The organism is Lactobacillus xujianguonis (assembly GCF_004009905.1).
Lineage (GTDB): Bacteria > Bacillota > Bacilli > Lactobacillales > Lactobacillaceae > Lactobacillus > Lactobacillus xujianguonis.
Genome location: NZ_ML136880.1, coordinates 1 through 57671 on the forward strand (window position 1 = coordinate 1; position 57671 = coordinate 57671).

Annotated in this window: 59 protein-coding genes, 1 tRNA gene, 2 pseudogenes and 1 riboswitch (1 of these 63 running past the window's edge); of the genes and pseudogenes, 10 read left to right on the forward strand and 52 right to left on the reverse strand. The window is 38.4% G+C overall.

What is annotated here, in order from left to right:
* Window positions 1-230: 230 nt before the first annotated feature.
* The 7 genes from EJK17_RS05190 to EJK17_RS05220 all read right to left on the reverse strand — a co-directional run bounded on the left by EJK17_RS05190 (window position 231) and on the right by EJK17_RS05220 (window position 6871).
* Window positions 231-890 carry a helix-turn-helix domain-containing protein gene (locus tag EJK17_RS05190; RefSeq protein ID WP_103660757.1) on the reverse strand — a complete coding sequence of 220 codons (660 nt, stop codon included), beginning with the start codon at window positions 888-890 and terminating at the stop codon, window positions 231-233.
* Complete coding sequence (locus tag EJK17_RS05195) at window positions 887-1135, reverse strand: hypothetical protein (protein ID WP_103660758.1); 249 nt, start codon at window positions 1133-1135, stop codon at window positions 887-889. Before EJK17_RS05195 ends, EJK17_RS05190 begins: the two co-directional genes overlap by 4 nt.
* 221 nt (window positions 1136-1356) lie before the next feature.
* The gene (locus tag EJK17_RS05200) at window positions 1357-2043 is read right to left on the reverse strand and encodes a glycerophosphodiester phosphodiesterase family protein (protein WP_103660759.1); all 687 of its coding nucleotides are present in this window, start codon (window positions 2041-2043) and stop codon (window positions 1357-1359) included.
* A 522-nt stretch (window positions 2044-2565) separates the two neighbouring features.
* Window positions 2566-2637: transfer RNA gene (locus tag EJK17_RS05205), tRNA-Gln, on the reverse strand.
* 126 nt (window positions 2638-2763) lie between these two features.
* Entirely contained in the window at window positions 2764-3423 is a 660-nt protein-coding gene (locus EJK17_RS05210) for a putative quinol monooxygenase (RefSeq protein WP_103660760.1), read from the reverse strand.
* Between the two features lie 95 nt (window positions 3424-3518).
* The gene (locus EJK17_RS05215) at window positions 3519-6023 is read right to left on the reverse strand and encodes an excinuclease ABC subunit UvrA (RefSeq protein ID WP_103660761.1); all 2505 of its coding nucleotides are present in this window, start codon (window positions 6021-6023) and stop codon (window positions 3519-3521) included.
* A gap of 23 nt (window positions 6024-6046) precedes the next feature.
* Window positions 6047-6871: a MerR family transcriptional regulator gene (locus tag EJK17_RS05220; RefSeq protein WP_103660762.1), complete on the reverse strand. Its 825-nt coding sequence runs from the start codon at window positions 6869-6871 to the stop codon at window positions 6047-6049.
* 117 nt (window positions 6872-6988) lie between these two features.
* Between EJK17_RS05220 and EJK17_RS05225 the strand changes: the two genes are divergently transcribed.
* Entirely contained in the window at window positions 6989-7606 is a 618-nt protein-coding gene (locus tag EJK17_RS05225; protein WP_103660763.1) for a DUF6198 family protein, read from the forward strand.
* A gap of 42 nt (window positions 7607-7648) precedes the next feature.
* On the opposite strand, the gene EJK17_RS05230 is transcribed toward EJK17_RS05225, so the two are convergent.
* The 3 genes from EJK17_RS05230 to EJK17_RS05240 are packed head-to-tail and all read right to left on the reverse strand — an operon-like array spanning window position 7649 to window position 9875.
* The gene (locus EJK17_RS05230) at window positions 7649-7888 is read right to left on the reverse strand and encodes a hypothetical protein (protein ID WP_127796259.1); all 240 of its coding nucleotides are present in this window, start codon (window positions 7886-7888) and stop codon (window positions 7649-7651) included.
* Between the two features lie 9 nt (window positions 7889-7897).
* A complete protein-coding gene (locus EJK17_RS05235; protein ID WP_103660765.1) occupies window positions 7898-8929 on the reverse strand; it encodes an alpha-hydroxy-acid oxidizing protein in 1032 nt (343 codons plus the stop codon).
* A gap of 13 nt (window positions 8930-8942) precedes the next feature.
* A complete protein-coding gene (locus EJK17_RS05240; protein ID WP_103660766.1) occupies window positions 8943-9875 on the reverse strand; it encodes an AEC family transporter in 933 nt (310 codons plus the stop codon).
* A gap of 183 nt (window positions 9876-10058) precedes the next feature.
* Here EJK17_RS05240 and EJK17_RS05245 point away from each other — a divergent pair, with 183 nt between their 5' ends.
* Window positions 10059-10775: an alpha/beta hydrolase gene (locus tag EJK17_RS05245; protein WP_103660767.1), complete on the forward strand. Its 717-nt coding sequence runs from the start codon at window positions 10059-10061 to the stop codon at window positions 10773-10775.
* A 113-nt stretch (window positions 10776-10888) separates the two neighbouring features.
* Here the strand turns inward: EJK17_RS05245 and EJK17_RS05250 are convergent, their stop codons facing one another.
* The 7 genes and pseudogenes from EJK17_RS05250 to EJK17_RS05295 all read right to left on the reverse strand — a co-directional run bounded on the left by EJK17_RS05250 (window position 10889) and on the right by EJK17_RS05295 (window position 19000).
* Complete coding sequence (locus tag EJK17_RS05250) at window positions 10889-12361, reverse strand: glycoside hydrolase family 1 protein (protein WP_103660768.1); 1473 nt, start codon at window positions 12359-12361, stop codon at window positions 10889-10891.
* Between the two features lie 176 nt (window positions 12362-12537).
* A complete protein-coding gene (locus tag EJK17_RS05255; RefSeq protein WP_103660769.1) occupies window positions 12538-13113 on the reverse strand; it encodes a histidine phosphatase family protein in 576 nt (191 codons plus the stop codon).
* 24 nt (window positions 13114-13137) lie between these two features.
* Window positions 13138-14202 (reverse strand): SEC10/PgrA surface exclusion domain-containing protein, encoded by a 1065-nt coding sequence (locus EJK17_RS05260; protein ID WP_103660770.1) that lies wholly within the window; start codon window positions 14200-14202, stop codon window positions 13138-13140.
* A 124-nt stretch (window positions 14203-14326) separates the two neighbouring features.
* Window positions 14327-14980 (reverse strand): aggregation-promoting factor, encoded by a 654-nt coding sequence (gene apf, locus EJK17_RS05265; protein WP_127796260.1) that lies wholly within the window; start codon window positions 14978-14980, stop codon window positions 14327-14329.
* Between the two features lie 558 nt (window positions 14981-15538).
* Entirely contained in the window at window positions 15539-15874 is a 336-nt protein-coding gene (locus tag EJK17_RS12135; RefSeq protein WP_369823574.1) for an LPXTG cell wall anchor domain-containing protein, read from the reverse strand.
* A 174-nt stretch (window positions 15875-16048) separates the two neighbouring features.
* Window positions 16049-18133, reverse strand: a pseudogene (locus EJK17_RS11625) (mucin-binding protein); the annotation flags it as partial.
* A 126-nt stretch (window positions 18134-18259) separates the two neighbouring features.
* Window positions 18260-19000: a putative ABC transporter permease gene (locus tag EJK17_RS05295; protein ID WP_127796262.1), complete on the reverse strand. Its 741-nt coding sequence runs from the start codon at window positions 18998-19000 to the stop codon at window positions 18260-18262.
* A 75-nt stretch (window positions 19001-19075) separates the two neighbouring features.
* Between EJK17_RS05295 and psiE the strand changes: the two genes are divergently transcribed.
* The gene (gene psiE / locus EJK17_RS05300; RefSeq protein ID WP_103660776.1) at window positions 19076-19489 is read left to right on the forward strand and encodes a phosphate-starvation-inducible protein PsiE; all 414 of its coding nucleotides are present in this window, start codon (window positions 19076-19078) and stop codon (window positions 19487-19489) included.
* Here psiE and EJK17_RS05305 read toward each other — a convergent pair whose 3' ends face one another.
* Both EJK17_RS05305 and EJK17_RS05310 read right to left on the reverse strand, forming a co-directional pair.
* Complete coding sequence (locus EJK17_RS05305; RefSeq protein WP_127796263.1) at window positions 19490-19810, reverse strand: DMT family transporter; 321 nt, start codon at window positions 19808-19810, stop codon at window positions 19490-19492.
* Between the two features lie 320 nt (window positions 19811-20130).
* Entirely contained in the window at window positions 20131-21189 is a 1059-nt protein-coding gene (locus EJK17_RS05310; RefSeq protein ID WP_342769166.1) for a tyrosine-type recombinase/integrase, read from the reverse strand.
* A 354-nt stretch (window positions 21190-21543) separates the two neighbouring features.
* Here EJK17_RS05310 and EJK17_RS05315 point away from each other — a divergent pair, with 354 nt between their 5' ends.
* Complete coding sequence (locus EJK17_RS05315) at window positions 21544-23190, forward strand: 1-deoxy-D-xylulose-5-phosphate synthase (RefSeq protein ID WP_127796264.1); 1647 nt, start codon at window positions 21544-21546, stop codon at window positions 23188-23190.
* A 144-nt stretch (window positions 23191-23334) separates the two neighbouring features.
* On the opposite strand, the gene EJK17_RS05320 is transcribed toward EJK17_RS05315, so the two are convergent.
* The 11 genes from EJK17_RS05320 to EJK17_RS05370 all read right to left on the reverse strand — a co-directional run bounded on the left by EJK17_RS05320 (window position 23335) and on the right by EJK17_RS05370 (window position 35055).
* Window positions 23335-23550 carry a P8 family protein gene (locus tag EJK17_RS05320; RefSeq protein WP_103660779.1) on the reverse strand — a complete coding sequence of 72 codons (216 nt, stop codon included), beginning with the start codon at window positions 23548-23550 and terminating at the stop codon, window positions 23335-23337.
* A gap of 73 nt (window positions 23551-23623) precedes the next feature.
* Window positions 23624-24166: a sigma factor gene (locus tag EJK17_RS05325; protein WP_103660780.1), complete on the reverse strand. Its 543-nt coding sequence runs from the start codon at window positions 24164-24166 to the stop codon at window positions 23624-23626.
* A 160-nt stretch (window positions 24167-24326) separates the two neighbouring features.
* Window positions 24327-25082 carry a 23S rRNA (guanosine(2251)-2'-O)-methyltransferase RlmB gene (gene rlmB, locus EJK17_RS05330; protein ID WP_103660781.1) on the reverse strand — a complete coding sequence of 252 codons (756 nt, stop codon included), beginning with the start codon at window positions 25080-25082 and terminating at the stop codon, window positions 24327-24329.
* A complete protein-coding gene (locus EJK17_RS05335; RefSeq protein WP_103660782.1) occupies window positions 25069-25512 on the reverse strand; it encodes a Mini-ribonuclease 3 in 444 nt (147 codons plus the stop codon). Before EJK17_RS05335 ends, rlmB begins: the two co-directional genes overlap by 14 nt.
* On the reverse strand, window positions 25505-26929 hold the full coding sequence (gene cysS, locus EJK17_RS05340) for a cysteine--tRNA ligase (protein ID WP_425459969.1): 1425 nt from the start codon (window positions 26927-26929) through the stop codon (window positions 25505-25507). The genes EJK17_RS05335 and cysS overlap by 8 nt, the downstream gene beginning before the upstream one ends.
* 104 nt (window positions 26930-27033) lie before the next feature.
* Window positions 27034-28533, reverse strand: coding sequence for a glutamate--tRNA ligase (gltX, locus tag EJK17_RS05345; protein ID WP_103660784.1), 1500 nt, complete (start codon window positions 28531-28533; stop codon window positions 27034-27036).
* Window positions 28534-28610: 77 nt separating this feature from the next.
* Window positions 28611-29987, reverse strand: a complete 1377-nt coding sequence (gene radA / locus EJK17_RS05350) for a DNA repair protein RadA (protein ID WP_103660785.1) — start codon at window positions 29985-29987, stop codon at window positions 28611-28613.
* Window positions 29987-30538, reverse strand: a complete 552-nt coding sequence (locus EJK17_RS05355; protein WP_103660786.1) for a dCTP deaminase/dUTPase family protein — start codon at window positions 30536-30538, stop codon at window positions 29987-29989. The genes radA and EJK17_RS05355 overlap by 1 nt, the downstream gene beginning before the upstream one ends.
* 137 nt (window positions 30539-30675) lie before the next feature.
* Complete coding sequence (frc, locus tag EJK17_RS05360) at window positions 30676-32010, reverse strand: formyl-CoA transferase (protein ID WP_103660787.1); 1335 nt, start codon at window positions 32008-32010, stop codon at window positions 30676-30678.
* A gap of 29 nt (window positions 32011-32039) precedes the next feature.
* Window positions 32040-33755, reverse strand: a complete 1716-nt coding sequence (oxc, locus tag EJK17_RS05365; RefSeq protein WP_103660788.1) for an oxalyl-CoA decarboxylase — start codon at window positions 33753-33755, stop codon at window positions 32040-32042.
* Between the two features lie 118 nt (window positions 33756-33873).
* Window positions 33874-35055: an AEC family transporter gene (locus EJK17_RS05370; protein ID WP_103660789.1), complete on the reverse strand. Its 1182-nt coding sequence runs from the start codon at window positions 35053-35055 to the stop codon at window positions 33874-33876.
* 254 nt (window positions 35056-35309) lie between these two features.
* Between EJK17_RS05370 and EJK17_RS05375 the strand changes: the two genes are divergently transcribed.
* Both EJK17_RS05375 and EJK17_RS05380 read left to right on the forward strand, forming a co-directional pair.
* Window positions 35310-36527 (forward strand): CaiB/BaiF CoA transferase family protein, encoded by a 1218-nt coding sequence (locus tag EJK17_RS05375; protein WP_103660790.1) that lies wholly within the window; start codon window positions 35310-35312, stop codon window positions 36525-36527.
* A gap of 19 nt (window positions 36528-36546) precedes the next feature.
* Window positions 36547-36861: a hypothetical protein gene (locus EJK17_RS05380; RefSeq protein ID WP_103660791.1), complete on the forward strand. Its 315-nt coding sequence runs from the start codon at window positions 36547-36549 to the stop codon at window positions 36859-36861.
* Between the two features lie 24 nt (window positions 36862-36885).
* Here EJK17_RS05380 and EJK17_RS05385 read toward each other — a convergent pair whose 3' ends face one another.
* The gene (locus EJK17_RS05385; protein ID WP_127796265.1) at window positions 36886-37971 is read right to left on the reverse strand and encodes an LCP family protein; all 1086 of its coding nucleotides are present in this window, start codon (window positions 37969-37971) and stop codon (window positions 36886-36888) included.
* A gap of 209 nt (window positions 37972-38180) precedes the next feature.
* On the opposite strand from EJK17_RS05385, the gene pepC reads away from it, so the two are divergent.
* Window positions 38181-39530, forward strand: a complete 1350-nt coding sequence (gene pepC, locus EJK17_RS05390; protein ID WP_103660793.1) for an aminopeptidase C — start codon at window positions 38181-38183, stop codon at window positions 39528-39530.
* Window positions 39531-39602: 72 nt separating this feature from the next.
* On the opposite strand, the gene EJK17_RS05395 is transcribed toward pepC, so the two are convergent.
* Window positions 39603-40250, reverse strand: coding sequence for an NAD(P)H-binding protein (locus tag EJK17_RS05395; protein WP_103660794.1), 648 nt, complete (start codon window positions 40248-40250; stop codon window positions 39603-39605).
* A gap of 286 nt (window positions 40251-40536) precedes the next feature.
* Between EJK17_RS05395 and EJK17_RS05400 the strand changes: the two genes are divergently transcribed.
* Complete coding sequence (locus EJK17_RS05400; RefSeq protein WP_103660795.1) at window positions 40537-40941, forward strand: hypothetical protein; 405 nt, start codon at window positions 40537-40539, stop codon at window positions 40939-40941.
* A 71-nt stretch (window positions 40942-41012) separates the two neighbouring features.
* On the opposite strand, the gene mgtA is transcribed toward EJK17_RS05400, so the two are convergent.
* The 7 genes from mgtA to EJK17_RS05435 all read right to left on the reverse strand — a co-directional run bounded on the left by mgtA (window position 41013) and on the right by EJK17_RS05435 (window position 48472).
* On the reverse strand, window positions 41013-43691 hold the full coding sequence (gene mgtA, locus EJK17_RS05405; RefSeq protein ID WP_127796266.1) for a magnesium-translocating P-type ATPase: 2679 nt from the start codon (window positions 43689-43691) through the stop codon (window positions 41013-41015).
* A gap of 75 nt (window positions 43692-43766) precedes the next feature.
* Window positions 43767-43934, reverse strand: a riboswitch (M-box (ykoK) riboswitch).
* A gap of 168 nt (window positions 43935-44102) precedes the next feature.
* Entirely contained in the window at window positions 44103-45038 is a 936-nt protein-coding gene (locus EJK17_RS05410; RefSeq protein WP_103660797.1) for an AAA family ATPase, read from the reverse strand.
* Between the two features lie 104 nt (window positions 45039-45142).
* Window positions 45143-45820 (reverse strand): 2,3-bisphosphoglycerate-dependent phosphoglycerate mutase, encoded by a 678-nt coding sequence (locus EJK17_RS05415; protein WP_103660798.1) that lies wholly within the window; start codon window positions 45818-45820, stop codon window positions 45143-45145.
* Between the two features lies 1 nt (window position 45821).
* Window positions 45822-46010 carry a hypothetical protein gene (locus tag EJK17_RS05420; RefSeq protein ID WP_103660799.1) on the reverse strand — a complete coding sequence of 63 codons (189 nt, stop codon included), beginning with the start codon at window positions 46008-46010 and terminating at the stop codon, window positions 45822-45824.
* Window positions 46011-46018: 8 nt separating this feature from the next.
* Window positions 46019-46912 carry a cation diffusion facilitator family transporter gene (locus tag EJK17_RS05425; RefSeq protein WP_103660800.1) on the reverse strand — a complete coding sequence of 298 codons (894 nt, stop codon included), beginning with the start codon at window positions 46910-46912 and terminating at the stop codon, window positions 46019-46021.
* A 66-nt stretch (window positions 46913-46978) separates the two neighbouring features.
* On the reverse strand, window positions 46979-47659 hold the full coding sequence (locus EJK17_RS05430; protein ID WP_103660801.1) for a histidine phosphatase family protein: 681 nt from the start codon (window positions 47657-47659) through the stop codon (window positions 46979-46981).
* A gap of 48 nt (window positions 47660-47707) precedes the next feature.
* A complete protein-coding gene (locus EJK17_RS05435; protein ID WP_103660802.1) occupies window positions 47708-48472 on the reverse strand; it encodes a sulfite exporter TauE/SafE family protein in 765 nt (254 codons plus the stop codon).
* 49 nt (window positions 48473-48521) lie between these two features.
* Between EJK17_RS05435 and EJK17_RS05440 the strand changes: the two genes are divergently transcribed.
* Complete coding sequence (locus EJK17_RS05440) at window positions 48522-49178, forward strand: HAD family hydrolase (protein WP_103660803.1); 657 nt, start codon at window positions 48522-48524, stop codon at window positions 49176-49178.
* A gap of 39 nt (window positions 49179-49217) precedes the next feature.
* Complete coding sequence (locus tag EJK17_RS05445; RefSeq protein WP_103660804.1) at window positions 49218-49802, forward strand: DJ-1 family glyoxalase III; 585 nt, start codon at window positions 49218-49220, stop codon at window positions 49800-49802.
* A gap of 80 nt (window positions 49803-49882) precedes the next feature.
* Here EJK17_RS05445 and EJK17_RS05450 read toward each other — a convergent pair.
* From EJK17_RS05450 to infA, 13 genes and pseudogenes are all read right to left on the reverse strand, one after another.
* Window positions 49883-50670, reverse strand: a pseudogene (locus tag EJK17_RS05450) (NAD(P)-dependent oxidoreductase).
* Window positions 50671-50859: 189 nt separating this feature from the next.
* A complete protein-coding gene (gene rpsI / locus EJK17_RS05455; protein ID WP_103660805.1) occupies window positions 50860-51255 on the reverse strand; it encodes a 30S ribosomal protein S9 in 396 nt (131 codons plus the stop codon).
* Between the two features lie 15 nt (window positions 51256-51270).
* On the reverse strand, window positions 51271-51714 hold the full coding sequence (rplM, locus tag EJK17_RS05460; protein WP_103660806.1) for a 50S ribosomal protein L13: 444 nt from the start codon (window positions 51712-51714) through the stop codon (window positions 51271-51273).
* 104 nt (window positions 51715-51818) lie between these two features.
* Window positions 51819-52607, reverse strand: coding sequence for a tRNA pseudouridine(38-40) synthase TruA (truA, locus tag EJK17_RS05465; protein WP_103660807.1), 789 nt, complete (start codon window positions 52605-52607; stop codon window positions 51819-51821).
* On the reverse strand, window positions 52608-53405 hold the full coding sequence (locus EJK17_RS05470; protein ID WP_103660808.1) for an energy-coupling factor transporter transmembrane component T family protein: 798 nt from the start codon (window positions 53403-53405) through the stop codon (window positions 52608-52610). It lies immediately after the preceding gene.
* A 4-nt stretch (window positions 53406-53409) separates the two neighbouring features.
* Window positions 53410-54255, reverse strand: a complete 846-nt coding sequence (locus EJK17_RS05475; protein ID WP_103660809.1) for an energy-coupling factor transporter ATPase — start codon at window positions 54253-54255, stop codon at window positions 53410-53412.
* Entirely contained in the window at window positions 54231-55082 is an 852-nt protein-coding gene (locus tag EJK17_RS05480; protein WP_103660810.1) for an energy-coupling factor ABC transporter ATP-binding protein, read from the reverse strand. Before EJK17_RS05480 ends, EJK17_RS05475 begins: the two co-directional genes overlap by 25 nt.
* 179 nt (window positions 55083-55261) lie before the next feature.
* Entirely contained in the window at window positions 55262-55645 is a 384-nt protein-coding gene (gene rplQ, locus EJK17_RS05485; protein ID WP_103660811.1) for a 50S ribosomal protein L17, read from the reverse strand.
* 30 nt (window positions 55646-55675) lie between these two features.
* On the reverse strand, window positions 55676-56614 hold the full coding sequence (locus EJK17_RS05490) for a DNA-directed RNA polymerase subunit alpha (RefSeq protein ID WP_103660812.1): 939 nt from the start codon (window positions 56612-56614) through the stop codon (window positions 55676-55678).
* Between the two features lie 45 nt (window positions 56615-56659).
* Complete coding sequence (gene rpsK, locus EJK17_RS05495; protein ID WP_004045557.1) at window positions 56660-57043, reverse strand: 30S ribosomal protein S11; 384 nt, start codon at window positions 57041-57043, stop codon at window positions 56660-56662.
* A gap of 22 nt (window positions 57044-57065) precedes the next feature.
* Entirely contained in the window at window positions 57066-57416 is a 351-nt protein-coding gene (gene rpsM / locus EJK17_RS05500; protein WP_103660813.1) for a 30S ribosomal protein S13, read from the reverse strand.
* Between the two features lie 19 nt (window positions 57417-57435).
* Window positions 57436-57552 carry a 50S ribosomal protein L36 gene (gene rpmJ / locus EJK17_RS05505; RefSeq protein WP_005721621.1) on the reverse strand — a complete coding sequence of 39 codons (117 nt, stop codon included), beginning with the start codon at window positions 57550-57552 and terminating at the stop codon, window positions 57436-57438.
* A 14-nt stretch (window positions 57553-57566) separates the two neighbouring features.
* On the reverse strand, window positions 57567-57671 hold the 3' end of the coding sequence (infA, locus tag EJK17_RS05510) for a translation initiation factor IF-1 (protein WP_002878178.1). The gene runs 117 nt beyond the window's last position; 105 of the gene's 222 nt are visible here — the last part of the coding sequence; its start codon lies off the right edge, out of view; the stop codon is at window positions 57567-57569.

Here is a 57671-nt window from a genome sequence, read left to right on the forward strand (position 1 = left end):
ACCAGCTTCTAATGTGTTTTTGTTCTTAACATCAGACTACTGGTCTTTTTGTTTTGGAGTCAAGTCCTAAAATGGATTTGACTCTTTTTAATTTGTAACTAAGCGTCACCGCAAACTATTTTACACTTAGCTATTACAGAACTAATTCATAGTTTTACATTTTTGTGAAAAAGCAAACAAAAAAGCCCTCAAAGACTCTTCTCTCGGTCTTTGACGACTCTTTATTTTTTCTATTTTTTCAGACGCTTCCGCATCCCTGCCGGCGTCTCACCATAATATTCATTAAATTGCCGATAGAAATTGGCCCGACTTGAGTAGCCTAATGCCGTGATAATATCCTTAATCGGATCATTGCCGTTTACCACTAGCTCCTTGGCCCTTTCCATCTTCTGCTGGTTAAGATAACTGCTAAAGTTCTGTCCCAGCGTCCGTTTAACCAAGTTGGAGAAATAATTCATATTGAAGCCAAATTCTTCAGCGGCTTCTTGCAAAGTTACCGTTGCCAAATTCTCTTCAACATATCGCTCGAACTTATCTTGATTAAACTTCTTATCGCGCTTCTCGCTTATGATCTTGGCCCTTAGCGACATGACGAAGATTAATTTTAGCTGCGCCTTCACCAAGGCCTCACCAAAGACTTCATCAGCTAAGTATTCATGAATCACACGATCCATCATCCGGGCTGAATGCATTTCTTTCCCCGTCTTAAACCAGATAAAGTGCTGATTATTAAGTTGCTGATCCAGCTCCTTAATAATGCTCTGCTCGCGCTTATCTTCAGTATCAAAAGTTTCAAAATACTGTTCATAATCAAAATGTGCAAACTTCAACTTAGTTAAGATCGTTTTACGGCTATCATTTTTAACCGTGTACTGCTGATCTTCCGTCAAAAAACGATATTACCTGCTCTCAATGGCATGATGCGGTCTTCACTAGTTACCGTTGCGTTACCTTGGGAGACGAATAAGATCGTCGAAGCATCGTCTGCATATTGATATTCATCTGGATCGGTACTTTCAAGATATACCGAAAAAAGCTTAAAGCCGGAATTACCGGCAGTTAGTTCAAATTCTGTCTTGTCAGGAGGTTGCTGCTTGAGCAACTCGCTAAGATTAGTTATTAAATTTTCTGCCATGCCTTATATTTCTTTCTGTATTATCACACTTCAATTATAACTAAGCATGGCAAGCTTGTACTATGAAAGCTTAACCTTCTTTAAATAATTTTAATATTGAAAGCAGTCAAGACTATACTTTTTCTATCTTTTTCAGTTATTTTCTTATGATATTAATTAAAATTTTCTTATAAACAAAAAATAACTTAGCCTCAATTTTTGAATCTAAGTTATTTCAGTAATTATTTTTGAATTTCATCCCGCAACTTGATCATCGCTGGATAATTATTAGTAAACATCCCCGCAATATGATGAGCAAAATACTTCTTGGCTAATTCTGGATCATCCACTGTCCAGATGCGCTGCACGATTGCGTCGTCATCAAAATATTCGCCTGGATGAATCCCGGCAAAATGATTTTCCTCAATCAACTTACGCGGATTCATAACTTTTTGATCAACTAAGTAACAATATGTCCCTGTGGGATCCAATTCCTGACAATTCTTCAAAGTAACATAATCAAAGGAAGAAAAGATAATCGGATGAACGAATTGATATTGCTTAGCTAAGTCAAAGACAGTCTTTTCAATACCAGGATAATGCACAATGCTGGTCTTGAATTCTAAGTTAATTAACAAGTCATGGTTCTCTAATACGCCAAACAATTCCTTCAATTCTGGTACGGGCTCACCGTTAGCCAAATGGAGCTGGCGAATTTCTGCTAAAGTAAAATCTTTCACCCAGCCTTGGCCATCAGTCGTACGGTCAACTTTTTCATCATGCATCACAATGGGTACACTGTCTTTAGTCAGTTGAACGTCGAATTCAACTCCTTCTGCGCCGTGTTCAAGGGCATAACGAAAGCCTTCAAGGGAGTTTTCCGTAAACTTAGCAGGATACCCGCGGTGACCGAAAATTACTGTTTTCATTGTTTTAATCTCGATTCTTTATTTTACAAAGATTTTTATTAAGTAGTTTCATTCTACCGCAAAATGATTAGTGTAAAGGAGTTTATTTCCAATTGACACCCTATTACCCGTCACGTAAAATCAAATCAAGCTCAATGGCGACTAGCTACCGCTAGAGCTTAGTAACCTAGTGCTGATTTCACACCCCCAACATTCTGAGTTTACGGAGGTGATGGGGCATGCCAAATTGGATAGACTGGAGAGTGCGTCCACCAGGTGATTACTTGGGCGATTGCCATAAGTATTGTGCTAGGGGCGTTAGGCAAATTTGCTATCAACTTAGCGACAGCTTATGTGATAATCAAAAAAGCTAACCACAAGGGTTAGCCACACTACAGTCATTCTGAGTTACGATTGGGGTTAGCAAGTTGCAGTTGCTAATCCCTTTTCTTTTATCATTATAAGAAATCTAATTAAAAGCTGCAACTAAATTTATGCAAAAAGAAAAGCCTTAGCATTACTGCTAAGACTTGACCATGCCAATTGGGTTAGCTGGATTCGAACCAGCGCATGATGGTACCAAAAACCATTGCCTTACCACTTGGCTATAACCCATCCTTCGAACCTTTTACTTGTTAGTCCTAAGTTCTAGTTGAATGACTCACATCACTCAACATTTAATAGTATAGGGTAATTGCTTAGAATCGTCAATAAAAAATTCGAGAAAAGTTGAGAAATTTTTTAGTCCATCACAATTGGCCCTTGCACAGCCATGACATCTCTTACTAATTCATGAACTTGCTTGTCCTTGACAATGGCTTCACTGTCAGCAAGGTATTGCTTGAACCACTTGCTGGCTTGGTGTTTCTTATAAGCTTCATCGTTGGTGAAGACTTCGAAGAAGTACCATTCATTGCTGTTTTCTTTATTAGTGCCGCCCATCAAGAGTTCAACCCCAGGTTCTTGCGCCATTGACCGACGCATTTCCTTCTTTACGATTGCGGCAAAGTCATCGTTCTTACCGTCTTGCACTTCGACCTTAGCCAAGTGAATGATGAAGTTATTGGCATTTTCATCCAAGGCTTCCTTAGGTTTAGAAGTAATCCAAACTGGCTTTAAGTCGAAGGCCTTTCTGCTGTCAGCTAACTCATTAATTACTTGATCATAGTGGTCGAAGTAGTCAGCCATGCTGTGTTCTTCCCAAGCTTTAGGGTTACGGTAAAGTTCAACGATGTAGTTCTTTTCACCTTCCGCATCTTCATGCGCACTGGCAAAAAGCAAGGTGCCATTTTCAACTGGAATTGAGTTCTCTAATTCAGCTTCTTGTTCCTTGCGGAAAGCTGCGCGATCGTTTTTAGCAATATTTACTTCTGTAATTCGAAAAATTGGTTCATTATCCATTTTTAATGCCTCACACCTAATTAAATTACTCTACCCTCTCATTCTATATCTAATCACTAAAAAAGGAAGTTTCTTGCGAAAACTTCCTTTGTTTTTTATTTGAATTCTTGCCAATAATCCGCCAAATAATGCGTGGTTAAACTCTCAGGCTCTTTAACTAATTCGCGTGGCTCTCCTTCAGCCACGATCTGACCACCAGCCTTACCGCCGAGTGGTCCTAAATCTAAGATGTAATCGCAGTTAACAACTAAGTTCAGATCGTGCGTAATCGTGATAATAGTTGCGCCTTGATCAAGTAACTTTTGCATCACCGTGACTAAAACTTTAACATCTAAGGGATGCAGACCAATCGTTGGTTCATCAAAGACAAATAAGGTATCGTCTTGCTTATGCGTTAAGTGCGTCACTAATTTCAATCTCTGGGCTTCCCCACCGGACAAAGTTGGTGTACTTTCACCTAAGTGCAAGTAGTCCAACCCCACTTCTTTTAAGAGCTTTAACTCGCGTTCAATCTTTGGCACCTTCTTGAAGACGGGCAGAGCTTCATTAATATCCAAGTTCAAGATATCCACAATTGAATAGTCATGCCACTTCACTTGTTGAATCTTAGGATTGAAGCGCTCGCCGTGACAAGTGGGACAGGTCTGCTGCAGATCCGGTAAAAATTGAATATCCAGAGTGACAATTCCGGTTCCGCCACAGGTTGGACAAGCACCTTCCTTATTGTTGTAAGAGAAGTAACTTGGCGTATAATGCTTTTCTTTGGCTAAAGGTTGCCGGGCAAAGAGCTTACGCAAGTTATCCATGATGGAAGTGTAAGTGGCAACCGTTGAACGGGTACTTTTTCCAATTGGGCTGGCATCCACACTGACTACGTTATGCACAGGTGAATTAAATTGTTTAATCTGATCCGGTAATTTTTCATCCTTACTTTGTGCTTGAATAGCTGGAACTAGTGAATCAAGGATCAAACTAGTTTTACCAGCACCAGAAAAGCCGGTGACGGCGGTCATTTGGTTGACTGGAATTTGGGCATGTACATCTTGCAAATTAAAGCACTTATCCACCGTAAAAGTGATTGCCTGTGAATTAATTTTTGCAGCGGGAGTTCTCGCCATTAACTTGGCTTTGCCGTTTAAATATGGCGCAATCAATGAATGAGGGTTCTTAGCTAACTCACTTGGAGCGCCTTGAGCAATAATTTTCCCACCTTGTTCACCAGAACCGGGCCCAATTTCAATAATTTCATCAGCGGCACTAATGATATCCACATTATGATCAACAACTACTAGGGAGTTGCCTTGAGCAACGAGTTTACGCAAAATCTTAATCAAACCGTCAACGTTAGCGGGATGCAGACCAATCGATGGCTCATCGAGAACATAAAGCACACCAGTAGTTTCTGTTCTTAAGGTCCTTGCCAATTGAATTCTTTGTAATTCACCAGTGGATAAAGTATTGCCGGCCCGCTCCATCGTTAAGTAGTCCAGACCAAGATCTAACAACGGCTGCAAATTATTAATGAATTCATTGATCAGTGAAGAAGCCATCTTGTGCATTTCCGCAGGCAACTTGGCCAAGACTTCTTTACTGAAGGCAGGTAAGTCACCTAATTGCATGCGCTGAACTTGGTCAATGTTTTTACCATTAACTAACTGCTGAAGTAGCTCTGGCCGCAGACGGGTGCCATGACAAACTGAACAAGTAGAATAAATAAAGAATTCCGCGATTCGTTTTTGCGCCCGTTCACTCTTACTACTTTTGGCAGAACGAAGCACGGCTTGGTGGGCATTTTCATAAAGAGCATTGAAGTCATGGAAGACCCGTCCAGTTCCTGACAGAAAGTCCATCTTATATTTCTTTTCTGGACCATTGAGGACAAAATCTTTTTCTTTCTCTGTCAGATCCTTAAAGGGAATATCGATTCTAACCCCAGCATGTTGGGCGACGCTTGGCATAAAGTTTCTTCCTGGCAATGACCAAGAAGCAATGGCCCCATCTTCAATTGAAAGATTTTCATCTGCAATTAACTTATTCTCATCAAGTTGCCGCACCTTACCAGTACCACCACAGTTCTGGCAGGCACCATCAGAATTAAAGGCAAAGTCTTCGGCACTAGGAACGTAGAATTTTACACCACAGGTTGGACAAGTAATCTGCCCCATCTCAGCCCCAGACTTGGACATGGCTTCGGCGATAGCCAAGCTAGGCGCTACCCGGTGACCATTCGGACAAACAGGTGAACCAAGTCGCGAAAAAATTAGCCGTAAAACATTGAAAGTTTCAGTTGTAGTCCCAACGGTTGCCCGTTCATTAGGAACGCTAGGCCGCTGGCGCAAGGCTAGAGCTGACGGAATATGTTTAACACTGGTGACATCAGCTTGGGCACCTTGTTTAATCCTTCTTCTCATATAGGTAGAAAGTGCATCAAGGTAGCGCCGGGAACCTTCTTCATACAGAATCCCCATGGCTAGGGATGATTTTCCCGAACCGGATAATCCTGAAATTGCAACAAATTTATGCAAAGGAATATTCACATCGATATTTTTCAAATTGTGAACTTTGGCCCCTCTAACTTCAATTTGACTTGGTAATGCCATCCTTACATCCCTGTCCTTTCCTTTTACTTATTACTTATAGCATAAGCTAAAATGCTGTCTTTGGTTAAGCCCAGGCGCTCAATGTTGATGCCGATATTAAATTGCCACAAGTCATTCCCTAGCTCTAACTGATATCTTTGGGCATAATTTCGAATTGCGGCTAACCCTTTTTCGATGCCGTCCTCAGTATTTTCAACCTTCACGGCAACATAATCACAACTCTTTTGCGTAATTACCGGAATTCTAATCTGTTCGTCATACGATTTTTCCTTAATAATCCGAAAACCCGAATTAGCGTATTGTTTTGCCTTAGCTTGGGGCAAATCCGTCAAGAAACCTGATAGCATCTTATTAGTCATCAGACCCGCGCCCACTTCTTGATAGAACTTACTATAAGCACTGGCAATTTCTTCTTCAGAACAATCCGCTTCAAAGTCTGAACACCAGAATTCACGCTTGGGTAAGAAGCACTTCTTAGCAACATAGTAGTCCGTATCTTTTAACTCAGTATTGTCTGACTCTTTTTGCTTCAAGATAGTCAGAATCTGTTCCAAATTACGAATCCGTTGTTCCACTTTTTCACGTAAAGGAATCAACTTTTTATTCAAGGCATCGGAACTGTCATCACTGAGATAATCCTTGATCTCTTCAACTGATAAGCCCAAGTCCCGCAAGCCTAAAATAAAGCCAATTTGATAGAGTTGACTGTAACCATAATAGCGATAACCATTAGCCGCGATTTTTTGCGGGGTGAAGATACCTTTTTGATCATAGAAGATTAAGGTTCTTCGCGTTGTTCCGGCCATTTTGGCAAATTCAGAAATTGATAATAACTTTTCTGCTGGCATGGGAATTTCCTTTCTATTTTTTCTATATATAAAATAAACTGTAACCTGAGATTACAGTCAAGGAAAAACTTTGAAAGAAAATTTGTTCTGGATAAAATGTAATTAAGAGATGATTTTTTGAAGAAAACTTACTTATACACTTTTTTAGGGATTGCCATCAACGCTGCTGGTAATTCCTTAACGATTGTTACCAATCTAGGTTCATTATTGTGGCCCGCTTCTATCGTCAACATTATGCACGCCATGCATTGGAGCATGAGCTTATCGATCTTTACGGAAGGGATGATCGTAAGTTTCGCGACTATTCTGTTAGAGAAGCATCCCTCTTGGAAAATGTGGCTGGATGAATTAATTTTCCTAGTGCCCTATAGTTTGTTAATGCAGCTTTTTGCGACAGGCTACCGTACAGTCGGCATCGATCAACTGGCCTTTATGCCGCGACTTGCATTTGATCTATTAGGTTTTATCATTTCCTTTGCCGGGCTAGTCATGTATTCAGACTGTGCCTGGTGTTTTCACCCACATGACATTTTGTCCACGTGCTTAAAGACTAAGTGGAATCCCAAATTCATGAAATTATTTAACTTGATTATTCCGCTTTTGATTATCTTTGCCTTATTTTTCAAAAATCATACGATCTATGCCTTGCACGTGGGTACAATCATTGGCCTCCTTTTCCAAAATCGCATTTCAGAATTTTTTGAAATTGAATATAGCCGCTTATTGCGCATCTAAAAAAGACCTAGCTATCTTTTGGTTGATAACTAGGTCTTTTTCTTATTTCTTCATGTAAGCGCGAATTTCTTCTGGCGTGAAGTATTGACTGTAATCTGCTAAAACTTGTTCTAGGATAGCGTCTTCGGGAACACCGAATTTACGATAGCCTTGAATTGACTTTTGCAAGTTAGCCTTAGCAGCTTCTCTGCGTCCTTTTTCTAAGCCTTCTTTTCGACCTTCTTTGCGTCCCTCTCGTTCACCATATTGTTCACGTTCTAGTAATCTGGTTTCTAAATCCATAACAGTTTCCTAATTAAAACGCAACACACTAGGATCAAAGGACTTCGTATCTTTAATACCAGTGTAGAGCATCATTTCCAACAACTGTTCATTCATCTTAACAATCTTCTGCTCAGTTGCCTCTTGTCCATCTTTAAGCAATTCTGATAAAATCCCCCGACCAATCAAAACTGCATCAGCCCCTAAAGCTAAAGCCTTATAAGCATCATATCCGCTCATGAGAGATCCATCCGCAAAAATGGTCATCCCGCTGCCACGAAGAGCCTCTTTAATTTCTGGTAAAACCTTCAAAGGTGGCACACCAAAGGGAATCCGGCCATGGTGGTGAGAAACAACAATCGCCTTAGCCCCAGCATCTCTGGCCTTCACTGCATCCCTAACTGAAAGCACGCCTTTAGCGACAAATGGAATTTTCACTGAGTGCACATACTTCTGCAAGTCTTCAAAAGTAATTGGACCTAGCGGAATGCCGTCAACGACATCATACTTGCCATTGGTTCCAGGCACATGATCAATATCCATCCCCACGGCTACAGCACCTAATTTTTCAGCTAATTGCAATTCACCAATAATCTTCTCATGATCCGCAAACGGCTTAACAATCCTAACTGTATCACCGCCTTCTTGCACGATTTCATGGTATTCTTCGTTAGATTCCATCCCAATCCAATTGAGCACTTTGGCATTTTTAGCTGCCCGAGCTTTTTCTTGCATTGGCTTGCGGCTCTTATCGGATAAAACTTTATTTAAGTGTGACACTGCCGCTAAGGTCAACGGTGAAGCATACTTTCTGCCAAAAATTTCAGTTGTTAAATCTGGTTCAACCGCATCAATCACGCGCATTTCAACTAAAATATTATCCAGATATGCCCGGTTGTGGACATTAGCGTCATCGGCCTTTCCACTAGTGACCGGAATCATTCCTTTTGGACCTGGCCATGGACTTTTAACTTCTTCTTTTGTTTCTTCAATTAAAGAAGAAGCGGAACTAGCATCAACTTCTGAAGCACCGGTAACGGCATCGGTTTTGTGTTCGGTCATTTTTTCTCCTTTATTACTTAAAAATCACAATTAAGGTATAGGCAATCAGCGCAATAATCATGAATAATGAAATGAACGCTGACATGAAGGTTTCATCATCCCTATTTTTGACTAACGGCTGTACCTGCAATGGTACTGGAAAACCGGTTGGACACATAAAGTATAACAAAACCCCAATTCTAAAGGCTTGATTTTGCATCAAAGTTGGGAAGAAAAGAAAAAAGCCCGCAATAATAAGCCCGCAGCCAAGCAATCTGACTACTGCTAGTCTGAGCACTGGCTTGAGAAACTTACGCTCAAACTTCAGCTCATAACCAATCGTAAACAAGATAATTCCCATAATCGGTCCAACTGTTAATTTCATCGTATTCGTATAAATACTGCCAAATTGACTGGCCATTACTAAACGATGAAAGCCCGTTAAATTTGCGGCTAAGCCCAGCAAAACAGCAATCATAAACGAACTAGAAAAAATCTTTTTGGTTAAATTCCAAACGCCAATTTTTCCAGAAGTCTGCTTAGCAATAATTGCTGGCACTAAGCCAAAGTTAATCAAGATTCCGCCCACGTCAAAGGTCACAGTATTAATTGCATTGCTGGCACTAACTAGCGTTAAATACAATGGCAAGGCAACATTACCGCCTTCACTGGTCATCAACATAAATGATGAAATGTGAGCATACTTTTCACCAGTAAACTTAGTTAATTTTCGCGAAACCAAGTAAATAATGATCCAGCAAGCGTCAACGGAAAAAATATTAATCAGAAAATTAGACGTGATTTTGGCACCAACTAAAACATCATAAACCAGAAACGGAAATAAAATATTTAAAACTAAGTTTTTAGCTCCTTCATTTTGTTCATAGCTAATGAAATTCATTTTGCGTGATAAATAGCCTAAAAACAGCATGAAGAAGACTGGAAATAAGACCTCAAGTGCTTGCATTTCTTCCCTCCTTTTTATTCCATAAATCTAGAATAAAATGTCACCTAGGGTTACAGTCAAGCAATTGAACTTGCAGTAAGGAATTTATTTTTTGTAATCGATCCTAACTAATCCCTCAGGAATGCTTTCTAAAATATTGATACAATTACTTAGAAGTAAAAATTTAAGTTAGAAAGTGAAGCTATGAAAAAATTCAAAAAATTCCTGATCTGGTTAGTCGGCATTATTTTGGTGGTCTTAATTGCCGGAGCCGCTTACCTGCATTTTTCAGCCTACCAGCCAAGTACTGCTGCCAATCAAGCAGTAAAAGTAGCTGCAGAAGACAATCAAGAAACTTTTTTTAAAGCTAAACAGAATAAACTAACCGTAATTTTTTATCCTGGAGCGTTAGTTACACCCAATTCTTATGCGATCTGGGCTAAAAAAGTCGCCCAAGCTGGCTACACTGTTAAGATCGTGCATTTTCCATTGAATATGGCCTTCTTCAAAGTTAAAGCTGCTGACAAGGTGGTTAACAGCAATGAAAATTACGTCGTCGGCGGTCACTCCTTAGGTGGCGCGATGGCAGCGCGGTATGCCCATCAAAGCGACAATCCTCATTTGAAAGGAATCTTTTTCTTAGGAGCTTATCCTGATGAAAAAGGTCGCCTTGATCAGAAGAAGTTAGACGTTCTCTCCATTACTGCGAGCCGAGATGGCGTTCTAAATTGGTCAAAATATCGCCAAGGTAAGAAATATTTACCAAAAACAACTGAGTATTACCAAATTAAAGGTGGTAATCATGGTGGTTTTGGTTCTTATGGTCAACAAAAAGGTGACCGCAAGGCGACGATCAGTAACGGCAGGCAGCAAACGATCATTGCCAAGAAATTAATAGCTTGGCTTAGAAAAATCAAGTAAAAGAAAAACGCAAGACTATCCGAATCTTGCGTTTTTCTGTCGTATACAGTTATTTGTTCAAAAATCATTATAGCAGATCATCCTTAATTTATTGCAAATAAAGCCTCGACCTTTTAAGCCAAGTCATCCCCATTTGAAGCAATAACTTTCTTGTACCAGTAGAAGGAGTCCTTTGGCATCCGCTTTAAACTACCATTTCCGTCATCATCACGATCAACGTAAATAAAGCCATACCGCTTAGACATTTGTCCGGTACCAGCACTAACTAAGTCAATACAGCCCCAAGTAGTGTAACCAATTAAGTCTACGCCATCGTCAATGGCTTTTTGCATCGCTTCAACGTGCTGCTTCAAATAAGCAATCCGGTAATCATCATGAATCTTGCCGTCAGCTGCAATTTGATCAACTGCACCCAAGCCGTTTTCCACGACCATCATTGGGATTTCATAACGGTCATACATTACTTCAAGATAATATTGCAAACCATCTGGATCAGTTGCCCAGCCCCATTCAGAGTAATTCAAGTAAGGATTCTTGGCTCCCGCCGCAAAGTTACCACCAACTTTTTCCTTAACTTCATGCGTGGTAATTACATTACTCATGTAGTAAGAGAAGGTGTACATGTCGACCTTACCAGCAGCTAAATCTTTTAAGTCTTGCTCAGTAATGTCAAGGTGGACATTGTGTTCTTGCCATAAGCGCTTAGCAAATGTTGGATATTTTCCCTTGCATTGCACATCCCCACAATAGAAGATATTCTTTTCCCAAGCATGACGGTTAGCCAAAATATCCTTCGGATCCGGCGTCAATGGGTAATCAACAATGCCGCAGATCATGTTACCAACAACATAGTTAGGATCAATTTCATGTGCTAACTTAACTGCCCGTGCACTAGCGACGAACTGATAGTGCAATTTTTGGTAAGCGTGTTGATAAGCACTGTCTGCCTGCTCGTCACTAAACATATCTAAGAACATGACAGCAGTATTAATTTCGTTAAAGGTCAACCAATACTTAACTAACCCCTTGTATTCTTCAAACAAGGTCTTAGCGTACTTGACATACATATCGATCATTTTTCGATCTTGCCAGTCATGGTATTTTTCACTCAAGTACAAAGGATCTTCATAGTGAGAAATCGTCACTAAGGGCTCAATCCCGTATTTCTTACACTCTTCAAAGACCCGGCGATAAAAATCTAACCCCGCTTGGTTAGGCTGGTCCTCGTCACCTTTAGGAAAAATCCGGGTCCAAGCAATTGATAACCGGAAAGTCTTAAAGCCCATCTCTGCAAATAACTTGATGTCTTCTTTGTAATGATGGTAAAAATCAATGGCCACATGATTTGGGTAATATTCATTAGGATCAATTGCCCCAACTGCCCCTTCAGGTAAGCCCGCACCAGGAACACCAGGTGTTTTTTCCAATTTACCATTCAACTTATAAGTCAACATTCTTGGTGCTTTTAAGCTGCCGGCAGTCGTGATATCAGTCACAGATAGCCCCTTGCCGTCTACGTCATATGCACCTTCGATTTGGTTAGCAGCAGTGGCGCCACCCCATAGGAAGTTCTTTGGAAATGTCATATTTATCTCTCTTTTCTAGTGTAAGCAGTTACATTATCATTATAGCGTAATCTCTTTCTGGCAAAATTTAAAAATCTGCTAAAATCTATGCTTTTCTGCTTTTGCGTTCTCTATTCCAGAATTGTCGTGATCAGAAACAAAAAATAGCCTGGAATCCTTTCCAGACTATTCACTTCTTATCTAACATTTTCCGCAGGCCAAACATAGCCTTCAAACTTTGGTTGATCTTTTTCAAAAGTTAACTTCACAACACTAGCATTGCCAAAGCCGCCAAAATTCTTTTCACCTGTCGCATCTCGTACATATTGGGCCAGAATATCACCGTGGCCAACAACTAAGGCAGTTTGCTCATCAGACATTGCTCCTAGTACTTCCACAATCGCACGCTTCATGCGGCCAACGACTTCCTCATTAGGTTCCATCGTCGGATCTACCCGATCATCATGGTGGTTCCAAGGTAAAAGAAATTCGTCACGTCCTTCAAAAATACCATAACTCTTTTCTCTTAAATCCTTTAACCGAGTATAGTCCATTTTGTGGTCAGTAATAATTTCTAAAGTATCACTAGCCCGTTCTTGCGTTGATGAAAAAGCTAGGTCAAATTTGATTCCTTGCTCTTTAAAATAATCACGGGTTGCTTCAACTTGGCGAATTCCAGTCTCGTTCAATGGCGAATCACAACGACCTTGAACTTTATGGTAGAAATTAAAATAAGTTTGCCCATGGCGCACTAAATAAACTGTTTTTGTCATTTTTCCTCCGAAAGTTTTTCACTCTTATGGCCGAAAGCCTTGATTGTATTCCTTGTGGTTCACAATGTAAGTTGGCACACTGATATAGTGCATGGAATAGACATTACCGACCTTAGAAACGCTGAAACCAAAGTAGTTACTTTGACCATCCGTCTTTTTAGAACCTTGTGTGTTCAAAAGGTCTCCAGCATGTTCCCATTCACGATAATTACTGCGCGTCTTGCGGCCAGCTTCTCCTTGACCCACATAACCAAAGAGCATTTGCTTCAAGCCAAAGTAAATATTCTTCTTCATTGCCGTCATGGAAATTTTACCATTCTTAGCGCGATAGCCAGCCATGTCTTCAACATAATTATCATTTAAGTTTAAGCCATTAGCCTTGCAGGCACGAACAATTCCGGCTACATAGTGATCACCATTATTAATCCCGCGGCCATTTTGTGCATATTCCTTCGCAATGTCATTGGCTAACTTTTGCGTACCAGTACTTGCTTGCCAAGCTGGTAAGTTTAATTGACTGCGCACACCATTAATTAATCTTAAAGCATACGAAGTTAATTCTGCACTTTGACTACTAGTTAAATTAGCAAGATCAATCATTGTTTGATTGTCTTGACTACTTTCCGCATTCAAGCCCCGGCTGAAGCTATTTTGGTCCATTCCCTTCATGCAGGCAGTGATAAAACTGCTACTTGGCTTACCTTGATAAGCCTTCAACACAGCAGCCCGAGTGTAACCTTTTGGTAAAGTAATCTTAGCTGTCTGATATTTAGCTTTTTTAACCAGACTAGCATTCTTAGCCAACAGCCATTGAGAATTATTGCCAATCTTATAAGCTAAATACTTCTTTTTACCAACCTTTAAATGCTTTTGCTTACTAAAAGAATAAGTTCTCTTAGGGCTGGCATAAGTCTTGGCCTTTTTACCATTAGCCTTGTATAAGCGAACCTTCTTATTGCCCTTCACAACCACATAATTTTTCGTTGCTGCTTGGACAGTTGTAGGTTGAGCAGAATTAGTTAAGCTAGCCGTGCTAACCGCTAAAGTAACACCTGCTAACAGAGTAGCAATTATTTTTTTACAATGCATTTGGAACTCTCTTTCAAAATATTTTTAATCTAATTTAGAATATTCTACTAAAAAAAGACACCCCTAGTAAAGCATTTACTAAGAGTGTCTGATGAGTTGGAAACAATTATTATGAGTGTATTTTTTAGTACCAGCCGTTTGCTTGCCAGAAACTCTTAGCAGCAGTCCATGAACCGTAACGACTAGTTACGTAGTTATCAGCAGCCCTTTCTTGGTTAGCAGCTGAGTAGTCACCATTAAGGTAAGAAGCAGATAATTGGTATTTACCTACGTATTGACCGTTTCTTGCAGCGTATGAACCACCAGATTCTTGACCAGCAATCCATGCCTTAGCTGCAGCTTCTGAACCGGTAGCGTTTGAAGTATAGCTAGTTTGTGGTGCTTGAGAAACAGCTTGTGAAGATTGAGTTTGGGTTTGGGTTTGACTTTGTGTTTGTGCGGCAGCATTATTTTGGCTAGTAGTATTAACTACTGGTGCGTGATGTTTAACCACCTTAACCCATTGATTCTTACCTAAGTCGTACCACTTGTGACCATCTTTGTCGTAAGCAGTCTTGATAACTTTCCAAGAAGTATTTGCTTCTAAGACTTGACCAGTAGCAACTGGCTTTTTGTAGTTTTTGTAAACTTTAGTTGAAGTATAAACGTTGTAGACATCTGCGTCGTTTTTAACGACAGCAGCTTGTGCGTCATGATTAGTAGTGCCTAAAGCGGCAACACCTGCAACTGCGAATGCAGCAACTGCAATTGATTTAGTTAAGATAGATTTTACTTTCAAAAAAATTCTCTCCTTAAAATTATGAGTAATTTACATAAGGCGAAACTACCCATTTCGTCTGTCTTGTATTCAATTGACAGCTTCTATCTTACAGGGTGAAAATTTCAGAACGATAACAGAACCATCACTCCAATATTAAGAAATTGTCGCAAATGTTACAGTTGTATTACATAAGTAATATCTAATTTAAACTCAGCTTTTGTATAAGAATGTTGCTATATCAGGCTTTAATCTACTTTTGCATTTGTTAGTACACACGTTTGGCAAATACAACTGTGTCACATTGAAAATCATTTTTCCTTTTTCAGAAAAGTTTTGCGTTATTGCGTGTTAATCACTATAATTAGAGTGAAAATTCAGAAAGAAGGACAAAAGTATGAGTAAATACGTTGTTAAATTAAGCGAAGAAGACTTACAAATGATTAAGGATTGTCACTCAAAGAACCCTTCAATCATGAAGGCCGTTAACGAAGCTAAAAAAGAAGACTAATTGTTTTAACTATTAAAAAAGAGATTGGAATGATCATTACATTCCGATCTCTTTTTTCGTTTGCTTCATTAATTATGACGTTTCTTCATCCCTGCTAAACCAACTAAGGCTAAACTGTTAGCAATAGCTAAGCCTGTTAAAGCCAAAGTATCATTGTCACTTTCACCTGTTTGTGGCAATTGCGGAGCAGGATTGGCCAACTTTTCTTTAAGGGTAGTTTTAACGATCTGGTTAGCTTTTGGTTTGAAGTTTTCTTCAATAACTGGTGTCTTAACTTGCTTCACTGGCTTATCAGGATCGTCTGGTTCAGCTTGATCATGTGGTGCTACTGTTTCTTCATCTTCTGGTTCAGAAGCACTAGTTGGCTCGTCTGGTGTTTCTGGAGTTTCTGGATGTGGTGTCACGTTATCTTCTTCAACTGGAGTTGTAGGATCAGCTGGAGTAGTTGGTGTTTCTGGAGTTGGATCAGATGGTGGAGTTACTGGTTGTTCTGGCTTAGGTGCTGGGGTAGCATTTTTAGCAAAATGAACAGTAACAATCGTATTGCCATCTTCATGAGTAACGGCTGTTTCAGCAACATCCCCACTCTTTTGGTTAACGATATAGAAAATCTTGCCAGCAGTAGTTACGCCAGTAACGTGGTAGCCGTTAACGACTGGGGTTTTTACTTCATTGAAGTTACCCTTGTTCCAAGTATAATTGCTTAACTTGTTAGTCACCTTATCTCTTTGAGCATGGCCGGTAACTGTCACAGTTTGCGTTACACTCGTTGCAACTTTCTGTCCTTGGTCATCAACGTAGTTAACGACACGATTGATGGTCTTAGTAACTTGAGCATCTTCTAAGCCATGAATTAAGTGAACTTCAAATTTGTTACTACCATCTTTTTGATAAGTTTCCTTCCCATCTTGGAAGTCGTTAGAAACTAGTTCATAGCCTTGTTTTTCAAAATCACCAATTTTATCATCAGTTGTATAAGTGATTGGGTCACCAGCCTTGCCGCTAAAGTCGTCAGTTCTTAAGACTTTTTGATCAGTATCATCAATATAAGTGATGCCGCCATCAATGTGTTTAGCGTAAACGTAAGTTACTTGGTAAGTAAATAAAGTATACTTACCCTTTTCGGCACCTAAGGTTTTGACTAAATCATAGCCCTTAATATCCTTCGGCTTAGTTGACCAATCACCTTCAGGGTACTAATATTCCTTTTCATTGATGCCGTTGTTAGTTTGATCAGGATTATTTTTGTTAGCTTCCAATTTATCTTGTGGTGCTAACGAATTACCGTCTTCATCAACATAATTTACTAAAACCGGCATATTATGAATCAGATGGATATAAGTTCCATCATAGATGTAGTTATAAGGATCGCTATCAAGGATCTTGCCTGAAGTACCAGCATAAGTGAAGCCTTGTTTTTCATAGCGTTTAATCAAATCAGTTGAAGCTTGTTCAATATCTCTCCCATCAACTGTCTCCGTTGTATTCATGCCGTTTTTACCTGGTTTAGACTTCGACATGAACATCTCTGGCAAATTACTCCATGAAGTCGTTGAAAGTGCCATTCCTTCATTATTCTTATCATCAGAATCGGTAGCCTTCTTCATCACAACGGAATCTTCATTTGGCGTAACTTTCTTATATTTAAAAGTAATTACCGTTGGATTAGGATTGCCCTTAGTTTTAATCTCATCATCTTTAATTTGACCTTCAACTAACGGTGCAGAAACTAATTCATAACCTGGAATATTAATGGCTGCAGCTTCATATCTTGAAGCAATTGGTGCAGTCTGATCGCCATTTCTCCGCTTTTGACTTTCTGGTGTCAAATACTGGTTAGAAAAGATGGCATGGGCAATAACCTTACCATTTTCATCTTCATATCTAATGTAAGTATCGGATAACGGCGCATAGTGCAGAGTTAAATCAATATCTTTATCCCCAGTCATAATTGCGCCGCCAAATTGGGTTCTCTTAGGGAAATTTTTAACAATATCGTCGTAATTTAACAACTTAAAACCAGGTAAATCGTTATAGATGAATGGACGAGTTAAGGCTTCATAGGTATATCCATCTTGAGTAGTAGCCTGATGAGTCGTTCCAATTTCTTGACCATCTTTAAATTCACCGGAAATTGCATCAATGTATTCATAACGATTAGTTTGTCGGCTTAATTGGTAAACAGGCTTGCCAGTATAGTCGTTGATATACTTGATTGTTACCTTATGCGTATCTGCTTTTGGCGCTTCAGTCGTTGTTTGCTTTTCTTCAGTTGGCTTGGCAGCAGATTGAGCTTGAGTATTTTGTTGCTCACTTTGTTTTTCATTAGTAACTTCTTCTACCTTTGGATCAGCAGCATTTTCAGTTTCTTTAGTAGTTACTGCTTTTTGTTCTGCTAAACTAGCATCCTGATCATTCTGTTGGTCAGCTTGTTCTTGCTTATTTACTTCAACTACAACCTTAGCTAAATCCTTAGTTGAGGTAGTCTCAACATTTTTATCAGAAGCTTGAACAGTATCTGCTTGATTGCTGTCAACATCATTGCCAGCAACCGTATCAGCCTTAGCTTCATTGCCATTCAAAAAAGCCAAGCCGATTAAAACCGAAGCAGCACCGACAGTTAATTTTCTAATTGAGTAACGTTGAACCTTATTCTTAAACATCTCTATATCCTCACACTTTTTATACTCTACAGTTTATAAATATATAAATATTTCATTTCCTAGCAATTAAAAAATAACACTAGTTATTTTAAATAGCAAAAAAATTTAGGAAACTAAATTTCTTTTTTAATTTTCTTTGCGTAATAAGTCTTTCTTCAAATGGTTGAAATGCTTGGTATCACTGAACTTTAAGTCTGGGAAACTCTTAAGTAAACGCCGTTGGTTCCAAGACAAATGACGATGAGCCCGAATTTCATCCCAGTGTTTAATAACTTCACCATGCCAGTTATCTAAATCAACATGGGCATGCTTCAAGTGGGCATTAATGCGTTCATCCCACATTTTGGTGGTAGTATGGAATCTTTCGACACTGATAATCGTCAAGACTAAATCAGTTCCCATTACTAAGGTAATCATCACCGCTAACGCGCCATGCGTCTCCATCTCTTCCCAATTGATTACTCGCTGAATGAAGGGCTGAACAATTTTAACTAAAAAGACCACGCCAATCCCCCAGAAGAGCGAAATAATTGGGGCGACACGGCCTTGCAAATTGCCCCATAAGTGAGAGTAATCCCACAACTTCATATGAAAAACGTATTCTAAAAAAACACTGGCCACGTATTCAAAAATTGTGGCCACTACAATGCCGACTAAAAATAATAACAATAAATTATCCTGCACATCGTAGGTGCAAATCAAAATCGTGGTCACGGCAAAGCCATAAACTGGACAATATGGTCCAAATAAGAACCCCCGGTAATCATAATGATGGTCCTTAATTGAACAGTAGAAGGTTTCCCATAGCCAACCAACAACTGAATAGGTGAAAAATAAAACGATGATTTCTGATAGTGTGTATGGCATACTTTTCCCTCACATTCGTAAATCCCTTGTAAGTTCATTATAATGGAAGAAAAGAATTTAATGAGGAAAGACACCATGAAAAAATTCAACAAATTAATCACCAAATTTACCCGTTACTTGCAAATGTTACTGGTCATTGCGATGGGGCTGCTAGGAATCTTAATGATTCTACTTTTATTCAGAGAATTTGTCCCCTTAGTCCAAGAGTTTATGACTCATTCGATTTCCCACAGTAATTCAGCAATCCTAGACGAAATTATCGTCTTCTTTCTGTTCTTCGAATTTGCTTCGATGATTGTTGCTGCCTTGCGCCACAACGGTCACACTAGTCTCAACTTCTTGATGAGTTTAGGGGTCACTGCCCTAGTCAGAGGCTTAATCACCACCCACGGCAATCCGGAGAAGACTTTAATCGATGCCATTGCCATTTTGATCTTAATTATCGCCATTGTCGTCTTCAACAAAAATATGAAAGACAAGCTGATGTAATTACTCGGCAGAGGTTAATTTGATCCCGATGATGCCAATGATTAAGAAGGCAACAAAAATTAAGGGCTGCCAATTGAGATTTTCGTGAAAGCAAAAAATTCCAACGACAACCGCACCAACCGCTCCGATTCCGGTCCAGACGGGATAAGCGATGCTCAATGGCAAATGCTTAGTCGCAATGATTAATCCGGCAAAACTGGCAATCATCCCAATTACGGTTAAAACTGAAAACCATAGATTACTGAAGCCATTGCTTAACTTCATCATGGTTGACCAGAAGACCTCACATAAACCAGCAATTACTAAAAAAATCCACGACATTTGATTCATCCTTTCTGCTAAAGAAAAAAAGATAGTTAATACTTTCTTCTAAGACCTAACGAAAGTATCAGCTATCTTTTATTTTTCCCCGGTGGGAAATATCTAGTTTTTTCTGCTTTTATCTTAACAAATTAACTGAAAAATGCAATCTTATCAAAAAAGACCTGCACTAATACTCTAGGTTTCCCCTAGTGCTTAGTTACAGGTCCTTTTCTTAGTACTCTAATGCTGAATGCCAGGACTAGGGGTATCAATTCCAAATCCTTTACCATCAACGTTATCAGCTATTAAGTTATATTAGCATGTGCATTGCGTGTGCACTAACTAATCCAAGTTTTCATCATCTTTTCGTTAACATCACTTGTTACTCCTACATAAACTTTCATAAAAGTAGTAAGTGAATGCCCCATCCTTTCGGCTGCCCAAGGATAAGAAATTCCGGGCTTATTAGCCAAATTAGTACAAATAGTATGACGAAAACTATATAATGATAATTTATCTTTTCCTGAATCTATTTTTAAAGTTTTGCAAACCTTTTTTAGCATATCATTCATACCACTTTGCGAAATTGGATTTCCCATAGAAGTAGAACGATAATCTCTTAAATTCAGAAGTACAAGATCATATTTATTTTTTAAATTATGCTCCTTTAAAAATTGCGTTTGTCTAACTTTATACTTTTTAATAAAGTCAGCCAGTTCCCCAGAAATTGGCAAAACTGTTCTAGAAAATCCATGCGGTCTAGCTTTTAATGCTCCATTGAATCCATGTACATAATCCGACCATGAATCCGAAATTCTAAAAGTCCAAAACTTGCCATCTTTAACCAAATCAGTAAACTTTAAAGCTTGCACTTCCGCTGGACGCATTCCAGTTTCAGCTTCAATCCAAACCGCCAATTTAGCATTAGAATTATAAACGGTAGTTTTAGCTAAATCTGTTTGAACTTTGTCTTTAATTGCTTTAAGTTCATTATCTGTAAATAAATACTGCGATGGATTTACAGAAAACTCACTTTTTCTAAAGAAATGCTTTAAAGCATGTTCAGGAACTGGATTTTCTTTAATCACATTACTTACCAACAAGCTAAAAAAGTGATGCATATGAATCAATCTAGTCGAAATTACAGAATTTTTACTTACTGTAACTCCTCTATCTTTTACGAATTGATGCGCATATTTATTAACCACTGATCTAGTAATATCTTTAATTTTGGCCTTTTTAAAGTATTCTTTAAATGACTTTTCGGAATCCCTCCAAGCCTTTAAAGTCACCGGCGAAACAGTACTTGCTTTATCATCTACATACTTTTCAAAAGCATCAACAAATACCGTATTCTTCTCAGTAGGCTGAAAACCACTTTCATAATCTAACCACATTTTTCTCTCAATAGTGATAGCTTCTTTTTTAGTATCAGCATATTGAACCGGCCATGAAATTCTCTTTCCAGTTTACTTATCAATAGGTTGAATTCTAACTTGCCATTTTCCAGTAAACTTACCTTTTCGAATTTTTTTAATCATACATTTTCCCTCTTTTGATAAAAAAGGGATAAAACATAAGGTTACCCCTACATTTTACCCTCAATGCTTTATTTAGTCCAAGTCATTTCTTGATGCGCAATAAGTCTCAGTTATTACAAGTAATTGAAACTAAATATTGGCCAAGTAAAAGTTTTTAGACTTATAATTAATTAGTAATAACTTCGATTTAGTATAAAGAAAGGAATTAAGATGAATAAACATCCTGAATACCTATTAAACCAAATTTCAGGTCCAACTGATTTGAAAAAATTGAATCTTGACCAAATGCAACAACTGGCACAAGAAATTAGAACCTTAATTCTTGAAAAAGATGCTGCTGAAGGTGGTCACTTAGGTCCAGACCTGGGGATTGTTGAAACAACAATTGCTTATCACTACGTTTTTGATGCACCTAAAGACAAGATTGTCTGGGACGTTTCTCACCAAACTTACCCTCACAAAATGCTAACTGGGCGTGCTCTTGCCTGGCTTGATCCTGATCATTATGAAGACGTTACGCCTTACACTAACCCTGATGAAAGTCCATATGACTACTACGCTGTTGGCCACACCTCTACTTCAATTGGTTTGGCTACCGGTATGGCTAAAGCTAGAGACTTGATGGGCGGTCATGAAAACATTATGGCTTTAATCGGAGATGGCTCCATGACTGGTGGCTTAGCCTATGAAAGTTTAAACAACGCCGCTATTGAAAAACATAATTTAGTCGTTGTAGTTAACGACAACCAAATGTCCATCGATAATAATGTTGGTGGTTTGGTCACTGCTTTAAAGAAGTTACGCGATTCTAATGGCGAAACTAAAGAAAATCCATTCACTGCCATGGGCTTTGATTACCGCTATGTGGCCGACGGTAACGATATTAAATCAATGATTGAAGCCTTTGAAGCAGTCAAAGATGTTGATCACCCAATCTTACTTCACATCAACACTTTAAAAGGTAAAAGCTACAAGCCAGCAATTGATGAAGAAGAAGCACACCACTGGGTAATGCCATTTGACTTAAAGACTGATAAGCCATTAGCACCTGCTAGTGATGCCCCAACAGCTAGCTCAGTTGCTTTAGATGTTGTTAGCGGAGAAATTGAAAACGGCACTAACTTAATGGCAATTGACGCTGCGATTCCTGGTGTCTTTGGTTTAGACAGAATTAAAAAGCAATACCCGGACCACTATACCGATGTTGGGATTGCTGAACAAGAATCTGTTGCTTTTGCTGCTGGTGCAGCTAAAGAAGGCGCAGTTCCAGTTTTATTTGAAAATTCAACTTTCTTACAACGTGCCTTTGACCAATTATCACACGATGTTGCTGCTAATGACTTACCAGTAGTAATGATGGTTGCTGGTGGTGGAATTTCAGGCACCAGTAAGACTCACCTTGGTATTTTCGATCAAGTAATGATCTCTAACCTGCCTAACTGGATCTATCTTGCTCCAACTAACTTGGCTGAAGAAAAAGCTATGATGAAGTGGGCAATTAAGCAAAGAAAGCATCCTGTAGCTATCTTGGCTTTAGGTGACATGTATGCCATGCTTGGTGAAAAAGTTGCGGATAAACTTGGTGCAACTTTAGCTAACCCAGTTTCAGCTAATATCTTAGACAAAGATGCCTTAGATAAATTGGCTAAAGAAAATAAAGTCATCGTTACTATCGAAGACAACACTTTAGATGGTGGCTTTGGTGAAAAAGTCGCTTCATACTTAGGCGACCAAGATGTCAAGGTCTTGAACTACGGGCAAAAGAGAGTCTACACTGACCAAGTACCATTGAAGAATATTTTGGAAGATAATCGGATGACTGTTGATCAGATTGTCGCAGATGTAAAGAACGCTTAAAATTCTATATTTAACAAAAGCGAGTAGGATAATAACTTTCCTACTCGCTTATTTTTTCCATAAAAAAACAGCTGCCGGAGAGCAGCTGTCTTTGTGGTCAAACTTGCGTGACCACGGTGCGTAGAACATTGTAATTAGTCGGATTTACTTCTTAAGATTTTCGTTAACGAAGGCTTCGATTTTATCGTCTGAGTCTTTCAAAAATGGAAGCATATCTTCTTCCGTCTTCATGGTATCTCTACCATTCTTTTCCATAAAGTAGTCCCAAAGGGCATCTCTAACTGGCATATCAGAATCACTCCAGTCAAAAGCTTCCTTCATGTGACGGTCCAACAATGCAGTTTTAATAATTTCTGCCATCTTAATTACCTCCTAAAATATTCTACATTTAGTATTATACTGCTTTTTATAAGTTTGACCCAATAAAATACTCTCATTTTAAAGCATCGCGAAATTTATACTGCACCCGCCACCTAGCGTGCTGTATCTGATCGTCATTATAGCCCCATTTTTCATAAATTTCTTCCGGGCTAGTAATTCCCATTAACATCGCTAATGCGATAGCTTCAATTTTAGTTAAGCTGGCAAAGATTTCATCGTAAAACTCTTCAATAAAGTATTCAGGATGGACTCTACGCGATTCATGAATTAGGCGAATATCTTCCTCTTCTATTAATCTGTCCAGTGATTCTGCAAGTAAATAAGGTTTACGTCTAGGCGTCATATAAGGTCTAATTAAGGAACAAAAATGATTATTCAAGCAGCGATCAAAAAAAGAGGCAAAACGTCCGCGAGCTCCCTTAAATTTGACTGCTGCTATATAGCAGGCAATAAGGGCTTCTTGTTCCCAATCAAGCAAATCATAGTCGCGACGATAATATTTGCGTTTCAGTCTTTCAATGACCGGACGATACTCTTTCACTAAAGTCTTTAAAGCCTCATCTTCTCCTTGTTTGATTCGTTGAATTAACTCCATCCTTTTCTAGTGTCCATTCTTCTCTCCTGAGTGTTTTTTCTCAGAATACAAATTTTCTCAGAAAAATAGAATTGATCACCCAAAATTTACAAATAAAACTCCAATTTTATCGGTTAATTACAAATAAAAACTCGAAATTTTTCAATTTCGAGCTTCAATATTATTTTAATGGATTTCTACTATTTAACATTTGGTAAAGCAAGATCCCTGTTGCCACACTGGCATTAAGCGATTGCACATGTCCGACCATTGGTAAAGTTAGAGTTTGATCCATCTGCTTTTTAAGTAATGGCGCAATTCCTTTACCTTCATTTCCAATAACCAGAACCGTTTTACCATTGGCATTCCATTGCCGGTAATCTGTGCCCTTCATATCAGTACCAAAGACCCAGTAACCACGTTTTTTAAGTTCTTTAGTTGTCTGAACTAAATTATTAACACGTGCTACCGGAACATAGTCAATTGCACCTGTTGAAGTTTTAGCTACTACAGAAGTCAAGCCTGAGGCATGCCGCTTAGGAATAATAATCGCATCCACCCCTGTAGCGTCAGCTGACCGCAAAATTGAACCTAAGTTGTGTGGATCTTCAATTGAATCAAGCATTAACAAAAATGGCTCTTTGCCTTCATCATAAAATTGATCCAGTAACTGATCAAGATCAGCATATTCAAAACTAGAAACTGCCAACACTAGTCCCTGGTGATTGCCACCTTGCACTAATCGATCCAATTTATTCTTAGGCACCGTTTGTACAACCAATCGTTTACTCTTGGCTAAAGCATAAACTTGATTGGCAAAATCTTCTTGAATGCCATGTTGCAAAAACACTTTATTAATGCGGCTGGCATCTTGTGTTTTGAGAAAGTCTAATCCAGCGTGACGGCCAAAAACAAAATCTTTATCAATTGAAGTCATAATCTTTTAAACCACCATTTTCTACGGTTTCAATACACCACTTACTCAAATCATCTACCCGCTTATCTTGATGTGCCAAACTAAGATAGCCAATCATTGCTTCAAAGCCAGTCGAGAATTGATATGTTCTTAAACTGGTATGTTTAGCTTTGGTATGACTTTTAGCATTTCGACCACGCTTAAAGGCAGCTAATTCTTCTTCTGATAGCATTTGATCATCTTGCATCTTAGTAATTAACCCAGCTTGCGCTTTGGCAGAAACATAATGAGTTGCATCCCGTTGCAAATTTTGCGGCTTCACAATTTCACCTAAAATTAAATGCCGGCGAATATAAACTTCGTAAACTGCATCTCCTAAATAAGCCAAAGTTTGACCACTTAAAGTATTTGGATCAACCTCTTTTTCGGTTAATTGTTTAATTTTAATCACGAGTCCACCTAGTTCCTTGAGGAGTATCTTGAATCGTAATCCCCATTTCTTTTAATTGATCACGAATTTGATCACTAGTTGCCCAATCCTTATTCTTCCGCGCTTCATCACGTTTTTTAACTAACTGATCAATCTCATCATCGTTTGTCCCAGCATTTTGGCTGCAAAGTTGAGCAGTATCAATTCCAAAAACTAAGAGCCAAGCAGTAAGTTTATCCTTAAACAATTTCAATGATTGCTTATCAACCTTCTCGGCATTGGCATTAGCATTCACAATTGGCAACAAATCATAAATTGCAGTTAAGGCATTCTGCACATTAAAGTCGTCGTCCATTGCCATTTCAAACCTACGATTAGTCTCTTCAATTGCCGCAGCCAGTTCTGGCGAATTCTCGCTAGCCGTTTCATCTTCTAACCGATAGTTAATATTAACTAAACTATTCTTGAAACGGTCTAAGATCGTAGCAGCTTGTTTTAAATTTTCTTCTGAATAATTAATCTGCCGACGATATTGCACACTAGCCATGAAGAAACGTAAAACTTGCGAATCAACTTCCTTTAAAATGTCATGAACTGTTACGAAGTTATGCAGGGACTTAGACATCTTTTCTTCGTCTTTACCAACGGTTACAAAGCCATTATGCAGCCAATAATTGACGAATTTCTTGCCCGTCTTGGCTTCACTTTGTGCAATTTCATTTTCATGGTGTGGAAACTCTAAATCTTGACCACCACCGTGAATATCAATCGTATCACCTAAATATTTTGTCGACATCACAGAACATTCAATATGCCAACCAGGACGTCCTTTGCCCCAAGGAGAATCCCAAGAAATTTCATCGGGTTCTTTTTGTGCTTTCCAAAGAGCAAAGTCAATCGGATCTTCCTTACGATCTTGCTCTTCATCATTAATATGTTCTGACGCCCCTTCTTCAAGCTGATCAATATTTTGATCACTTAACTCACCATAATGCTTAAATTTCTTAGCACGATAATATACATCGCCTTGGCTTTCATAAGCATAGCCTTGATCAATAAGGGCTTGAACAAAGGAAATGATGTCTTTAATTTCATGAGTTGCACGGGGATGCAGTGTGGCAGCTTCGACATTCAAAGCGGCAGTATCTTCTAAATAGGCATTGATAAATTTTTCTGCTAGCTTGGGTACGGTAGTCCCTTCGCTGCGAGCTTCATTAATCATCTTGTCGTCAACATCGGTAAAATTAGAAACATACTTTACCTGGTAACCCCGATATTCAAAATAACGTCTGATAGTATCAAAGGCAATCGCACTTCGAGCGTTACCGATGTGAATGTAGTTATACACAGTAGGTCCACAGACATACATGCTAATTTGTCCTGGAACTAATGGTTTAAATTCTTCTTTTTTACGCGTCAGCGTATTATAGACTTTCACGGCTAACACTTATCCCTTCTGTAAAATTACTATCCTCATTTTAGCAGAAGAAAAAAGAAGTTGCAGTTATCTGCAGCTTCTTTTTACTTGCTTAATCTTTAACTTTAAAGATTATTTTCACTCATTTGCTTCAAAGTTAAGTCAATATGTTCAACCACACGCTTTTTACCTAAAAGTTCCATAGCTTCACCGATACCAGGGCCGACCATTGAACGAGTAGTGGCAATTCTGATTGGCATAAAGAGCTGGCGTCCCTTAACACCAGTAGCCTTACGTGTTGCTTGAATAGCATTCATAATTTGAACTGAAGTAAATCTTGGAACAAGGTCTAATTGCTTCTTGAATTCTTCAATTACGCCGCGACCATCATCATTCTTGATTTCTTCAATTTCCTCGTCTGAAAGATCCTTAGCTTCTTCAAAGAAGATCTTAGTCATGTCCACAATTTGCTTAGTGTAGGACATTTGAACTGAGTAAATGTTAACCAATTGACGAATCCATTCCATCTTTTCTGGAGTTGGATGTTCATCAACTAAACCTGCTTCTTGTAAGTTATTCAAAGCCAGGTCAAGTAAGGTATCACGATCAGCCTTCTTGATGTATTGGTTGTTAATCCATTCAAGCTTCTTTTGATCAAAGGCAGCAGGTGACTTAGACAAACGAGCTGGATCAAATAACTTGATAAATTCACGTTGGCTGAAAATTTCGTTTTCACCCTTTGGTGACCAACCAAGAAGAGTAATAAAGTTGAACATTGCGTCTGGTAAGTAGCCAAGATCACGATATTGTTCAATAAATTGTAAGACTGATTCATCACGTTTAGAAAGCTTCTTACCAGTTTCTGAGTTAATGATCAAAGTCATGTGACCAAACTTAGGTGGCTCCCAACCAAGTGCTTCATAAACAACTAATTGCTTAGGAGTGTTAGAAACGTGGTCATCCCCACGAAGGACGTGAGTAATCTTCATCAAGTGATCGTCAATCACAACGGCAAAGTTGTAAGTTGGCATCCCATCACGTTTTTGGATAACAAAGTCACCACCGATGGTGTCTGATTCAAATTCAAGGTGACCCTTAACAATGTCGTCCCATGAATAAGTTTCCATTTCTGGAATATGAATCCGGACAACTGGCTTGAGGCCTTTTGCCTTAGCTTCTTCTTGTGCTTGCTTAATTTCGTCAGCAGTCATACCTTCATATTCATAAGTGTAGTGAGGAGCAATACCCATTGCACGTTGTTCTTCACGTTGGGCTTCAAGTTCTTCTTCAGTCTTATATGAATAGTATGCTTTACCTTCGTCAATTAATTGATCAATGTACTTTTGGTAAATATCTTTTCTTTCTGATTGACGGTATGGACCATAGTCTCCGCCCTTGTCAGGACCTTCATCCCAATCAATACCTAACCAGTGCAAGTTTTCCATTTGAGACTTAGAACCGCCCTTAACATTCCGCTTTTGGTCGGTATCTTCAATTCTCAAAACAAAAGTACCCTTGTTATGACGAGCAAACAAATAGTTAAAAAGTGCAGTACGTGCATTACCAATATGTAAATGTCCTGTTGGACTTGGTGCATATCTTACACGGATTTTTTCTTTAGCCAAAATTCATGCCTCTTTCACAATATAGTAGATTTTAACATTCTTAGTTTACGCGCAATAAGTGAAAAGTTCAATTACTGCTAGCCAAAAACTAATTTTAATGCTTGAGGAATGCTAGCAACAGGAACTACTTCAATTCCAAAATTCTTTAAACTACTAGTCATATTATGGCGCGGAATAAAAATTCTTGTGAAGCCGACCTTTGCTGCTTCCTTAATTCGAGCTTCAATCTTATCAACTCTTCTAACTTCGCCAGTCAAGCCAACTTCGCCAACAAAACAATCAGTCGGTAAAATTTCTTTATCGGTATAACTAGAAGCTACGGCCATCACAACTGCTAGATCAATTGCTGGTTCATTCAATCTAATTCCACCAGTAGCTGTTAAATAAACATCTTGATTCTGCAACATCAAATTACCCCGCTTTTCTAGCACAGCAAGCAGTAAAGCGGCCCGATTATAGTCAATACCTGAAGTGGTTCTTTTGGCATAGCCAAAGGCGGTTGGCGTAACCAAGGCTTGAATTTCAGCTAGTAATGAGCGAGTTCCTTCTAAGGAAACCACGACAGCTGAGCCGGTTGATTTGGGTAACCGTTGATCTAAAAAAATTGAAGATGGATTAGTTACTTCATGCAAACCTTCATTAACCATTTCGAACATGCCAATTTCATTAGCAGCCCCAAAACGGTTCTTCACTGAATGCAAAATTCGGTAGGAATGATGTTCATCCCCTTCAAAATACAGCACGGTATCAACCATGTGCTCCAAAATTTTAGGACCAGCAATGGCACCCTCTTTGGTAACATGACCAATGACAAAGACCGTGATTGCGTCCATTTTAGCGATTTTCATCAGTTCACTGGTTACCTCTCTTACTTGGGAAGCAGATCCCGTCATGGAGTCCAAACTCGGCTCATTCATCGTTTGAATGGAATCAATTACCAAAAAATCTGGCTTAACCTCATCAATTTGTTCACGAATATCGTGCATATCTGTCTCAGGATATAAAAGCATTTTACTTTGACCAACACCTAAGCGGTCAGCCCGTAATTTAATTTGGTTAGCTGATTCTTCTCCTGAAACATACAAGACTTTATATTTTTCTGATAAATCACTCATGATTTGCAGCATTAAGGTCGACTTACCAATTCCGGGGTCACCCCCAATTAAAACCAAAGAGCCAGGAACAATCCCGCCGCCTAATACTCGGTTTAATTCCTCAGATTTAGTTGGGATCCGGTCTTCCTTTTTAGCAGCCACTTCATCTAATTTAACCGGTTCATTAATGCCTGTCTTCTTGATTAATTGACTTGGAGCTACCTTGGCAGATCTCTTTTGAACTTCTTGAGTTTCTTTTTCAAACTGGTTCCAAGCACCACAATTAGGGCAACGACCTAAATAGCTAGCAGAAATATAACCACAAGAATGACATTTATATTGGGTTTTAACTCGTGCCATTAATCATCTTCCTCTTCATTTGTAGATCCAAAGCCGCTTAAGCGTGCACGGCTAATTGGATGATCATCGTCAGTTTTAAGATACTTCATAAAAATCCCTTGGGCAATCCGGTCGCCCTTGTGGATATGAAGTGGACAAACACCATAGTTTAAAACTTGGACAAATAACTCTCCTTCATTATTAGGATTGTTATAATAATCCGCATCAATTACGCCGATCCCATTCGGCAAAGCTAAATGCTTTTTAAAAGTATTAGATGAACGGTTAGCCAAAATCAGAACTTCATCTTCTGGCATATAAACTTTTAATCCCGTTGGCACCAAAAGCGGTTTAAGAATTTTATCAGCCATTTCAAAATCCCGTTCATACAGTTGGTGACCATTTCTAATTAACCGAAAAATTCTAACAAAATCTAAGCGCCAAATGCTTGGAATGGTAATATCTTCGGCCGCCTCAATATCATAACCAGCACTGGCTAAAGTTTGCCGTCTAGGCAAGTTAATACCTGCATCCTTATATCTGGTAACAACTTCAAATCCGCGTGTTTTCATCTTCCATAACTCCATAAAAAAATCCTATGACAGTTATCCATTTTACAATGTTTTGCAGAAAGAAAAAATGAATATGTATCTCCAAGATCAAAAAAGCGTTTGAGCAGTTGCTCAAACGCCTTTTGATTAATCAAGAATTATTCACCTTTAATTACTTGAACACGAGGGTTCTTAGGACCTTGTGCCTTAGAAATTACGCCTTCATCAGTTAATTTTTCGATTTGATCTGGATCATAACCAAGTGAAGCCAAAATTTCCTTGTTGTTTTCACCAAGGTCTGGTGCACGCTTATAATCAGGCTTGTAGTTAGCAAGTGAGAATGGTAAACCAATAGTCTTGAACTTGCCACGGTTACCACCTTGATCGATGGTTACAATAGTACCATCTTCGTTCAAGTCTGGGTCATTTTCAATTTCGTGCCAATCAAGAACTGGACCTACAGGAACACCAGCAGCACCCAAAGTCTTAGTTAATTCATACTTATCGTATTGCTTAGTGTAGCTTTCGATTAATGGATAAATTTCTTCCTTGTGTAATTGACGGTTTTGCCAACCATCAAAGCGAGGATCAGTAATCCATTCTGGGTGACCCATCGTGTTAGCAATTGCTGCCCAGCTCTTGTCACTGTTTTGGATAACGATGTATACGTAAGCGTTAGGATCAGTTTCCCAGCCCTTAGCCTTGTAAGTCCAACCAATAACTTGACCACCTTCAGTGTTCTCAGCACGAGGAATAGCCTTGCCCCACTTCCAGTTAGGGTAAACAGCGTAGTGAGGTAAAGCACCTAAGTTGTCTAACATGATTTGGTCACGTAATTTAATCCGGCAAAGGTTAAGTACAGCATCTTGCATTGATTGGTATACGAAAGTACCTTCACCAGTGTGTTCACGTTGAAGAAGGGCTGCTAAGATACCGATAGCTAAGTGCATCCCTGAGTTTGAGTCACCTAAAGCAGCAGCTGATTGGGTAGGAACGTTAGCTTTGCCTTCGTTCCAACCAGTAGCAGAAGCAGCACCACCAGCAGATTGCGCAACTGGTTCAAAGGCCTTAACATTTTCAAAACGTGAACCTTCATTAAATCCCTTAAGTGAAGCGTAAATCAACTTTGGATTCAACTTGTGAACAGTGTCCCAGCCAAAGCCGTTACGTTCTGCTGAACCTGGAGCAATGTTTTCAACAAAGACATCAGCCTTCTTAAGTAAGTCGGACATAATCTTCTTACCTTCGTCGGTCTTAATGTTCAAAGTCAAAGACTTCTTGTTAGCATTTAATTGTAAGTAGTAAAGACTCCATGAGTCTTGGATATCAAGTAATTCGTTTCTAGTTGGATCACCAGTACCAGTACGTTCAATTTTAATAACTTCAGCACCAAGCCAAGCTAAAAGTTGTGTACATGAAGGACCTGATTGTACTTGGGTCCAGTCAACGACTTTAACGCCTTTTAAAGGAGCGTAATTATTTTCTTCTGTCATTTTAATTGCCTCTTCTTTTAATTAGCCGATTAGTTATTCTTATTTTCTAAACTTGATAAATCGAGTTTGGGATTCAAATTACCAATGTGACCTGATTCCTTACCCATTGATGGTGCAATTTGAACATCAATTAAGCTTGGACGACCAGACTCAACAGCCTTACTAAAGGTATCAGCCATTTCTTGGTAGTTAGTTACAAAGTAGCTGTCACCACCAAATGCCTTAGCCATTAAGTCGTATCTTGCCTCAGCATCAAGTGTAGTTGGCCCTAATTGATCAGATACTACTTGATCGGTACCGTTGTAAATACCACCATTGTTAACAACGACAACGGTGATTGGTAAGTTGTAACGGCAGATGGTTTCCATTTCCATTCCGTCAAAACCAAAGGCACTATCACCTTCAAGAGCAACAACATGCTTGCCAGTTTCAACAGCAGTGGCAATAGCGTAGCCAAGACCAACACCCATTACGCCCCAAGTACCAGTATCAAGACGGTGACGTGGCAACTTCATGTTGACTAAGTTACGACCGATATCAAGTGTGTTAGCACCTTCACTGACAATGTAGGTATCTGGGTTCTTGGTGAAGTAATCGTTAATTGGTTCAATTGCACCGTAGTAACCAAATTCTGGATTAGTCTTACCAGCTTCAATTCTCTTAGCAAATTTAGCGTCATTCTTAGCAGTATCGTCTGCAATAGCACCAAGCCAAGCTGGATCTGCCTTGTAGTTAGCTGCCTTTAAAGCTGGAACTAACTTGTTCAAAATTGAGCCTAAATCACCTAAAAGTGGAGCTGAGATCTTTTGCGTAGAATCAAATTGAGTTGCTTCAATATCTAATTGAATGAACTTAGCATCTGGATTGAATTGTGGTGCATCACCAAATGAAAGCATCCAGTTCAAACGAGCGCCAATCAAGATCACAACATCAGCACTCTTCAATGACAATGAACGAGCAGCGGCTGCTGAGTGCTTATCACCATCTGGAATGACACCCTTAGCCATTGACATTGGCAAGAATGGAATATCAGTATTATTAACTAATTCTTGAACTTGCTTTTCAACGCGGGCATAAGCAGCACCCTTACCTAAAATGATTAATGGCTTCTTAGCACTCTTGATCAATTCAACAGCGCGGTTAACAGCTTCATCACTTGGTTCTTGCTTTGGTGCTGGGTCAACAATTTCAAAAATACCATTATCAGTTGCGTCTTCTGGAAGCATTGAAGAAATAGTGTCAGCTGGCAAGTCAAGATAAACACCACCTGGACGACCTGAAACAGCAGTTCTAATTGCTCTTGCAACTGCAATCCCAACATCTTGGGCACGGTCTACACGGTAAGCTTTCTTACAGAATGGCTTAGCCATGTTATATTGGTCAATTCCTTCATAGTCACCTTGATCAAGGTCAATAATATGTCTTTCTGAAGAACCAGAAATCATGAGCAATGGGAAACAATTCTTAGTAGCTTGAGCTAAAGCAGGAAGACCATTCATAAATCCAGGTGCTGAAACAGTAAAGGCAACACCAGGTTTTTGAGTCAAAAAGCCAGCAGCTGCGGCAGCATCAACAGCAGCATCTTCACGACGGAAGCCGTAATACTTCATTCCGCGCAATTCTGCTAATCTCATCATGTCAGTAATTGGAATACCAACAACACCATAAAGATTCTTAATTCCATGCTTTTGTAAAGCTTCAAGCATTAAGCTTGCGCCAGTTCTATCTAATGAACTATCAGCCATAATTAGCCTCCCTTAATTACTAATTACTGATATTATTTACGACTTTATTATTGTTTAATTTTTTCACAGATAAAGGTCTTTTAACTGATCTTTACCATCTTTATTTTTTCTTTATTAATTAATGGAACATACTGGATAAAATTGGCAAAAGCCAAATCCAGAAGATACAAGTTACAGCAAAGAAGACGGTTGAAACTGCAACTGAGCTAGCCCCTTCTTTGACATAGATATTGTAGCGACTGGAAATGATAATTCCGGAAAATGCTGGTGGTAAAGCAGTTGCCAAACAGAGCATTGAAATCTTATTTGGATCTGATCCCATTCCGCATAAGTAAGCAGCTAAGACAATAATTGCTGGTGTTAAGATCAAACGATAGAAGGTGTTCCAAAGAACTTCTTTATCAATTGAGAACTTAACCGTTGATAGTGATAACCCAGCAGCTAAAACCGCTACACCAGAATTAGCTTTAGCAATCAAATCAAAACTTGGATCCCAAGCTACTGGAATCTTCAAACCGAGCAAAACCAAAATTACAGCCAATAATGGAGCAGCGGCAACTGGTTGTTTAACTGCATTGATAATTGCTTCAACTGTTGAATTGCCTGGTTCCTTCTTCTTACGACCTGCATGACTTCTAATTTCAGCTCTAGCTAAATCAATTTCACGCGTAATCCCGACTTCTTTTAAAGCTTTAGCTTCCTCGTCAGTAACTGAAACCCCATCAGGAATTGTTTTCACAACATCCTTTGGTGCTACTGCCTTAGATTTTAGTGCAGTTGCCGTTTGATCGTCAGCTTTTTTGACTTGGTGCACCCCAGCTTTCATTCGATCGTTAGCTTGCCCCTTATTAATTAAAGCCAAACCGATTGGAATGGTAACCGCGTTAACCACGATCGAGACAATTCCGATTACCAAATTGGTTGTTACATCATTGCCATAGATTGGATCAAGGATAGCAAATCCCAAAAAACCAATTGTTGGTGAACCAGCAATTAAAGCACAGACGGCTGCTTGTTGCGTTGAACGATGGAACAGCAGCTTATCTAACCAGTAACTAAGCAAGAACAAGCCAGTTACTCCGATAATGGAAATCAATGTTAAAACTACGTCTTGAGCAAACATTGATCTAGTTGCTTTGACAATTGACACAAACAAAGCAGCTGGTAAAGCAATATTCAGCACTAATTTATTTAGCCCTTGTCTTTGATCATCATCAAAGAACTTTACCTTACCGCAGATATATCCCAAGATCATAATGACCAAGATTGGAATAATATCGTTGACTAGTATTGTAGTCATGATCTTTTCCTCCCTTTCCTAAGAAATAAAAGTCAATATAAGTCCGATCCTTATGAGATTATAAGATGTTTGATTATCGGCGTAATGCCGCATCCTACAAGCAGATAAAGCTGTCCTTACAGGGTTTAATATACGCAACTTGATAACAGAAAACAATTGTAAACACTTAAAAATAAAAAGATTTCACTTATCATTTTTAAGTGATAAAGTTAAGTAGATAGTAGTAATAATCAGCCTAAAAGAGGGTGTATATAATGACAAAAAATAACTTTAATTTACCAAATTATGAAAAATTAGAAGCAGATAATCCACACTTGGATAAAAACAAGGCTTATCCTTTAGCTGGCGTTTTAGTAGTTGATTTTACTCATGTGCTTTCAGGACCAACCTGTACCCGAATGTTAGCTGATGCCGGAGCAAGAGTTATCCACATTGAGCGTCCAACTGGGGATGATACCAGACACATGGGACCATATCTTGAGGATAAATCAAGTGAATATTTTCGGATCGCCAACGTCGGTAAGGAATCGATTGCTCTTGATTTGAAGAAAAAAGAAGATCGAGACTTTGCTGAAAAGATGATTTCTAAGGCCGATGTTGTTGTGGAAAACTTCCGTCCAAGAGTAATGAAACGCTTAGGATTAGGACCTGATGAGATGGTTAAAAAGTATCCTAAACTGGTTTATGCTTCAATTTCTGGCTTTGGTCAATACGGCCCAATGCATAATCAAGCAGCATATGATACAATTGTGCAAGCTTTGTCAGGCATTATGGATGCAACTGGTCAACCAGCTCCAAAGGGTTCTCCTACTCGGGTTGGAACTTCGGTTTCGGATGTTGTTGCTGGCATTATGGGCTATGCCGGTATTACCACTGCCCTTTATGCTCGTGAAAAAACAGGCAAAGGAACTACGGTTGATATCTCAATGCTAGATACGACTTTAAGCTTAATGGTGCAGGATTTGATGACTGCCCTAGGCCCCCACAAAGTGCCTGAAAGAATCGGGAATCGGCACCCTTACATGTACCCATTTGATACTTTTGAAAGCCAAGATCGTTTGCTGGCTATCTGTTGCGGTAATGACCATCTCTGGAGTTTATTAAGCAATGCCTTAGCTCATCCCGAATGGGTTACTAAAGCTGAATTTAAGACCAATGACTTACGGGAAGCTAATTGGCAAGATGTTAAAAATGCCATGGAAGCTGTCTTAAAGACCGATAACGCTGAAAACTGGCGACAAAAACTTGAAGAAGCTGGTGTGCCAGTCGGAATTGTGCAAAACGTTGTGGATACTTGCCAAATGCCACAAATTATCGAACGTGGTATGATTAAACGCTTGCCTGATGGCCGCGACGTCTTAGGAACTCCGATTAAATTCGGCACGTGGAATTCTTACGGTGCTCAAAAAGACTCACCTGCTTTAAATGAAAATGGGAACGCCATTCGCGCTGAATTTGATGGCAAGAATTAAAGAGTAAAGGAATTATTTGATGTATAATCCACAAGACTCACACCAATTTTTTGAAATTTATGATAATCATGACGTCTTAGTTTGCCGCTGGACCATGGATCAGATCGACAGAAAAGATGGGACTGTCTGGGTAATGAACCATTTTTTCTATAACCCAACGACTGCTTCTAAAGAATCAATGCCATTTCTACTCGACGATGAAATGCAGACGGCGTTGTCAATTGCACAAGAAACTAAACTTCCCATTTGGCCATTAGATCCAATGATTATTGCTTATTTTAAGCAGCATCCTGAATTTCATCAGATTTGGTATCACAAACCTTATAGCATCTAAAAAAGCTCCGCTGTCGCGGAGCTTTTATTTTTGCCATTTATTATATTGCGCACCATTTGGTAAAGTAAATTCTATTTGATTATAGCCATTCCAAGTTGTTTGAGCTTTAACTAATTTGGTCTCTTCGTTATTAACCTTGATTGGCTCTAACCCCATTGAATGACGAACTTGCTTAGAGACTTCATTGATCGCTTGTGGCGTAGCGATTTGAAAAGCTGCGCCATCAATCATCGCATCCTTACCTCGCAACTGTTCTTGTTGAGTAGAATTCATTGCGGGAGCATAATTTTGGTATAAAGTACGTAAATCGTCTAATGGGACATCGGTCCTAACGCCATCTTTAATGGCCATTACTATTTGATGAACTGCTAGTAAATTTCCTTTATCTCTAAATTTTTTAATGGCACTAGTGAAAACCTGTTGTCCTCTGCGTTGCCGGCCATAATCATTATCAGGATCTTGATAACGCATCCGGGCATAGCCTAAAGCTTCCTTGCCGTTCAACTTTTGACGGCCTTTTGGATATTGATGACCGTCAAACTTAAAGGCAAACGAATTATCAACTTCAACACCGCCAACTGCATCAACTACTTTTTTCAAGGTACCCATGTTGACTAAGGCGTAATAATTTACCGGTACTGCTAATAATTCATTAACTGTTTTTTTGGCTAATTTTGGGCCACCAAGGGCGTAGGCAGCATTAATTTTTTCATAAATTGAACCTTTCTTGGTAGTGATTTTCACTAAAGTATCCCGTGGAATTGCAGTAATAACACTACTTCCATCTGTTGGATTAATGGTTAATAATTCCATCGTATCGGTATTACCCACATAAGCGTCATTGCGACCAAGAGCACCGACATCCGTTCCCATAATTAAGACCGAAATCGGTCGACCTTTTTGGATTTTTGCCTTATCCTTAGCAGAATGATTGACCAAAATTTCATTAGTAGCGGAGCGTAAGTAAGCATAACTAACACCACAAATCAAAAGGATTAGTAATAATAATCCAGCAATAATTGGTCGCCAAATTAGCTTTTTAGCACGTGGAGTTTCACTACGCATAATGCGGCGCACTTCTTTTTGGGATGGTGTCTTCTTTTCAGTCATAAAAGCCCCTTTCTTTTCTCTATTACTAGCTTAACAAGCAACCAGTTTTAATTAAATATTATTCGATCATTTTTTAATTGTTCTTTATCCTGATATAAAATTTTTGTATATCTTATCTAAAATCAGTATATCTAGCTGACTAATGACACGTATCTTATTATAAGATAAAATTAAAAATGAAACTGGATCCAAAAAAGGAGGATTTTTTAATGGCAAAAGAAATTAACAATGATACCATTGCAAAGTTTGAACAAGATTTAAACAATCACCCTGTTTTTAACGTTGCTAGTCATGCAGCCCAAGAAACCGGGATTTATAAGGCAAGTCAAAACTTACAAACTAAGATTGACTTAGACCCAACTTTTTCAATTGAAATTGAAACTGGTAAGCCTGCTGATCAAAAGCAATCAGGTCGTTGCTGGATGTTTAGTGCTTTGAACACTATGCGTCACCCATTGCAAAAGAAATTTAAGTTAAAGGACTTCGAATTATCACAAAACTACACTAACTTCTGGGATAAATTTGAAAAGTCTAACTGGTTCTTTGAAAACGTCATTGCGACAGCTGATAAGGACTTAGGCGATCGTAAGGTTTCATTCTTATTCACTACCCCACAACAAGATGGTGGTCAATGGGACATGCTTTGCGGCATTATTGAAAAGTACGGTATTGTGCCAAAGAGCGTTTACCCAGAAACTGCTAACGCAACTAACTCAAGTGCTTTGAACGACACTTTGAACACTCTGCTTCGCAAAGATGGTTTGGAACTTCGCAGACTTGTTAACGATGGTAAGTCAGAAGATGAAGTACAAGCTCGCAAGGAAGAAATGTTAAACGATGTTTTCCGTGTTCTTGCAATTTCACTTGGTGTTCCACCAAAGAAATTCAACTTTGAATACCGTGACGACGATCACAACTACCACATTGACAAAGACATTACTCCTAAGGAATTCTTTGACAAGTATGTTGGCATGGATTTAGCTAACCACATTTCAACTATCAATGCTCCAACTAGTGATAAGCCTTTCCACAAAGTATTCTCAGTTGAATACTTAGGTAACGTTGAAGGCGGCCGTCAAGTTCGTCACTTGAACTTAAAGGTTGATGAAATGAAGGACCTCATCATCAAGCAATTAAAGAGCGGTGAAGTTGTTTGGTTTGGTTCAAATGTTGTTAAGGATTCTGAACGTCGCGCTGGACTTCTTGACACTAACCTTTACCGTCGTGATCAATTATTCGACGTTGACTTCTCAATGTCTAAGGCTGACAAGCTTGATTCCGGTGAAAGTATGATGGACCACGCCATGGTCATCACTGGTGTTGACATTGTTGACGGCAAGCCAACTAAGTGGAAGATCGAAAACTCATGGGGTGAAAAGCCAGGCTTTAAAGGTTACTTCGTTATGAGTGATTCATGGTTTGACTCATTTGTTTACCAAGCAGTGATCAACAAGGATATCTTGCCAGAAAACCTCAAGAAGGCTTATGACGAAGGTAAGGATAATCCTATTCAATTATTGCCTTGGGACCCAATGGGTGCTTTAGCATTTAAGTATTAATTACTAACACCAACGAAAAAAAGCTGAAAGTTGTATTTACTTTGCAACCTTCAGCTTTTTTCTTTTACTTAATTAAGCATTAACAATTGTAATTCGTTCTTCATGATGCTTGTCTTCAATAGCTTCTTTAACTACTAACTTAGCCATCGTACCGGCAGTTACCTTGGATTCGCCATTTTCATTAAAGAGTAAATCATTGCCACCAATAACATACTTTCCTGCTGGACCTGGTTCAAATTCTGCTGCTGGAGAAATGCCCATCCAGTTAACACCCTTGATTCCCTTCAGAAATTGCAATTCTTTTAATTGTTGCTTTGGTGTATTAATCCAGGTTTCCGCACCTGGCATTTTAGCAATCTCTTCAACAAAGTAATGATGATCACTACCTGTCAGCAAACTTCCAGCTCCTAAAATAAAGATTAACTTTGCCTTACTCTTGCGGGCAACTTCAACTAACTTCTTAGCCAAATCAATCTGAAAAGCAGCATTTTCTGGACTTGTACCAAAGGCATCAACAATAATATCAAACTTTTCAAGTAAACTATCATTCATTGTTAAGACGTCACCAATTAAAAGTTGCGCATCATCACCTAAGATTTTTTTAGCCTTTGCTTCGTTACGAACAATTCCAGTCACAGCCAAGTCTTCATTTTGACTAGCTAACTTGTAAATCTCACTACCTGCCATCCCTGATGCACCAATAATTGCTATTTTTCTCATTATTCATACCTCCGTTTATAAATATTCGTTTCAGTTTTACTTTATCATGAATAATGAATGTTTCGCTTACATAAAGATTTCTTTAATAAATAGGCACCCCTAATGCAATATTCAATTATTAGCTCTACCGTACACTAAAAAGCAGTCTATTGCAAACGATTACAAATAGAGGTTATAATTTTTCTCCCAAGTGCAAATCCTTGCATCTGCCTACCTAAAGCAATTACAATGTAAGCGAATTCAGTAGAGAGAATTCACGGGATAGATTTATTTAGGAGAAAAAAACATGACAGATTATTCTAAGAGACAACTAAAAGCTTTAGACAGAATCTCAAAGAAGATTACTGACGCTGAAAGTCACTTAGCTAAAATTGAAGATTCAGTACCCGACAAACGTCACCGTACTGCACAACACGAAACTATTAAAGACATTAAATCTATTTTGAAGCATGCTAGAAAAGTCGGCGAATATGATGCCGAAATCGATGCTAAGGCTGCCGAAAAAGAATACGTCTATGTTGAAGACGAAGAAGGCGTCATGAAGGATCTTGAAAAAGAATTCAAGGACTTAGATGAAAGACTTGATAAATTAAGTGATACTGACGGTTATGATATTAAGCGTTACCGTGAAGAACATCACTCACTTGAAAAGGCTAAGGAAGTTCTAGCTAAAGCTGGAAAATTAACGTAATTTACTCTACATAACTAAAAGAGCGTAAGTAGATAAAATTAATTATCTACTTACGCTCTTTTGTATTTTCATTAAATCAAATATTTTTCTGACTTCATGTACCACTTCTTAACCGCTGTAGTTAAAGCGATATACAAAACCAACATAATAAAGACGATTGCTAAGAAATAAACTGGAATCGGGCCAAACTTCATTACTTTGGCAATTGGCGTAATAAATGGTAAGACCGTTCCAATCACAGCCATTCCAATTGTTGACCAGCTAACAATTGCTGTTGCATGTTGCTTAATAAATGGCAATTTTGGATCTCTTAAAGCGTGAATGACCATTTCTTGAGTCCAAAGAGATTCAATGAACCAACCTGTACAAAAGACGAGGCTGAACGATATTTTCTGAATAGCTGTTGCACTTGCATAACTTGTCCCCACCACCTGTGGACAAACAACAAAGAACAAAACGGCATAAGTCAAAATATCAAAGACCGAAGAAGTTGGTCCAAAGTAAAACATAAACTTTGGCAACTTTTTGGTGCTCCACTTTCTAGGTTCTGCTAAATAATGCCGATTCATCGTATCAAATGGAATCGATAAACAACTTGTTCCGTACATCAAATCAAGAATCAATAATTGAATTGGTAACATCGGCAAAAACGGTAAGAAAGAAGATGCTACTAAGATTGATAAAATGTTACCAAAGTTAGATGATAAGGTAATTTTGATATACTTCATCGTATTACCAAAAACTTGCCGTCCAATTTGAACTGCACGTTCCAAAATCCGCAAATCTTTATGAAGCAAAATAATATCAGCTGATTCTTTGGCAATATCCACAGCTGTATCCACAGAGATTGAAACATCGGCAGCCTTCATGGCAGGAGCATCATTGATCCCATCCCCCATATAAGCTACAGTGTGGCCATCTTCTCTTAACACTTTAATAATCTTAGCCTTCTGCATTGGCGATAGCTTAACGAAAACATTACATTCTTGCACCATCTGCTTGAGTTCGTCATCACTCTTATTTTCAATATCTTTGCCTTGATAAACCTTATCAATATCAAGACCTACCTGGGCCCCAACATTTCTCGTCACGGCTTCATTATCACCAGTCAAAATCTTAACCGTAATTCCATCTTGTTTTAAAGCATCCAAGGCTTCTTTAGCACTATCCTTTGGCGGATCAAGAAAGGCTAAGAAACCAGCCAAAATTAATTCTTGTTCATCATCTACCCCAAATTCACCGACTGGGGCAGGATTTTTCTTATAAGCAAGCAAAACTACTCTTAATCCGTCTCGATTCATTTCATCGATTTTGGTCAAAATTTCTTTTCTAGCTGCTTTATCTAAAGGCTTAATTTCACCATCAGTTTCCACCCGATTGGAGCAAGCCAGCATTTCCTCTGCCGCACCTTTAGTGACCAATAAGTGTTCATTTTGCTTATTTTTAACTACCACGCTCATTCTCCGGCGTCTAAAATCAAACGGAATTTCATCAATCTTTTGATAATCTTGCTTAATTTTAGCAGTATCAATTTCTTCATCAGCGGCGTGAATGATCGCCTCATCCATTAAGTCTTTCATCCCGGTTTGGTAGTAACTATTTAAAAATGAAAGTTCTAAAACCTTAGGCTTTTCTTCTAGATTTAAATTGTAATGACGCTCAAGGACAACTTTATCTTGGGTCAGTGTTCCTGTCTTGTCAGTACATAAAACGTCCGCTGAACCAAAGTTTTGAATAGAACTCATTCTTTTAACGATTGTTTCATGCTTAGCCATTTCAACAGAACCCTTAACCAAATTACTAGTCACAATTACTGGCAACATTTCTGGTGTTAATCCTACTGCCGTTGCAATGGCAAAGATCAAAGCATTAAACCAATCACCCTTGGTTAATCCATTAATTAAGAAAACTAATGGTGCAATTACTGCCGTCATTGTCAGTAATATCTTAGAAATATTCTTAATCCCAATATCAAACGTTGTCTCTTTATTTTTATTCTTAGCTAAGCTTCGTGCTAAATTACCAAAGACAGTTTCATCCCCTGTTGCGAAGACAACTCCCATGCCAGAACCAGAAATAATATTTGTGCCTTCATACAAAATATTAGGATAATCTAGATAACTTTCATCATTAGCTGGTTTTTGATCAGCAACCTTTTCCACAGGATTGGATTCACCATTTAAAGAACTAGCAGAACAAAAGAGATCTTTACTATGAAGCAAACGCATATCTGCGGGAACTAAGTCTCCAGCAGTTAAATTAATAATGTCACCTACCACTACTTCTTTAGTTGGCAATTCCTGATCTTTTTGGTCACGTCTAATATTGGTAGTAACTGAAACCATATTCAAAAGACCTGTTACAGCATCATTGGTTCTAACATTTTGAATAAAACTAGTTAATCCCGAAATTAAGATCATCACCAACATAATAATGACAGTACTTAAATCCTTATCAGCTGGTGCTGCCAATAAATAATTAGTAAAAAAAGATAAAGTTGCTAAAAGTAGCAATACACCGGTAAATGGAGTCATAAATGCATCCAGTAAAAAATGTAACTTAGGATGGCGTTCCTTATTCGATACTTCATTTAGGCCGTCTCGTTCTAATCGTTCTTTAGCTTGCTTAGAATCTAACCCTTGAATTGATGTGTGTAATTTATCTAATACCTCACTCTTTTCCTCTCTTGCAATCTGTTTAGCCAAAGTCGCATCAGTTAATACACGATCTTTAGAGTTGATTTTTAACATTTCAATCACTCCCCTAAAAACTCGGCAAACAAACAAAAAGACCAATGCAAAACTGCCTTGGTCTTAATATCAAGCGATTCATACTCGTCGTTCAGTTTTAACACTACGTAACGTGAAGTTGGTTCAACTAGCTGACTGGGAAAAGCCTTAACTCGACAGTTCCTGTTTAACCCGTTGGCATCTCTGGATGTTGCTGGGCGTCAGCGTATATTTACGTAGGAGTCTCACCTAACAGTTTATTTGCTTTACTTATTTAATTGACACTTTTAGGATAAAAGGTTAACAGCAGATATACAAGTTACTTAAATAAATCTTTATCTTCTTAAAGTTTTTAGATACCTTTTATTAAGATTTTTTATTTTCAACAAAACGAAAAAGTCAAAATAGTTCTGAACTATTTCGACTTTTTTGTTACCAAATATGAAGTAAGCGGGTTGGATCTAACTTACTTAAATTAAATTGGTGTACATGTTGTTGTTTATTTTCAAGGAATTCCTTCAAATAGTCAGCAACATTAAACAATCCTGTATAATATGACCAAACTCCATGCACCTTTTTAATTGGATCAAGCATCTCATTGCGCACTGGATATGCGGAAATCAAAAAATGCTTGTGATGAAACTTAAAAACGAAGTATGGCAATTTAAAGCCTTCAACTGCTTCTTCCTTAGTCTTAGCAATGGTTACCACATTGCGGTAAGTACCATACTTCTCCGTAAACTTATCGTTAAAGGAAAAATAGAAATTAGAAATATGCACATGTGGAAAATCTGCTTCTGCTACTTTGTCAGGAACCGCAACGACATGTGAATAATGATCTAAATTACTTTCTCGTTGTGATAAAGCCCGTTCCATTTGATTAGGACTAATTGCATGAGCCCAATCTGGTACTTCAGGATGAGCCTCATAAGAACGATACATTTGCTTAACAACTTCAGGCTTCACCCAATCGTAATGCATTCGAATCTGATTACGTTTAAGCAGACTCTCTAGGGTATTGTGCTGCATTAAATCAACGACAAATAATTCATAGTGGTATTTATCCACCCATGGTTTAAAGTGCTCAATCGCACTTGGTACGATGTGCGTCCCATCGACAATGACCGTTTCTCCATTTGACATTTTATGTTCGACTAGTTTGTCGACCAATTTTTGAGTCTGGACGGTTACATGTCGAGGAATTACCTGGTGTAAATAATCGGCATCCTCTTGATAATAGACTGTTAAATCCGCCAATAATAACCGAATCTGATCGCGACTAATCGCATACGGTTGTAAGTGATGGCGAGCAATAAAAGAAGATTTACCGGAGCCAGGTGCGCCTCGTAATAAAAATATTTTACGCATACTGTATAACTCCAAACTAGAAATTCAATATTATCGTAATAAATTTTACCATAATTGTTGCCAATTCCTTATTCTGAGCTTAAAAAAGTATGCAAATCCATTTTTTAATGCAATATTTTTTTATCAATAATGTTCAATTGCTCATCCATTGTATAAATAATTGGTTCCGCATTTGGTACTTCTAATTTCACAATATCATGATCATTAATTTCTTCTAGTTTCTTAATTAATGCTCTCAAACTTGAGCCATGTGCTACTACTAATTGATCTTCCTGCATCATCAAGCGGGAAGCAATTTCATCATGATAATATGGCAATAAACGTAATTGGGTCTGATGTAAACTCTCTGCTCGCGGCATTAAATGCTGATCACATAACTGATAGCGACGATCAACAATCGGCGACCCCTGCTTAGGCGGGACCGAGTCAAAGCCGCGTCGCCACTCAAGCACTTGCTCTGCGCCAAAGACTTTACGTGAAATATCCTTATTAAGTCCGCGTAGAGCGCCATAGTGCCGTTCATTAAGCCGCCAAGTCTTAGTCATTGGTAGATACAAAAAATGACAGACATCCGCCACAATGTTGGCTGTCACAATGGCCCGTGATAAGACTGAGGTATGAATATGCGTAGGATAAAAATCAGGAATCTGCTTAATTAATTCACCTGCTTTTTGCGCTTGTGCTTTTCCTTTTTCGGTTAAAGGTACATCATTCCATCCAGTATAGACATTAGCTGCATTGGCAATACTTTCACCATGTCTCACTAAAACTAACTTAACCATGCTAGCCTCTCTTCAGTAACCAATTAATAATTAGAAAAATACCTAAAATAGTAAAAATTACTCCCAAAATGGCATAGGCATAGACTGCTGTTTTTTGTGGTTGGTGCCGACGATTTATTGCGACCGAAATATCATATAACCCCACGATTAAAACAATAACTGCTGTAAATAAACTAACCTGTAAACTCATTTTTTCTCCTATTGTTCGCGCCCGCGGCTAACAATCATGTCATCATTACGACCACGTTCACATTCTGCTTGTAAATTAATGTGGTTAATGCCCAACTGCTGTTTTAATTCTTGACCAATTTTTTGACAAACGACTTCAAATTCACCAGCCGTTAAATTTTTATCCACATTCAAATGAGCATCTAGCATAATGTAATCATCACTATACCGCCAAACATGTACATGGTGAATATTTTTTACTTTCGGAAAGCTTAACACGATTTGGTTAACCTTTTCAAGATCAATATCCGGATTAGATTCCATTAGCACATTAGCAGCTTTCATCGTGATTTCATAAGCTTCATGTAAGACAAAAGTCGAAACCAAAATAGTTAAGACCGGATCAAGCCAGGTAACATTCCAAAAGTAAATAAAAATCGCGCCAATGACAACTGCCACACTGGATAGTGCATCACTCATCATATGTACAAAAGTTGAACGAACATTTAAGTTCTTCTTAGCATCATGATGCATTGCAAACATTGAAATGAAGTTAGCAACCAAGCCAATAATCGCAACAATCAACATAATACCGCCCTTAATATGTGACGGCTGCCAAAAGCGTTCAACAGCTTCAACAAACAAGACTAGACTAATCACGATTAAAACCACGCCATTAGTAAAAGCTGCTAAAGTTTCAGCTCGCTGATAGCCAAAAGTTTTGCGTTTATTCCGATTACGCTGGCCAATTAAATGGGCGACAAATGATAAGACAATTGCCCCAACATCACTTAAGTTATGGACTGCATCTGATAAAAGCGCCAGTGAGCCAGAAAAAATGCCACCCAAAAATTCAGCAATCGTAACGATGACATTCAACAGCGTGACAAACACATAACGCTTAGTGGTATGATCTTTGTTCATTATCATTTTCCTTTCGCTTATCAGTGTACCAAAAAAAGCCCCACCTAGGCAGTGAGACTTAATTTTTTACAGATCTTCCGCATCTTTGTTATAGTCGACAATTTCAAAAGTACCATCATCGTGAATAATTCCCCTGGTTACACTACCGTTATTAGGAAATTGGATGTCATGAATCCCATCATTTTGATCCCAATATTTAATGGCTAAAGTCTTAATAAAGTCGCCATGAGAAACCACTAATACTCTTTTTTCATTTTTGGTCAGTTGATGCAAATTACTAATTGCCCGCACCATTCGCTCATTTAATTCAGCACTATTTTCAGCTAAGTGCCGTGGATCTGCCTTTTTGGTAGCTTCTCGAAAGTTTCCAATCCCTACTTGGTTAATGATCTTCTGGACATTAGTTTCATGGCCTACACCAGCTGTTTGACCGATTTGAGCCCAAGTTTGATCGATATCATCACCTTCGAAACTGCCAAAAAAGACTTCGCGAAATTCAGGTAATTTCTTGATTTTTCCAATTTCAGACACAGTATTAGCGTTTTTCATTAAATGAACTGTGTCAATAGCCCGCTTAAGGTCTGAAGAATACATATTATCAAAATGGACTTGTGATAAAGCTCTCGCGGTTCGCTTTAAATCATCAATTCCTTTAACTGTCAGTGGAGAATCACACCAACCTTGAACCTTATTCAGTTGATTAAACATTGTTTCCCCATGTCGTACTAAATAAACTTCTGTTGCCAAGTAAATCTCCCCTTTTCTGTTCTCACTATCCTTTCTATTTTAACAAACTTACGCTAAATAAGCTGTATAGAACAAATAACTTGCCAAAATAAGTGAAAAACCAGCCGTAATCCAACGTACCGCACTTGGTGATAAATATTTAATGCTCTTCTGTCCTAAATAACCACCAATAAATAAACCAATTGCTAAAGGAATAGCTTTTCCCCTGTCAACTTTTGAACCGATAATAAAAACAATGAGGGCTACAAGATTACCAAGTGAGCCTAGAATATTTTTCATAGCGTTAACAGCAACAAAGCTTGCTTCACTAACATAAGTTAAGAAGATTAAATTTAACACTCCAGCAGCGGCGCCAAAATATCCTGTATAAATACCGGCAAAGAACATCCCAAAGTAGGCCAAAATAACTTTTTGACGTGAGTGTTCACCATTTAAGTTGAAAAACTTCTTAGAACCACTTAGAAGTAACATCCCCGCTGAGAAAATAACTAAAAATGGTACCAGTTTTTCAAAAACGGTTCCTGGAAATTTCAACAGCAAGATACTTCCGACACAGGCGCCACTTAAAATGAATAGAGCATATTTAGCAGCCTCTAACCAGTGTCCCTTCATTTCTTCAAGAGAGGACAAAGCTGAACCTGCTCCAGTAAAAATCAAAGCTGCTGTATTAGTAATATTAGCCATGACAGGAGGGGCTCCTGCAATTAACAAAGCTGGATACGACACTAGTGACGCCATGCTAGCTACTGCAGAAACTACGCCAGCTAAAATACCTGCTACAATTAAAAAGATAAAAGTTCCAATTACGCCCATTTTTTACTCCTCATCCTTTTCATGGTTAAATAGTTTTAAGGTGAAAATCATGAATACTTTTGAAAGTTTAATCTTTGTGCCGGAAGGTACTTTATTAAACCAAAAACTAGCTGAACGGACCGCCTTGAGACAAACCCTCAAAGCCTTTAACCATGAATTCGGACCTGCTCAGCGTTTAAAATATAGCGAGCTAACGCAACAAAATAAACTATTGAGCCAAACTGATTGGCATAATTTATTATTGCAAACCTTTTTTCCTGAGAATTTTACTCAAGCCCAACAGCTTTTTGAGCAAAAAATAGCAGCACAAGCTTGCCTGAATAAGGAAAGCCTTGAATTTTTAGAAAAAATTCACGACCAAGCTAAACTAATCCTAGTTGGCAAAGAACCACAAAAATTATTGCAGCCTCGGCTTCAAGATTCACAATTAACTGCTTACTTCCAAACTATTTACTACAGCGATAATTTTACAACAACTTTACCTAATAAAAACATCTTTCAATCAATAATTAGTCAGCAGCAACTTGATCCCGATACTAGTTTGATTATTGGCGCTAATTTAGCAGATGAGATTCAGGGAGCTGAAAATACTGGTTTAAAGTCACTTTGGCTTGCTCCTAAAAAAGAGAAAATTCCGATTACTCCTCATCCAACTTTACATTTAAGCAAACTATCTGATTTACTATTTTATTTAAATGTTGAATAATAAAGTTATGTAATCGTTTAAAGATGAAAGGAAAATTTCATGCCAAAAGTTGCTGTTGTCTTTGCAGATGGCTGTGAAGAAGTTGAAGGTCTCAGTGTTGTTGACGTTTTACGCCGGTTAAATTTTGAATGTGATATGGTCGGCTTAGATAAAAAAGAAATTGACGGTGATCACCACATTAAGTTGACTTGCGATAAAGTAGTTGATGACAGTTTGCTAGATTATGATTTAGTTGCTTTTCCAGGTGGAATGACTGGCTCTGCTAACTTACGTGATAATGACAAGTTACGTGACTTAATGGTTAAGCGTCATGAACAAGGTAAGTGGGATGCTGCAATGTGTGCTGCTCCTCGTGCTTTAGCCAAGTATGGCGTCTTAAAAGATGCTGAATTTACTTGTTATCCTGGCATTGAAGAAGAGGCACTCAAGTATGATCCAAGTGCTCACTTTAGTGAAAAGATCACTGTGACTGATAAGGAACACAAGATTTTGACTAGTCGTGGTCCAGCTACTGCTTGGGCATACTCCTATGCCATCGCTGATATCTTAGGAATTGATACTAAGCAAATTAAGCATGCAATGCTTTACGACTACTTAGCTGACAATATTCAAGATAGTTTATAAAATTTTAATTACCAAATAAAAAGATGTGTCTGGAGACTCATACTGAAAACCTCCAGGCACATCTTTTTAATTTTTCTAACTTATTTCCACCACAATTTAATCAAAGCTTGCGTACCGTCATCTCCCAGCTTCTTTTCATCAACTAGGATTTCATAAAGATGTTTAGCTTCTTTAGTATCTGGTAAATCTAACTTCATTCTCTCAGCTTCTTCAAGCGCAATTCTCAAGTCCTTTAGGAAATGCTTAGCGAAAAATCCAGGGGTGTAGTCATTTTTCAATACCTGTGGACCATATGAACCTAAACTAAAGTTTTCACCCGATCCTCCTTGCACAGTTTGCAAGATTCTCTCAAGATCAAGGCCGGCAGCTTTAGCATAAACAAACATTTCCGTCATCCCGGTCATTGTACCAGCAATCATAATTTGATTAGCCATTTTTGCATGTTGCCCACTAGCATACGAACCAAAATAATTAAAGTACCATTCTTAGCGCCAATATCTCCACCTGTTACGGGTACGTCTAAAACGTGAATTTCTTTTTCTTTACCGACTTGGCCAATCTTCCGTGCCGGACTCGGCTTAGAAGTTGTCATATCTATTAAATATTGTCCTGCTTTAGCAGTTTTAAACAAGCCTTCCTCACCAAAATAGACATTCTCAACATCTTGTGGAAAGCCAACCATTGTAAATACAATATCAGTTTCTTCTGCGAGCAAAGCTGGTGAATCTGCCCATTTTGCCCCAGCTTCTAAAACCTGTTGAGCATGCGCTTTGGTACGATTATAGACTGTTACATCAGTATTCTCTTCAAGTAAATTATTAATTACTCCTGTACCCATTACACCAGTACCAATAAAACCAATCTTCATGATAAATTCCTTTCTAGCTTGTTACATTTGTGCAAGCGCTTTATTCTTTCTAGAATGTATTTATCATATTTTGATATACTAAAATATTTTTTTGCTCATAGATTTTATTCCTATACTATATAAATAAAGTAAAATTAAAAAGCATCCCTGATTGGGATGCCTTTTGTAGATAAACGTAAAATCCAAAGATTAACGCTTTGAGAATTGTGAAGCTTTACGGGCTTTCTTCAAACCTGGCTTCTTTCTTTCCTTCATTCTTGGATCACGAGTTAAGAATCCAGCCTTCTTTAATGGGCTACGGAAATCTGGGTCAACATCAAGAAGAGCACGTGCAACGCCAAGACGAATAGCTCCAGCTTGACCTGAGAAACCACCGCCGTTTACGTTAACGTGGATGTCATATTGACCATCAGTTTCAGTTAATGTTAATGGTTGCTTCAAGTCCTTAACTAAGTTAGGGAATGGAATGTATTCATCAACATCTTTACCGTTAACAGTGATCTTACCGTTACCAGGTACTAAACGAACACGCGCAACTGAATCTTTGCGGCGACCAGTACCGATGTATGCAGCTTGTTGTGCCATTATTTAACCTCCTAATTAAATTAACTTGTTGATATCTAACTTTTCGGGCTTTTGTGCTTCATGCTTGTGATCTTCACCAGCATAAACGTGCATCTTCATGAATTCTTGGTGACCAAGAGTATTCTTTGGAAGCATGCCCTTAACTGAGATTTCAACCATCTTAACAGGGTTATTGGCAAGCAACTCACCATATGAAACAGCCTTTAAGCCGCCACGCCATTCTGAGTGATGGTAATAGATCTTATCTGAAGCCTTTTTACCAGTCAACTTAATCTTTGAAGCATTGATAACAATAACATTGTCACCAGTGTCAACATTTGGTGTGTATTGAGGCTTGTTCTTACCTCTTAAAATAGTGGCTACGGCTGTAGAAAGACGACCTAAAGATACGTCTGTTGCATCGATAACATACCACTTACGTTCAATTTCACTAGGTTTTGCTAATGGTGTAGTACGCAATTTAAATTCCTCCGTTTATTTGCAGTTTGAAAACAATAAGTTTCCGGGGCCTATCGTGGACAAACATACTATACTAGAGTACGTCCTTTTTAGAAAAAAGTCAATTATAAATCCTGATCTTGGCGGTATTTCTTAGGTAAATCTTCATAAAAGACATGATAAAGATACAAACCACTCGCTTGCGCCGTCTCAGTAACTTCTAAGCGGTTCTTCGCTTTAATAATTCTTGGAAAATCATCAACTGGACGTTTTCCATTTCCAATTTGCAATAAAGTCGCCACCAAAATTCTAACCATATTATATAAAAAGCCAGAACAAATAAAATCAAAAACTATCTCGTTATTTTGCTCATCTTTTTGGACATTAACATAGTACATTGTCCTAACTTTATTTTTGATTTGTCCACCACTAGCAGCAAAACTAGTGAAGTCTTGTGTTCCTAGTAAGTCTTTAGCAGCTTCCTGCATTTTCTTAACATCAACTGGATAAGGATAATGCCCTGTATAAAATCGTTTAAAGGGATTAACAAAGTGATCCAAACTCATCCGATACCGATACCATTTTCCCTTAATACTGTAGCGGACGTGAAAGTCTTCATCAACAATCTCGCATTCTTTAAAAATTATATCCATCGGCATCATTGAATTTAAAGCTAAAATCATTTTATTTGGTGGTATTGGATTACCAGGATAATCAAAATGAATTACCTGTCCAACTGCATGGACTCCAGCATCAGTTCTTCCCGACCCTTCAACAATAATTCTTTTGCCTTTAGTCATTTTGCTAAGCGCATCTTCGATAGTACCTTGAACAGTCCGTTGATGTGGTTGCATTTGAAAGCCATGAAAAAGATGGCCATCATATGCCATCGTCATTTTATATCTTGTAATCATTTAACGTGTCCTAAAGATTAGTAATAAAGCTATTAATAAAATAAAATATCCTAAATTATAAAGATCATATTTTGACCAGTGTAAAATGCGGTATTTGCTGCGTCCAACACTACCGCGATAGCCACGTGACTCCATTGCAGTTGAAAGATCGACTGCAGTTTCTAATGAGTTAATAAATAATGGAACTAACAAAGGCGTAATTGCTTTAGCACGTTTAATTAAGCCACCATTATTAAAATCAGCTCCCCGTGACCGTTGAGCATTCATGATTTTTAATGTTTCATCAAACAACGTAGGCACGAATCTCAGCGCGATTGACATTACTAATGCAATCTTATCTACAGGTACTTTAAACAGCTTCAGCGGCTTTAGAATCCACTCTAACGCGTCAGCAATTTCAAGTGGCATGGTTGTTACTGTCATTACCGTTGAAATCAAGATAATTAAAGTAAATCGAATAAAGATATAAACCGCATTGGTAATCCCATAACTTGATAAGGCAAAAATCCACCATTTCCAATAAACTTTACCACCAACAGTAAAAAATAACTGTAACAGCGACGTGAAAAAAATCAGGCCAATTAAAGGTTTTACCCCATCCCAAAAGACTTTAAATTTTAAACGGGTAGCCCAAACTGCCAATAAGGCAAATAGACTAATGATGGTGTAAGTAAGCCAGTTATTAGCTAAAAAGATTACAAAAATAAATAAAATAGTAGCCAATAACTTCCCACGAGGATCCATCTTATAAATTAAGGTGTTGCCTGGAAGATACCTACCAATAATTATTTTACTCACACACTCACCCCTTAATGTTATTGCTAATTTCAGTTACCAATTTATCAATCGTAATTGGATTCTGCATAAAATGATATCCCTTTAATTTTGATGCAAAAAGACTAGAAGTCGGCTCATCTAGATAATGCTTCTGCAGCCACTCCCGATCAGCAAAAATCTTTTCTGGGCGGTCGTGCTTTATTAATTTACCATGCTCTAACACTAATACATCATCAGCATATTCAGCAACATCATCCATGTTATGTGTAACCAGAATAACTGTATGTCCAGCCTTTTGATAATCTACAAACAATTTCAGCATTTGCTCTCTAGCTCGAGGATCAAGCCCTGCAGCTGGTTCATCTAGACACAGAATATCAGGTTGATAGGCCATTACGCCGGCAATTGCTACTCGACGCATTTGTCCTCCAGATAATTCAAAAGGTGATCGTTGAGCTAATTCTTTTGGCAGACCAACTTTTTGTAACCAAACCTTTGCCAGTTTTATAGCATCTTCTTCGCTATAACCGAAATTTTTGGGCCCAAAAGCTATATCATCAATTACAGTATTTTCAAACAGCTGAGCTTCTGGAAATTGAAAAACAATGCTGACGTGCTTCCGTAATTCTTTGAGATCTTTATTACTTGTAGTCGGTGTAATTACTTGATTAGCAATTTCAATTGTACCCGAAGTTGGTTTTAACAGTGCATTAAAGTGCTGCATCAAAGTGGACTTCCCACTACCAGTATGACCAATAATGGTAATAAATTTATTATTAGGTATCTCAAAGTTAATATCGTCTAGGCCCTTTTTCTCTAATGGAGAACCTGGAGAATAGACGTAACTTACATTTTTGAATTTAATTGACATAAGATCTCAATCAACTTTTCTTCAGTATTTACATTTTCAGGAATTTTAATCCCTACTGACTTCAATTTATCTTTCAATTTAAAAATGAATGGTTCCTCTAACCCTAAATCGTTAATCAATTTAGTTTGAGAAAAAACATTAACCGGCTCATCCTGGTTAATCAATTTCCCATCATTTAATAGTAAAACCTGATCTGCAATAAAGGCTTCATTAACATCATGTGTAATTGAAAGAACGGTCAAATCTTCCATATCTTTCATCTTTTTAACAAGATTAAGAACTTTTTTGCGACCACTAGGATCCAACATTGAAGTAGCTTCATCTAAGATAATGATTTTTGGTTGAATTGCTAAAATACCAGCAATTGCCACCCGCTGTTTTTGTCCTCCTGATAAATTGGCAGGTTCAGCGTTAAAGTAATCGGACATTCCTACTTGTTCCACTGCCCATTTCACAGTTTTAATCATTTGATCCCGAGGGACCCCGCGGTTTTCTAATCCAAATGCTACATCATCAGCAACTGTAGCACCAACAAATTGATTATCTGGATTTTGAAAGACTATGCCAATTTTATCACGAATATCCCAGACAGTTTCTTCATTTAATTCTTGACCGTCAATAATGATTTTTGTTTCAGGATTTTTGTCAGGAAGCAGTAGTCCATTCAACAATCTTGTGATTGTCGACTTTCCACTCCCATTATGACCTACTATTGCAGTCCATGTCCCTTTCTTAATATCAAAACTGACATCGGAAGCTGCTTTAGTCTTTGAGTCTGGATATGTAAAAGAAACATGTTTCACTTGTATTATCTTATCAGCTACCATTTATATTCCACCCTAAAGAATTATATGGTTCTATTTTAGCAAAAAGAGCAAAAAAAATCATCCATGAAGAGGGATGAATTTAATCATCTAAGCTAGACTAAGCTTTCGCCATCATCATCGCGCTTATTCTCACTTTCATAGATAATTCTTAATAGCTATTAAGTTGAGTTATTGATGAATTAAACTAATTCAAGAATAACCATTGGAGCAGCGTCACCCTTACGAGCTAATGCTAACTTCATAATTCTGGTGTAACCACCATTACGGTCTTTGTAACGAGGTGCAATATCACTGAAGAGCTTTTGCAATGCTGATTTTACAACAACTGCATCTTTTTCTTCATGTACATCAGCAACTTCATCACGAACAAAAGCAGCAGCCTTTCTTCTAGCAGCTAAATCACCGCGCTTGCCTAAAGTAATCATCTTTTCAGCAGTCTTACGGATTTCTTTTGCACGAGATTCAGTAGTAACAATGCGTTCGTTAATGATCAATTGAGTAGTCATTTCTCTAAGCATTGCTTTTCTATGTGCACTATCGCGACCTAATTTACGGTATGCCATGAGTTTGCCTCCTTTATTGGCCTACTTAAGTTAATCTTCTTGACGAAGTGAAAGTCCTAAGTCAGCTAATTTGTTCTTAACTTCTTCTAATGATTTACGTCCTAAGTTACGTACACGCATCATATCTGATTCTGTCTTGTCAGTTAACTCTTGCAAAGTGTTAATACCTGCACGCTTAAGACAATTGTATGAACGAACTGAAAGATCAAGCTCTTCGATAGTCATCTCAAGCTTCTTTTCTTTCTTATCGTCTTCCTTTTCCACCATTACTTCGCTAAATTTAGCGTTTGCGTCAGCTGATTCAAACACTTTAAAGTGTTCTACCAAAATCTTAGCTGCAAAGCTAAGGGCGTCATTAGGCTTGATTGAACCGTCAGTCCAAATCTCAAAAGTGAGCTTGTCAAAATCATCTCTCTTACCAACACGAGTTGATTCAACTTGGTAATTAACTTTCTTAATTGGTGAGAAAAGAGAATCAACTGGAATTACCCCAATTGGCATGTCTTCACTCTTATTGTCACTTGCTGCTACATAACCGCGACCATTCTTAACCGCAATTTGCATGTGCAAGTGTCCACCTTCAGCAATAGTACAAATATATTGATCTGGGTTCAAAACTTGAACGTCTGCATCAACTTTAAGATCATCAGCAGTTACAGTGGCTGGACCTTCTACATCCAATTCAATAACCTTTTGCTCATCTGAAAGAGACTTTAATTCAAGTTTCTTTAAGTTCAGAATAATCTTAGTTACATCTTCTCTTACGCCAGGAACTGTTGAGAACTCGTGTAAAACGCCATCAATTTGTACGTAAACAAGTCCTGTACCAGGAATAGAAGTAAGTAACACTCTACGAAGAGAGTTACCTAAAGTTGTACCAAAGCCTCGTTCAAGTGGTTCAACAACAAACTTACCGTAAGAATCTTCTTGTTCAACAACGGTAATATTTGGTTTTTCAAATTCAATCATTACTAGGCCCCTTTCAAAACGTAACGTCCTATATTAAGGACAAAATTAAACACGACGACGTTTTGGTGGTCTAGAACCATTGTGGGGAACTGGCGTAACGTCACGAATTGCAGTAATTTCAAGACCAGTTGCTTGAAGTGATCTAATAGCAGATTCACGACCAGCACCAGGACCTTTAACAGAAACTTCAACATGTTTCATGCCTTGGTCCATTGCACTCTTAGCTGCTGCTTCAGCTGCCATTTGAGCTGCAAATGGAGTAGACTTACGACTACCCTTAAAGCCCAATGCACCAGCTGAAGACCAAGCAACTGCATTACCTTGAACGTCAGTAATCATGACTAAAGTATTATTAAACGTAGAATGAATATGAGCAACGCCGCTTTCGACATGCTTCTTCACACGACGCTTACGTGCTGTTTTAGGCATCAATAAACCTCCTTAAAATAAATTAACGGTTTCTCTTAGTACCCTTACGAGTACGAGCATTGTTCTTAGTGTTTTGGCCACGAACTGGAAGTCCACGACGGTGACGAATACCACGGTAAGAACCAATATCAACTAACCGCTTAATGTTCATGCTGACTTCACGACGTAAGTCACCTTCAACACGGTACTTATCAACTTCTGAACGAAGCTTTTCTTGATCTTCTGGAGTCAAATCTTTAGAACGAATGTCTTCAGAAACACCAGCATCCTTACAAATCTTCTTAGCTGTTGGTTCACCAATACCGTAAATGTATGTTAAAGCGACAACAACTCTTTTATCTCTTGGTAAGTCAACACCAGCAATACGTGCCATAAATTGCACCTCCTATTTTTTAACCTTGACGTTGCTTGTGCTTTGGATTTGCAGAGCAAATAACCATAACACGGCCATGTCTCTTAATAACTTTACAATGTTCACACATTGGTTTAACAGATGGTCTAACCTTCATGTTTACCTCCGTTATTACTTTATAAACCGATACGTAATTCTACCTTTTGTTAAATCGTATGGAGAAAGCTCTACTGTTACGCGGTCCCCAGGTAAAATACGAATGTAGTGCATCCGAAT

Coding starts and splice junctions, on each gene's coding strand:
- EJK17_RS05195 (WP_103660758.1), bottom strand. CDS start 1,135: ATGGCAGAAAATTTAATAACTAATCTTAGCGAGTTGCTCAAGCAGCAA.
- EJK17_RS05200 (WP_103660759.1), bottom strand. CDS start 2,043: ATGAAAACAGTAATTTTCGGTCACCGCGGGTATCCTGCTAAGTTTACG.
- EJK17_RS05210 (WP_103660760.1), bottom strand. CDS start 3,423: ATGGATAATGAACCAATTTTTCGAATTACAGAAGTAAATATTGCTAAA.
- EJK17_RS05215 (WP_103660761.1), bottom strand. CDS start 6,023: ATGGCATTACCAAGTCAAATTGAAGTTAGAGGGGCCAAAGTTCACAAT.
- EJK17_RS05220 (WP_103660762.1), bottom strand. CDS start 6,871: ATGCCAGCAGAAAAGTTATTATCAATTTCTGAATTTGCCAAAATGGCC.
- EJK17_RS05230 (WP_127796259.1), bottom strand. CDS start 7,888: ATGGATTTAGAAACCAGATTACTAGAACGTGAACAATATGGTGAACGA.
- EJK17_RS05235 (WP_103660765.1), bottom strand. CDS start 8,929: ATGACCGAACACAAAACCGATGCCGTTACCGGTGCTTCAGAAGTTGAT.
- EJK17_RS05240 (WP_103660766.1), bottom strand. CDS start 9,875: ATGCAAGCACTTGAGGTCTTATTTCCAGTCTTCTTCATGCTGTTTTTA.
- EJK17_RS05245 (WP_103660767.1), top strand. CDS start 10,059: ATGAAAAAATTCAAAAAATTCCTGATCTGGTTAGTCGGCATTATTTTG.
- EJK17_RS05250 (WP_103660768.1), bottom strand. CDS start 12,361: ATGACATTTCCAAAGAACTTCCTATGGGGTGGCGCCACTGCTGCTAAC.
- EJK17_RS05255 (WP_103660769.1), bottom strand. CDS start 13,113: ATGACAAAAACAGTTTATTTAGTGCGCCATGGGCAAACTTATTTTAAT.
- EJK17_RS05260 (WP_103660770.1), bottom strand. CDS start 14,202: ATGCATTGTAAAAAAATAATTGCTACTCTGTTAGCAGGTGTTACTTTA.
- EJK17_RS05295 (WP_127796262.1), bottom strand. CDS start 19,000: ATGCCATACACACTATCAGAAATCATCGTTTTATTTTTCACCTATTCA.
- psiE (WP_103660776.1), top strand. CDS start 19,076: ATGAAAAAATTCAACAAATTAATCACCAAATTTACCCGTTACTTGCAA.
- EJK17_RS05305 (WP_127796263.1), bottom strand. CDS start 19,810: ATGTCGTGGATTTTTTTAGTAATTGCTGGTTTATGTGAGGTCTTCTGG.
- EJK17_RS05310 (WP_342769166.1), bottom strand. CDS start 21,189: ATGTGGTTAGATTATGAAAGTGGTTTTCAGCCTACTGAGAAGAATACG.
- EJK17_RS05315 (WP_127796264.1), top strand. CDS start 21,544: ATGAATAAACATCCTGAATACCTATTAAACCAAATTTCAGGTCCAACT.
- EJK17_RS05320 (WP_103660779.1), bottom strand. CDS start 23,550: ATGGCAGAAATTATTAAAACTGCATTGTTGGACCGTCACATGAAGGAA.
- EJK17_RS05325 (WP_103660780.1), bottom strand. CDS start 24,166: ATGGAGTTAATTCAACGAATCAAACAAGGAGAAGATGAGGCTTTAAAG.
- rlmB (WP_103660781.1), bottom strand. CDS start 25,082: ATGACTTCAATTGATAAAGATTTTGTTTTTGGCCGTCACGCTGGATTA.
- radA (WP_103660785.1), bottom strand. CDS start 29,987: ATGGCACGAGTTAAAACCCAATATAAATGTCATTCTTGTGGTTATATT.
- EJK17_RS05355 (WP_103660786.1), bottom strand. CDS start 30,538: ATGAAAACACGCGGATTTGAAGTTGTTACCAGATATAAGGATGCAGGT.
- frc (WP_103660787.1), bottom strand. CDS start 32,010: ATGACAGAAGAAAATAATTACGCTCCTTTAAAAGGCGTTAAAGTCGTT.
- oxc (WP_103660788.1), bottom strand. CDS start 33,755: ATGGCTGATAGTTCATTAGATAGAACTGGCGCAAGCTTAATGCTTGAA.
- EJK17_RS05370 (WP_103660789.1), bottom strand. CDS start 35,055: ATGACTACAATACTAGTCAACGATATTATTCCAATCTTGGTCATTATG.
- EJK17_RS05375 (WP_103660790.1), top strand. CDS start 35,310: ATGACAAAAAATAACTTTAATTTACCAAATTATGAAAAATTAGAAGCA.
- EJK17_RS05380 (WP_103660791.1), top strand. CDS start 36,547: ATGTATAATCCACAAGACTCACACCAATTTTTTGAAATTTATGATAAT.
- EJK17_RS05385 (WP_127796265.1), bottom strand. CDS start 37,971: ATGACTGAAAAGAAGACACCATCCCAAAAAGAAGTGCGCCGCATTATG.
- pepC (WP_103660793.1), top strand. CDS start 38,181: ATGGCAAAAGAAATTAACAATGATACCATTGCAAAGTTTGAACAAGAT.
- EJK17_RS05395 (WP_103660794.1), bottom strand. CDS start 40,250: ATGAGAAAAATAGCAATTATTGGTGCATCAGGGATGGCAGGTAGTGAG.
- EJK17_RS05400 (WP_103660795.1), top strand. CDS start 40,537: ATGACAGATTATTCTAAGAGACAACTAAAAGCTTTAGACAGAATCTCA.
- mgtA (WP_127796266.1), bottom strand. CDS start 43,691: ATGTTAAAAATCAACTCTAAAGATCGTGTATTAACTGATGCGACTTTG.
- EJK17_RS05410 (WP_103660797.1), bottom strand. CDS start 45,038: ATGCGTAAAATATTTTTATTACGAGGCGCACCTGGCTCCGGTAAATCT.
- EJK17_RS05415 (WP_103660798.1), bottom strand. CDS start 45,820: ATGGTTAAGTTAGTTTTAGTGAGACATGGTGAAAGTATTGCCAATGCA.
- EJK17_RS05420 (WP_103660799.1), bottom strand. CDS start 46,010: ATGAGTTTACAGGTTAGTTTATTTACAGCAGTTATTGTTTTAATCGTG.
- EJK17_RS05425 (WP_103660800.1), bottom strand. CDS start 46,912: ATGAACAAAGATCATACCACTAAGCGTTATGTGTTTGTCACGCTGTTG.
- EJK17_RS05435 (WP_103660802.1), bottom strand. CDS start 48,472: ATGGGCGTAATTGGAACTTTTATCTTTTTAATTGTAGCAGGTATTTTA.
- EJK17_RS05440 (WP_103660803.1), top strand. CDS start 48,522: ATGAATACTTTTGAAAGTTTAATCTTTGTGCCGGAAGGTACTTTATTA.
- EJK17_RS05445 (WP_103660804.1), top strand. CDS start 49,218: ATGCCAAAAGTTGCTGTTGTCTTTGCAGATGGCTGTGAAGAAGTTGAA.
- rpsI (WP_103660805.1), bottom strand. CDS start 51,255: ATGGCACAACAAGCTGCATACATCGGTACTGGTCGCCGCAAAGATTCA.
- truA (WP_103660807.1), bottom strand. CDS start 52,607: ATGATTACAAGATATAAAATGACGATGGCATATGATGGCCATCTTTTT.
- EJK17_RS05475 (WP_103660809.1), bottom strand. CDS start 54,255: ATGTCAATTAAATTCAAAAATGTAAGTTACGTCTATTCTCCAGGTTCT.
- EJK17_RS05480 (WP_103660810.1), bottom strand. CDS start 55,082: ATGGTAGCTGATAAGATAATACAAGTGAAACATGTTTCTTTTACATAT.
- rplQ (WP_103660811.1), bottom strand. CDS start 55,645: ATGGCATACCGTAAATTAGGTCGCGATAGTGCACATAGAAAAGCAATG.
- EJK17_RS05490 (WP_103660812.1), bottom strand. CDS start 56,614: ATGATTGAATTTGAAAAACCAAATATTACCGTTGTTGAACAAGAAGAT.
- rpsK (WP_004045557.1), bottom strand. CDS start 57,043: ATGCCTAAAACAGCACGTAAGCGTCGTGTGAAGAAGCATGTCGAAAGC.
- rpsM (WP_103660813.1), bottom strand. CDS start 57,416: ATGGCACGTATTGCTGGTGTTGACTTACCAAGAGATAAAAGAGTTGTT.
- rpmJ (WP_005721621.1), bottom strand. CDS start 57,552: ATGAAGGTTAGACCATCTGTTAAACCAATGTGTGAACATTGTAAAGTT.